This window comes from Desulfovibrio sp., from assembly GCF_035644575.1.
Classification (GTDB): Bacteria; Desulfobacterota; Desulfovibrionia; order Desulfovibrionales; family Desulfovibrionaceae; genus Desulfovibrio.
In genome coordinates this window covers 1-53,641 of the sequence record NZ_DASQOG010000172.1, presented here as the reverse complement: position 1 = coordinate 53,641, position 53,641 = coordinate 1, and the positions used below count along the sequence as shown (strand labels likewise).

Annotated in this window: 57 protein-coding genes, 1 tRNA gene and 1 pseudogene; 48 read left to right on the top strand and 11 right to left on the bottom strand. The window is 55.4% G+C overall.

The features are described from left to right. Positions 1 to 1,702 (bottom strand): MobA/MobL family protein (locus VEZ52_RS10140; protein WP_324836699.1); only part of this gene is annotated, 1,702 nt, incomplete at its 3' end. Positions 1,703 to 1,994: 292 nt separating this feature from the next. Continuing rightward, entirely contained in the window at positions 1,995 to 2,738 is a 744-nt protein-coding gene (locus VEZ52_RS10135) for a hypothetical protein (protein ID WP_324836698.1), read from the bottom strand. 386 nt (positions 2,739 to 3,124) lie between these two features. Here VEZ52_RS10135 and VEZ52_RS10130 point away from each other — a divergent pair, with 386 nt between their 5' ends. The 9 genes from VEZ52_RS10130 (at position 3,125) to VEZ52_RS10090 (ending at position 13,570) form a co-directional block, all read left to right on the top strand. Next, complete coding sequence (locus VEZ52_RS10130; protein WP_324836697.1) at positions 3,125 to 4,399, top strand: site-specific integrase; 1,275 nt, start codon at positions 3,125 to 3,127, stop codon at positions 4,397 to 4,399. 860 nt (positions 4,400 to 5,259) lie between these two features. Beyond that, positions 5,260 to 6,849: a phage/plasmid primase, P4 family gene (locus VEZ52_RS10125; protein ID WP_324836696.1), complete on the top strand. Its 1,590-nt coding sequence runs from the start codon at positions 5,260 to 5,262 to the stop codon at positions 6,847 to 6,849. A gap of 262 nt (positions 6,850 to 7,111) precedes the next feature. Beyond that, a complete protein-coding gene (locus VEZ52_RS10120) occupies positions 7,112 to 8,617 on the top strand; it encodes a primase-helicase zinc-binding domain-containing protein (RefSeq protein WP_324836695.1) in 1,506 nt (501 codons plus the stop codon). Continuing rightward, positions 8,614 to 9,156, top strand: a complete 543-nt coding sequence (locus VEZ52_RS10115; RefSeq protein ID WP_324836694.1) for a hypothetical protein — start codon at positions 8,614 to 8,616, stop codon at positions 9,154 to 9,156. Before VEZ52_RS10120 ends, VEZ52_RS10115 begins: the two co-directional genes overlap by 4 nt. Next, the gene (locus tag VEZ52_RS10110) at positions 9,156 to 11,126 is read left to right on the top strand and encodes a terminase gpA endonuclease subunit (protein WP_324836693.1); all 1,971 of its coding nucleotides are present in this window, start codon (positions 9,156 to 9,158) and stop codon (positions 11,124 to 11,126) included. The genes VEZ52_RS10115 and VEZ52_RS10110 overlap by 1 nt, the downstream gene beginning before the upstream one ends. A gap of 114 nt (positions 11,127 to 11,240) precedes the next feature. Then, positions 11,241 to 11,468: a helix-turn-helix domain-containing protein gene (locus tag VEZ52_RS10105; protein ID WP_215648560.1), complete on the top strand. Its 228-nt coding sequence runs from the start codon at positions 11,241 to 11,243 to the stop codon at positions 11,466 to 11,468. Between the two features lie 106 nt (positions 11,469 to 11,574). Beyond that, positions 11,575 to 12,105 carry an ATP-binding protein gene (locus VEZ52_RS10100; protein ID WP_324836692.1) on the top strand — a complete coding sequence of 177 codons (531 nt, stop codon included), beginning with the start codon at positions 11,575 to 11,577 and terminating at the stop codon, positions 12,103 to 12,105. Between the two features lie 12 nt (positions 12,106 to 12,117). Next, positions 12,118 to 13,191, top strand: a complete 1,074-nt coding sequence (locus VEZ52_RS10095; RefSeq protein ID WP_215648556.1) for a hypothetical protein — start codon at positions 12,118 to 12,120, stop codon at positions 13,189 to 13,191. Then, entirely contained in the window at positions 13,169 to 13,570 is a 402-nt protein-coding gene (locus VEZ52_RS10090; RefSeq protein ID WP_215648554.1) for an ASCH domain-containing protein, read from the top strand. Before VEZ52_RS10095 ends, VEZ52_RS10090 begins: the two co-directional genes overlap by 23 nt. Before the next feature lie 265 nt (positions 13,571 to 13,835). Here the strand turns inward: VEZ52_RS10090 and VEZ52_RS10085 are convergent, their stop codons facing one another. Together VEZ52_RS10085 and VEZ52_RS10080 are read right to left on the bottom strand one after the other, a co-directional pair. Next, positions 13,836 to 14,798 carry a hypothetical protein gene (locus tag VEZ52_RS10085; protein WP_324836691.1) on the bottom strand — a complete coding sequence of 321 codons (963 nt, stop codon included), beginning with the start codon at positions 14,796 to 14,798 and terminating at the stop codon, positions 13,836 to 13,838. Positions 14,799 to 14,833: 35 nt separating this feature from the next. After that, positions 14,834 to 15,487, bottom strand: a complete 654-nt coding sequence (locus tag VEZ52_RS10080) for an ELKS/Rab6-interacting/CAST family protein (RefSeq protein WP_215648165.1) — start codon at positions 15,485 to 15,487, stop codon at positions 14,834 to 14,836. Between the two features lie 110 nt (positions 15,488 to 15,597). On the opposite strand from VEZ52_RS10080, the gene VEZ52_RS10075 reads away from it, so the two are divergent. Further along, positions 15,598 to 15,741, top strand: coding sequence for a hypothetical protein (locus tag VEZ52_RS10075; protein ID WP_215648164.1), 144 nt, complete (start codon positions 15,598 to 15,600; stop codon positions 15,739 to 15,741). A gap of 67 nt (positions 15,742 to 15,808) precedes the next feature. On the opposite strand, the gene VEZ52_RS10070 is transcribed toward VEZ52_RS10075, so the two are convergent. After that, a complete protein-coding gene (locus VEZ52_RS10070; protein ID WP_215648163.1) occupies positions 15,809 to 16,807 on the bottom strand; it encodes a ParA family protein in 999 nt (332 codons plus the stop codon). A 440-nt stretch (positions 16,808 to 17,247) separates the two neighbouring features. Between VEZ52_RS10070 and VEZ52_RS10065 the strand changes: the two genes are divergently transcribed. From VEZ52_RS10065 to VEZ52_RS09980, 18 genes are all read left to right on the top strand, one after another. Continuing rightward, on the top strand, positions 17,248 to 17,541 hold the full coding sequence (locus VEZ52_RS10065; RefSeq protein WP_215648162.1) for a hypothetical protein: 294 nt from the start codon (positions 17,248 to 17,250) through the stop codon (positions 17,539 to 17,541). Between the two features lie 194 nt (positions 17,542 to 17,735). Continuing rightward, complete coding sequence (locus tag VEZ52_RS10060) at positions 17,736 to 18,527, top strand: BRO-N domain-containing protein (RefSeq protein ID WP_215648161.1); 792 nt, start codon at positions 17,736 to 17,738, stop codon at positions 18,525 to 18,527. A gap of 8 nt (positions 18,528 to 18,535) precedes the next feature. After that, complete coding sequence (locus tag VEZ52_RS10055) at positions 18,536 to 18,751, top strand: hypothetical protein (RefSeq protein ID WP_215648160.1); 216 nt, start codon at positions 18,536 to 18,538, stop codon at positions 18,749 to 18,751. A 260-nt stretch (positions 18,752 to 19,011) separates the two neighbouring features. Continuing rightward, on the top strand, positions 19,012 to 19,260 hold the full coding sequence (locus VEZ52_RS10050; protein WP_324836690.1) for a DUF6148 family protein: 249 nt from the start codon (positions 19,012 to 19,014) through the stop codon (positions 19,258 to 19,260). Next, entirely contained in the window at positions 19,260 to 20,912 is a 1,653-nt protein-coding gene (locus VEZ52_RS10045; protein ID WP_324836689.1) for a phage portal protein, read from the top strand. The genes VEZ52_RS10050 and VEZ52_RS10045 overlap by 1 nt, the downstream gene beginning before the upstream one ends. Next, positions 20,909 to 22,387 carry a signal peptide peptidase SppA gene (gene sppA / locus VEZ52_RS10040; protein WP_324836688.1) on the top strand — a complete coding sequence of 493 codons (1,479 nt, stop codon included), beginning with the start codon at positions 20,909 to 20,911 and terminating at the stop codon, positions 22,385 to 22,387. Before VEZ52_RS10045 ends, sppA begins: the two co-directional genes overlap by 4 nt. Before the next feature lie 2 nt (positions 22,388 to 22,389). Further along, positions 22,390 to 22,758 carry a capsid cement protein gene (locus VEZ52_RS10035; protein WP_324836687.1) on the top strand — a complete coding sequence of 123 codons (369 nt, stop codon included), beginning with the start codon at positions 22,390 to 22,392 and terminating at the stop codon, positions 22,756 to 22,758. A 10-nt stretch (positions 22,759 to 22,768) separates the two neighbouring features. Continuing rightward, complete coding sequence (locus VEZ52_RS10030) at positions 22,769 to 23,761, top strand: hypothetical protein (protein ID WP_324836686.1); 993 nt, start codon at positions 22,769 to 22,771, stop codon at positions 23,759 to 23,761. Positions 23,762 to 23,770: 9 nt separating this feature from the next. Then, complete coding sequence (locus tag VEZ52_RS10025) at positions 23,771 to 24,373, top strand: putative peptidoglycan-binding domain-containing protein (protein ID WP_324836685.1); 603 nt, start codon at positions 23,771 to 23,773, stop codon at positions 24,371 to 24,373. Positions 24,374 to 24,383: 10 nt separating this feature from the next. Next, positions 24,384 to 24,686, top strand: a complete 303-nt coding sequence (locus VEZ52_RS10020; RefSeq protein ID WP_324836684.1) for a hypothetical protein — start codon at positions 24,384 to 24,386, stop codon at positions 24,684 to 24,686. Between the two features lie 176 nt (positions 24,687 to 24,862). Continuing rightward, positions 24,863 to 24,994: a hypothetical protein gene (locus VEZ52_RS10015; RefSeq protein WP_276571489.1), complete on the top strand. Its 132-nt coding sequence runs from the start codon at positions 24,863 to 24,865 to the stop codon at positions 24,992 to 24,994. Continuing rightward, the gene (locus VEZ52_RS10010; protein WP_215648152.1) at positions 24,985 to 25,203 is read left to right on the top strand and encodes a hypothetical protein; all 219 of its coding nucleotides are present in this window, start codon (positions 24,985 to 24,987) and stop codon (positions 25,201 to 25,203) included. Before VEZ52_RS10015 ends, VEZ52_RS10010 begins: the two co-directional genes overlap by 10 nt. Continuing rightward, positions 25,203 to 25,556, top strand: a complete 354-nt coding sequence (locus tag VEZ52_RS10005; protein WP_324836683.1) for a hypothetical protein — start codon at positions 25,203 to 25,205, stop codon at positions 25,554 to 25,556. Before VEZ52_RS10010 ends, VEZ52_RS10005 begins: the two co-directional genes overlap by 1 nt. Further along, on the top strand, positions 25,553 to 26,149 hold the full coding sequence (locus tag VEZ52_RS10000) for a hypothetical protein (RefSeq protein ID WP_324836682.1): 597 nt from the start codon (positions 25,553 to 25,555) through the stop codon (positions 26,147 to 26,149). The genes VEZ52_RS10005 and VEZ52_RS10000 overlap by 4 nt, the downstream gene beginning before the upstream one ends. After that, entirely contained in the window at positions 26,146 to 26,628 is a 483-nt protein-coding gene (locus tag VEZ52_RS09995) for a hypothetical protein (RefSeq protein WP_324836681.1), read from the top strand. Before VEZ52_RS10000 ends, VEZ52_RS09995 begins: the two co-directional genes overlap by 4 nt. Before the next feature lie 8 nt (positions 26,629 to 26,636). Continuing rightward, entirely contained in the window at positions 26,637 to 27,905 is a 1,269-nt protein-coding gene (locus VEZ52_RS09990) for a phage tail sheath protein (RefSeq protein ID WP_324836680.1), read from the top strand. A 9-nt stretch (positions 27,906 to 27,914) separates the two neighbouring features. Continuing rightward, on the top strand, positions 27,915 to 28,454 hold the full coding sequence (locus VEZ52_RS09985; RefSeq protein WP_324836679.1) for a phage major tail tube protein: 540 nt from the start codon (positions 27,915 to 27,917) through the stop codon (positions 28,452 to 28,454). A 9-nt stretch (positions 28,455 to 28,463) separates the two neighbouring features. Continuing rightward, positions 28,464 to 28,745, top strand: coding sequence for a phage tail assembly protein (locus VEZ52_RS09980; protein WP_324836678.1), 282 nt, complete (start codon positions 28,464 to 28,466; stop codon positions 28,743 to 28,745). Positions 28,746 to 28,855: 110 nt separating this feature from the next. Here VEZ52_RS09980 and VEZ52_RS09975 read toward each other — a convergent pair whose 3' ends face one another. Beyond that, positions 28,856 to 29,005 carry a hypothetical protein gene (locus tag VEZ52_RS09975; protein ID WP_324836677.1) on the bottom strand — a complete coding sequence of 50 codons (150 nt, stop codon included), beginning with the start codon at positions 29,003 to 29,005 and terminating at the stop codon, positions 28,856 to 28,858. A gap of 23 nt (positions 29,006 to 29,028) precedes the next feature. Here VEZ52_RS09975 and VEZ52_RS09970 point away from each other — a divergent pair, with 23 nt between their 5' ends. From VEZ52_RS09970 to VEZ52_RS09910, 13 genes are read left to right on the top strand one after another with little or no spacing between them, the layout of a single operon-like run. After that, complete coding sequence (locus VEZ52_RS09970; protein ID WP_324836676.1) at positions 29,029 to 31,308, top strand: phage tail tape measure protein; 2,280 nt, start codon at positions 29,029 to 29,031, stop codon at positions 31,306 to 31,308. Continuing rightward, the gene (locus VEZ52_RS09965; protein ID WP_324836675.1) at positions 31,298 to 31,510 is read left to right on the top strand and encodes a tail protein X; all 213 of its coding nucleotides are present in this window, start codon (positions 31,298 to 31,300) and stop codon (positions 31,508 to 31,510) included. Before VEZ52_RS09970 ends, VEZ52_RS09965 begins: the two co-directional genes overlap by 11 nt. After that, complete coding sequence (locus VEZ52_RS09960) at positions 31,501 to 32,544, top strand: phage late control D family protein (protein ID WP_324836674.1); 1,044 nt, start codon at positions 31,501 to 31,503, stop codon at positions 32,542 to 32,544. The genes VEZ52_RS09965 and VEZ52_RS09960 overlap by 10 nt, the downstream gene beginning before the upstream one ends. Before the next feature lie 9 nt (positions 32,545 to 32,553). Continuing rightward, the gene (locus VEZ52_RS09955; protein ID WP_324836673.1) at positions 32,554 to 33,246 is read left to right on the top strand and encodes a phage baseplate assembly protein V; all 693 of its coding nucleotides are present in this window, start codon (positions 32,554 to 32,556) and stop codon (positions 33,244 to 33,246) included. Between the two features lie 2 nt (positions 33,247 to 33,248). Next, positions 33,249 to 33,638: a phage tail protein gene (locus VEZ52_RS09950; RefSeq protein WP_324836672.1), complete on the top strand. Its 390-nt coding sequence runs from the start codon at positions 33,249 to 33,251 to the stop codon at positions 33,636 to 33,638. After that, positions 33,638 to 33,970, top strand: coding sequence for a hypothetical protein (locus VEZ52_RS09945; protein ID WP_297893717.1), 333 nt, complete (start codon positions 33,638 to 33,640; stop codon positions 33,968 to 33,970). Before VEZ52_RS09950 ends, VEZ52_RS09945 begins: the two co-directional genes overlap by 1 nt. Continuing rightward, entirely contained in the window at positions 33,967 to 35,073 is a 1,107-nt protein-coding gene (locus VEZ52_RS09940; RefSeq protein ID WP_324836671.1) for a baseplate assembly protein, read from the top strand. Before VEZ52_RS09945 ends, VEZ52_RS09940 begins: the two co-directional genes overlap by 4 nt. Then, on the top strand, positions 35,063 to 36,403 hold the full coding sequence (locus VEZ52_RS09935; protein ID WP_324836670.1) for a phage tail protein: 1,341 nt from the start codon (positions 35,063 to 35,065) through the stop codon (positions 36,401 to 36,403). Before VEZ52_RS09940 ends, VEZ52_RS09935 begins: the two co-directional genes overlap by 11 nt. A 2-nt stretch (positions 36,404 to 36,405) precedes the next feature. Further along, the gene (locus tag VEZ52_RS09930) at positions 36,406 to 36,933 is read left to right on the top strand and encodes a hypothetical protein (protein ID WP_324836669.1); all 528 of its coding nucleotides are present in this window, start codon (positions 36,406 to 36,408) and stop codon (positions 36,931 to 36,933) included. A gap of 10 nt (positions 36,934 to 36,943) precedes the next feature. Then, positions 36,944 to 40,108, top strand: a complete 3,165-nt coding sequence (locus VEZ52_RS09925; RefSeq protein WP_324836668.1) for a DUF4815 domain-containing protein — start codon at positions 36,944 to 36,946, stop codon at positions 40,106 to 40,108. An 8-nt stretch (positions 40,109 to 40,116) separates the two neighbouring features. Then, on the top strand, positions 40,117 to 41,478 hold the full coding sequence (locus VEZ52_RS09920; protein WP_324836667.1) for a hypothetical protein: 1,362 nt from the start codon (positions 40,117 to 40,119) through the stop codon (positions 41,476 to 41,478). 9 nt (positions 41,479 to 41,487) lie between these two features. Then, on the top strand, positions 41,488 to 42,105 hold the full coding sequence (locus tag VEZ52_RS09915; protein ID WP_324836666.1) for a hypothetical protein: 618 nt from the start codon (positions 41,488 to 41,490) through the stop codon (positions 42,103 to 42,105). Next, positions 42,102 to 42,419 carry a pseudouridine synthase gene (locus tag VEZ52_RS09910; RefSeq protein WP_324836665.1) on the top strand — a complete coding sequence of 106 codons (318 nt, stop codon included), beginning with the start codon at positions 42,102 to 42,104 and terminating at the stop codon, positions 42,417 to 42,419. The genes VEZ52_RS09915 and VEZ52_RS09910 overlap by 4 nt, the downstream gene beginning before the upstream one ends. Here the strand turns inward: VEZ52_RS09910 and VEZ52_RS09905 are convergent. The 4 genes from VEZ52_RS09905 to VEZ52_RS09890 all read right to left on the bottom strand — a co-directional run bounded on the left by VEZ52_RS09905 (position 42,334) and on the right by VEZ52_RS09890 (position 47,465). Then, entirely contained in the window at positions 42,334 to 45,000 is a 2,667-nt protein-coding gene (locus VEZ52_RS09905) for a TPR end-of-group domain-containing protein (RefSeq protein WP_324836664.1), read from the bottom strand. The two genes, VEZ52_RS09910 and VEZ52_RS09905, sit on opposite strands and share 86 nt — an antisense overlap. A 160-nt stretch (positions 45,001 to 45,160) precedes the next feature. Further along, positions 45,161 to 46,342: a hypothetical protein gene (locus tag VEZ52_RS09900; RefSeq protein WP_324836663.1), complete on the bottom strand. Its 1,182-nt coding sequence runs from the start codon at positions 46,340 to 46,342 to the stop codon at positions 45,161 to 45,163. Positions 46,343 to 46,355: 13 nt separating this feature from the next. Beyond that, positions 46,356 to 47,009, bottom strand: a complete 654-nt coding sequence (locus VEZ52_RS09895) for a hypothetical protein (protein ID WP_324836662.1) — start codon at positions 47,007 to 47,009, stop codon at positions 46,356 to 46,358. 75 nt (positions 47,010 to 47,084) lie between these two features. Continuing rightward, positions 47,085 to 47,465, bottom strand: a complete 381-nt coding sequence (locus tag VEZ52_RS09890) for a hypothetical protein (protein ID WP_324836661.1) — start codon at positions 47,463 to 47,465, stop codon at positions 47,085 to 47,087. A 340-nt stretch (positions 47,466 to 47,805) separates the two neighbouring features. Between VEZ52_RS09890 and VEZ52_RS09885 the strand changes: the two genes are divergently transcribed. The 5 genes from VEZ52_RS09885 (at position 47,806) to VEZ52_RS09865 (ending at position 50,753) form a co-directional block, all read left to right on the top strand. After that, positions 47,806 to 48,060: a hypothetical protein gene (locus tag VEZ52_RS09885; RefSeq protein ID WP_324836660.1), complete on the top strand. Its 255-nt coding sequence runs from the start codon at positions 47,806 to 47,808 to the stop codon at positions 48,058 to 48,060. 65 nt (positions 48,061 to 48,125) lie between these two features. Further along, entirely contained in the window at positions 48,126 to 48,617 is a 492-nt protein-coding gene (locus VEZ52_RS09880; protein ID WP_324836659.1) for a phage regulatory CII family protein, read from the top strand. Positions 48,618 to 48,671: 54 nt separating this feature from the next. After that, a complete protein-coding gene (locus VEZ52_RS09875; RefSeq protein WP_240825610.1) occupies positions 48,672 to 48,866 on the top strand; it encodes a hypothetical protein in 195 nt (64 codons plus the stop codon). Next, positions 48,863 to 49,357 (top strand): translation initiation factor 2, encoded by a 495-nt coding sequence (locus VEZ52_RS09870; protein WP_324836658.1) that lies wholly within the window; start codon positions 48,863 to 48,865, stop codon positions 49,355 to 49,357. The genes VEZ52_RS09875 and VEZ52_RS09870 overlap by 4 nt, the downstream gene beginning before the upstream one ends. A gap of 253 nt (positions 49,358 to 49,610) precedes the next feature. Continuing rightward, positions 49,611 to 50,753 (top strand): site-specific integrase, encoded by a 1,143-nt coding sequence (locus VEZ52_RS09865; RefSeq protein ID WP_324836657.1) that lies wholly within the window; start codon positions 49,611 to 49,613, stop codon positions 50,751 to 50,753. 32 nt (positions 50,754 to 50,785) lie between these two features. Here VEZ52_RS09865 and VEZ52_RS09860 read toward each other — a convergent pair. Further along, positions 50,786 to 50,862, bottom strand: a tRNA-Glu gene (locus VEZ52_RS09860). Positions 50,863 to 51,257: 395 nt separating this feature from the next. Between VEZ52_RS09860 and VEZ52_RS09855 the strand changes: the two genes are divergently transcribed. Continuing rightward, positions 51,258 to 52,865: a sigma-54 interaction domain-containing protein gene (locus tag VEZ52_RS09855; protein WP_324836656.1), complete on the top strand. Its 1,608-nt coding sequence runs from the start codon at positions 51,258 to 51,260 to the stop codon at positions 52,863 to 52,865. 542 nt (positions 52,866 to 53,407) lie between these two features. After that, positions 53,408 to 53,641 (top strand): annotated as a pseudogene (locus tag VEZ52_RS09850) (ammonia channel protein); the annotation flags it as partial.

Sequence of the window (53,641 nt, the reverse complement as noted above, 5' to 3'; positions counted from 1 at the left end):
GCGCATCAAAATTTATCCGAATCACACCATTGTGCTCTGCCCGTTGGGGCGGTTCAGGATTCTCCAAGCTCATTCTATGTATGCCGGGGCTGTGTAAGGGCAGAATCCGGTGCGCACCTTGCTCATCCGTAGTTTTTGTTGTGCTGGGCCGGGCAAGCCATTGTTCCATGAACAGAGCATCCAGCCTGTCAGTAGCCTCAAAAATTTCACGGACCACGGAGCCGCATTCAACACATACGTTTAGACAGGACGCCTTGAGTTGTCTGAGGCGTGTTTTATTCAGGTAGTCCTGAATATACTGAACGTTACTGCGATCAACAGCCGCCAGAATTTCCTGTTGAATATTATGGCTGACCGAAATGATGCTCGCGGTTTTTTCAGCAAGGGCACTTAAGCGCGATGAAGGATGGGGTGTGGAGATCAAGTGCGCCTGATGGATTGCCTGCGCGTTGACCCTATCCACAGCATGAAGAATTTCCTTGATAACAGATCCGCATTCCACCAAGACTTCAGTGCTGCGCTTCTTAAGAAGTTGCACTTGGTGCTGGCGAATGCTGTGTTCAAGGCAGCGCAAGTTTGCTGCCTCAACCAGGGCATGAATATCCGCTTGAATTTTTCCGGAGGCCCTGACACAACTTTGTGTCAGGGCCTCCAGGGCCGCTAGCCGTTCTGTTTTGGTTGTAAGGGCTGCAGAAGCCGGACGTCTGTCTTCAACTGTGCATGGTCTTGCTCCAGTGCTTCCAGACGTGCCACCAGATTCTGCACCGAATGAGATGGCGGAATTGCTCCCTTGCCCATATTTTGTAGTTGAGCTTCTACCTCCAATAATTCCTTGTGAACCAAATCCACCACTGCCAAGGCCCGCCCCCAATCGTTGTTTGCTTCCTCCTTCACCAGTTTTTTCAAATAAGCTGCTATGCGGGGTTGCATATTCGTCAATTCTCGTTGAACGTTCTCTGCTACTTTCGCTTCCCAAATATCTGACATTTTCAATCTCCTCTTGTAGTTGTATGATGCTAGAATTATTGCCCTGAATAGCCCGGTTGAGTACGCCTCGCTCTGTTTTCAAACCACGTCGTGTCATTGTTGTTGCCGCAGACCCCACATGTATCTGCGGCAACAAATCAATTCCTTGGTCTTTGAAGGAGCGGTGATCGATTGTTTCTCCATAAAGTTGGAGATACTCGTTGCAGAAATCCGCCCATTTTTCACGAACGTGCAGAAGATGTGTCGTCCGCGTTTTCAGATCGTCGAGCTCTCGCGTTTTTGCGCCCAACGTCCCCTCCTGCGAATAGCGGCGAGTCGTGAACATGACGTGCAAGTGCGGATTTTCCTGCAGGTCATTTTTGTCCTTTCTGTGCATGCAGCAATCCACTGCCACCTGATATTCCTGAGCAAGCCAGCGGCAAAATTTGGCCGTAAGCTTGAACCGCTCCTCCTTGTTCAGCTCCACAGGAATGGCCATATCCATCTCTCGAGCCAGTGTGGAGTTCTTGCGTTTTTCAGTGTTCTCCGCCAACAGCCACAAGTCTTGTCTGCTTATGGGGGGACAACCTTCAGGCACAAAAACCTGTCGCGCCACCACCCCTTGCTTGCGCCGAAAATCGAACACACGGCCATCAGCAGCCGTCAGGCGAGACGCAGCCCTATAGGCAGCGGCGGCTATCGCGCTTCTGCCGTCTGCACGGCTGATGGTCTGCATGTGAAGATGATAAATCGCCACAGCCTACCCCTGGCAGCCCTTGTGCGTTTTGCATCGCGGGGTCGAGGGGCGCAGCCCCCGCGCACGCAAACCGCGAAGCGTGCCCTTGCGGGATTTTCATCAGTAAAGAAAATTTGTGGGTACAAAAAAACACTGCACGCCCTCCGTTTAGAAGAACGTACAGTCGCAGTTTTGCTAATGCACCTCTTTATGGCGTAAAGAGTAGTGCGCAAAAAAGATGAGGCCCACAGAAGCATGTATCTGCGGGCCTCACTTGAAAAATGTAGGTATGTTATATGAGCTTCAGGCGGAATGATTTTTCCGGGTCAAGAAGCTTTTTATGCGTCTGCTTGCGCTGTAAGCCCGCTGCCATGTGAAGAATGCTTTCGGCTTCATCAACGATGCCTTTCCATCCATCGCGGCCCACTACCTGTGTTTCATTTTTGATGGCTTTATCAATTCTCACAATGCCATCAAGTTCCTCGGGAAGTGTGAAGGATTGCATTGCCATCCATAAATGAGCCACGGGCTTGAAGGGTGCCCAATAGTTTTTGATCAGATTGTCAGCGGAAGGACAGGAAATATCTGCGCGCTCTTCAAGAGGCTTCATTAGAAGCGCTTGATTTAGGCTTGCCGCTACTGACTCAAGGGTTTTTTCTGTTGACAGGACGCCCTGCAGTATCTGCCCGGTTAGTATTCCCTGCCACGCACGTGACTGTAATGACCCATCACCCTTGCTGGGAAAAGATGCCTGCGTGAGTATATCGCAATAGGTGGAGTGAGTACCAAAAGTCTCTTTAATAACAACATGCATAATCTCTGGGTAATTTTTTGGATCCTGCTGTTCCAGTTCCTTGAGCGCCGTTTTTATGGCCAAAGCCTGATAGCGCAACCGGTGCCCATTCTCGTTCGCGCGCGGAAAAATCATATGGCTATAGATGAAAGAACCGCAGATAATGTCAATACCGCTCCCATAATCATTCTCGTAGAAGTATCTTGGAAATGACACCGTAAGATCTGGCGGTAGCTGTTCCATGCTTGGTCTCTCATAGAAGTTAGTGTGTTACGTGTCACGCAAATGCTTACTGCTATCTCCGGCCATTGGTGAGATCGAAGCCATTTCAGCCTCTCTTTAGGAGCATTTTGGAAACGACAAACAACGGGGGAGCTTGTCCATAAAAAACACCTCTGACCATCATTCAGAATTGTTTGTAACGTAAATATCAATACGGTGGAAATAAGGAACCACCATGCCTGAACATTTTCAAGTAAATACCATAGGTAAAGTGCTCACAGCAAGAGAAGTCGCTGTGATCTTCCGCCTTGATGTGCGAACGGTCAGGCGGTATTATACGGCATTCGGGGGTGTGCGGATTGGGCACGCTCTAAGGTTCCTTGAAAATCGCATATTGGAGATATTCAATGGCAACCTTCACGAGCAAGAAGAAGGGCTCCCCCAAGCGTTGGAAAGGACAGGTCTGGTTTCAGGGCAGAATGGCAGCGGTAAAATGGTTCGGCAGCAGCAAGGCCGACGAGAGGAATGCCATAGCGTGGGAAGTAACCACCAGAAAGCAACTGGAGGAAGAAGCCGCGACTGCGCCGGAAAAAGTGACCCCTTTGGTCTCCGAGCCCCAACGGGTGACGATTCTTGAGTGGGGAACGGCCTACCTTGAAGAATGCCAGCGGCGCAACACCCTGGCGACCTTTAAAGAAAAACGTGACGGCTTTCGGCGGTTCATCCGCTACCTTGAGCAAACCAAGGGACTGTCACCAGATGATACAGTTGAATCCTTCGACAGGAAAAAGGCCCGCAAGTATCTTGCCTGGCAGCATGACCAGCGCGGCCCCAACTGCTCCAACAAAGACCGTAAAATTCTGACTACCGCCTGGAAATGGGGCGCAGCGTACCTCGACCACTTTCCGCTGGATATGCCGGATTCGTTTCTGGCCTGCCAGCGGTATGCGGAAATACGGGTTCCTCGTTACATTCCACCGGAAGAGGATTTCTGGAAGGTCTACGAGGCGGCTCCAGAGCGTGAGAAGGCCATGCTGACCTGCTTTCTCAACCTCGCAGCGCGCAAGGGCGAGCTGCTTAAGTTGACCTGGCAGGATGTGGATTTTGAGCGCGGCACTGTTGTGCTAACAACGCGCAAAACCCGCACAGGCACGGCCAAACGTGACGAAATGCCCATGAATGAGGACGTGCGCACTACCATGCTCTGGCTGTGGCAATACCGCCAGGGCAAAGGGAACCATGTGTTCACCTGCCCGGTTGAGCCGCACGTTGGGCAACCCTATAAAACGGCAGCCCACGTGATGAAAAGGCTTTGTGCCAAGGCCAGGGTGAAACCATTTGGGTTTCATGCCATCAGGCATCTGGCTGCCACCATTCTGGCCCAGGAGGGCAAGAGCCTCTTCGCCATCCAGCACGCCCTACGACATGAAAAGCAGACAACCACGGACAGGTACCTGCACAGCCTTGGAGCTTTCGCGGAAGTTTCGGATGCCCCGAGCGCATTGGCAAGCCGTGGCCCTGCAAGTTGTCACCCCTTTCCTGCCCCTTCCGCGCTTTCGCGGAAAAAGGATTCTTTTACAAATGAAAAAGAAGAGAGGCAGGGGGGAGGGGCAAAGGCGGACGTGGTTCGCCTCAATCAGGGACTGATTTCCGGTAAACTCATCCCAACTGGCACGGAGTAGAGAACATGATTCAGGCTTTCTTATTTGGAAACGAAAAAAGGCTGCACTTAAGTGCAGCCTTTTTCAAAACTAACCCCCAGGGCTAACCCCCTGTGGGTATCTGGTGAGGTTTTGACTATAACCTCTTGGAATCAATTGGCGTCCCCAAGGGGATTTGAACCCCTGTCGACGGCGTGAAAGCCGTATAGAATGCGCTTGCCGCCATTGAATAGCAAAGTGTTAGCGTGCCCTTTGGGACACGATAATGCTCACGAATTCGCGATGCTTTGTAACCGTCAAATGTAACCGTACAACGGCCATTGGCGGTACGATCCAGCCCACTCGTGCCATAGCTATATCTCCCTTATCAGTTGCATTCAGACTGAGGCATCAGCCTGAATGTGTCTTATCACTGCCCTCCTCTATCTCCCCTTATGCCCTTTCCTCCCTGCCATGCACTCGGGCGGGAGCGCCCGCCTATATCTCATCTCAACGATTGGCCAGCGGCCTCCTCTCTCCCTCACATTCTAGCACCCAGACTGTGGGCCGTAGCTGGCCCTGTGACGGTCGCAACAGCCATATCCTAGGCGCAGTAGCGGGCGCATCCTTTATCGCCGGCGAAGCTGGCGCTCTGGGGGGCGCACCCGCGCCCTTCCCCGCTCCCCTTCTTCAAGAAAGACAGGGCAAAAGGTCATGGCCGACTGCCAGCCCACAATTGTTTCACGGGTCCTTCCATGCCCCCCGCTCGAGGGGCGGGTTACCGGCCCCGAAGTGTCGGGGATTTTTTGGGTTTTGTTCGGTGGGAATTTGGGAAGAAAACGGCGCCAGCAATAGTCTGAAAGTGTTCGTGGCCGCGCTCCCCCATGTGGTGGAGGTGCGTCATGACGGATGATAACAAGTCCGCCCTGGAGGCAATGGCGGCGGCGGTCAACGCCAAGGTCAAGGAAGAAGAGGCTACCGTCCAGGCAGACACCCCACCAGCTGAGGCAATCACGCCGGACTTTGTGGCCAAGTGCGCAGGCTTTGCGGAAAAGGGTGATGGCATACTGCACAGCGCCCTGTTTCGGGGAAAGCTTGTCTACGTTCCGGAAGTCAAAACCTGGTATCGCTGGACGGGCCAGCAGTGGGAGCCAACGCACATCCATCGTGTCGAGGCGTCTGTGGACGAAGTGGGCCTCAAGTACCGGGAGATCGCAGCTCACTACGACAAGCTTGCCCAAGATGCTGTGGACTCCGGCGATGAAGCCCTGGGAACAAAGTTTGCTGCAGCCGCCGAGCGTCTGCGCAAGCGGTCTGGCTACCTCAACTCAAGCAAGGGCGTTAACGCCTGCATCAAGTTCACGCTGGCCAATCAGGAGCCGCTGATCACCAAGCCCGATGTGTGGGACAAAGATCCGTGGCTCCTGGGTGTGACCAATGGCGTGGTGGATCTGCGCACGGGCGAACATCGCCCTGGTCGCCCATCCGACTACATGCGCCGTGCTTGCCCTGTGGAGTGGACAGGCCTGAATACTCCGGCCCCTGTTTGGGAGCAGAGCCTGTCCGAGATCCTCGGCGCTTATGACGGCGTCATCGACTACGTGCAAAAGGTGTTGGGCTACGCCATCACCGGCATGAGCACCGAACCGCTGTTCCTCATGCTTTATGGTGACCGGGGCCGTAACGGCAAAACGGTCATCATGGAAACTCTCAAAAAAGTGCTTGGGCCATACATGGGGCCAGTTCCGGCAGAAATGCTGCTGGATCGCAACGTGCCTAAAGACCCAGATTCTGCATCACCCACCATCATGAACCTGAACGGCCTGCGCGTGGTCTGGGCTTCGGAAACCAACGAAAACCGCCGCTTCAGCACCTCGCAGGTCAAGCTACTCTCCGGCTCGGACTCACTCACTGGCCGTTATCTCTGGGACAGGGAGAACACTGAATTCCGACCCACTCACACCCTGTTCCTGCTCACCAATTTCCTGCCGCGCGCGCCTGCCCACGACTCCGCTTTTTGGGAACGTCTGCGGATGATCAACTTCCCCTACCGCTTTGTGGATCAGCCAAAGGGCGAATACGACCGCCCGCGCAACCCCAAGCTGGAGGCGCTGCTGGAGGATGAGCTGCCGGGCATTCTCGCCTGGCTCGTCAACGGCTGCCTCAAGTTCCAGAAAGATGGCCTCATCCCTCCGGTGGCCATCACGCAGTGGACGGCAGACTACCGCGTCGATGAAGACACCATGCAGCTCTTCATCGACCAGTGCCTGGTACCGGCCGATAGCGAGTACAGGCTCAGCGCCACCGAGGTCTACGAACTCTACCAGGTCTGGCACAAGAAGTACGTTTCGGCCAAAACCGTGCCTTCAATGCACCTTTTTGGCCGTCAACTCTCGGCCAAAGTGGAGCGCCGTAAGGTCGGCGGGCACACCTACTACTTTGGCTACGACTTCTCTGACGATGGTGAACTCATGCGCCCTGCCTCCAAATAGGCATGCGGTCAGGAGCTTATGCTCTTGCCATGACATTTCAGAGGGCAAAGGGCCTGCGAAAATTCTTTTTTATATTAGTGGGATAGGTGCGCCATGACAAAAGGACAACTCCCTAGAGGGGCCAATGCGTTTAACACAATTGGGGTTTTGAACCCTATTCCGTGTTTTTGTCATATTGTCCTGTTCTTAAAAAAGTAAATAAAAATAGAAAGATAGAAGCAGGACTTTTTACAGGACATTAGGACTTTTTAGGAAAAACAGCATGCCAGCAGATATTGTTGACCTTTTTCGTGAGCTTGGGTTCAACCCGGCCAAAAAAACCGCCAAGGAATGGGCCTCGGCCTGCCCCTGCTGCGGTGGAAAAGACCGTTGCAGCATCTGGCCCGAGGAGCAGGAAGGGCGCGGCTACTACTGGTGCCGCCAGTGCGACGTCAAAGGCGATGGCATCCAGCTGCTGCGCGACTACGCCAGCATGAGCTACGGCGATGCCTGCAAGCGCGTTGGCGTGGCCCCGGTGGCCAATCTGAAGGCCCCGGCGATACCCAAGTCAAAAATTGTTGAACCTTTCCAGGCCGTGAGCGGTCAGCTTGGCCAGCTGGATGGTGTTGACCGCGGCAAGTGGCAGACCCACGCCGCCAAACTGGTGACCTGGGGCACAGAGTGCCTGCTGCGCGCGCCGGAGCATATGGCCTGGCTGGCGGCGCGCGGGCTGGATGCAGACGCAGTCCAGCGCTACCGCCTGGGTTTCAACCCGGGCGAACGCGGCAAGAATTGCATCATCCGGCCGCGTGAGAGCTGGGGCCTGCCCTCGGTGCTCAAGGACAACGGCAAACCCAAAAAGCTGTGGCTGCCGCGCGGCATCATAGTGCCGCAAATCATGCCTGGGCCGGACGGCGTTGACCTTATCGAGCGGGTACGCATCCGGCGTCTGGATGTCGACCGGCAAGAGTTCCGGCCGGATCACAAATACCACGTTGTCGAGGGCAGCAGCATGGATCTGCTGTGGCTGCCCTGCACGGCGCAGCACGATACGGGCGTGGTGGTGGTGCAGGAAACCGAGATGGATTCCTACATGCTCCACGCTGTTGCCGGTGACCTGACCAGCTGCCTGGCGTCCATGACCAGCAACATCCGGAATATGTCCACCGCCGTATACGAGCGGCTGAAGAATGCCAGCTGCATTCTGGTGGCGCTGGATTGCGACAAGGCCGGTGCCGAGGGCTGGCCCCGCTGGCGGGCCACATTCCCCCGTGCAAAGCGTTGGCCGGTGCCGATGGGCAAGGATGCGGGCGAAGCATTTGGCGCAGGCCTCGACCTGCGTCTGTGGGTACAGGCGGGCATTCCAGAGGGCCTCCTGCTTGCCATGCCTGCAGGACAAGCGCCTGACATGGCCTCGCAGGAAGGGGCGCGCGAAAATAGGGCGGAGTGGGTAGAGCCATGTGTGGAGCAGCCCGCGCCGCCGATCGAAGTGCCCGAATCGCAGCCAGTGGCCGCAGCCACGCCGCCTGCGCAAAAAAAGCGTAGGCCACCACGTCCGGCAGCGGGCATATCAACGTTGCTGACCACGGCAGCTGGCCCCCTGGATAGTCTGACCATACTGCGCCGCGTGGGCGTTGAGGCAGTGCCTGATGGCATTGATTTCACGCTCACAGGGCATGAGCGCTGGCCGCTGGATGACTACTGCGCGTTGTTCACCTGGCTGCGTCGCAACGGCCAGTGGGTAAAGATGGCGCTGGAAGGCGCAACGATTATGAAGGAACAGGCATGAAAATTCTCAAGACCCAGCTGGACGCCGTAAAGTTTTTGCAGGATCAGGGCTTCAAGCTTTCCAAAAGCAAGTTCGGGCGCGATGTCAACGACCGCAAGGTGGCTACAAATGCCGAGGGGCAGTTTGAAGACGGCGCGTTGTTGGCCTATGCGGCTGCGCACTTAACACCAGCTGCGCAGGCGGAAAACAGGGCACTGAGTGATGCCAACGTCAACCGCCTTGCCGCAGACGCCGACCTGAAGCGCATTACAGCAGAGCGCGCCCGCATGAAAATGGAAAAAGAGCAGGGCCTCTTGATGCCCCGCGCGCAGTACGAAGAGGATCTCGCAGCGCGGGCCATGTTCTTCAAGTCGGAGGTGGACAGCTTCGGCTTTCGTAAGGCTGGCGAAATCATCGCCCTGGTCAATGGGGATGAAAGCAAGCTGCCCGACCTCCTGAAATGGTGGGGTGCACAGACTGCGGATTGGATGGACGCCTGGGGGGCTGACCGTCAGTTTGTGGCCAACGAGGAAGAAACCGGGGATATTGGAGAAGACTGATGGCGCAGATCCGCTTTACAGATGGCGAGCGGCACGTCTTCCGTAAGCGTCCTTATGAACCGCTGTCGGAATGGGCTGCGGCCAATCTGCTCGTTAAGGATGGCCCGTATGCCGGTGGGCGCTATCGCAAGGACGTGAACCCCTACCTGGTGGAGATCATGGACACATGGTCGCACCCCGATGTGGAAGAGGTGGACGTGTGCGGCAGCGCGCAGACGGGCAAAACGCTGGTGATGCATGCGGCCCTGGCCTACAGCGTAGTCAAGCGCCCGGGGCCGCGCATGCTGGCCATGCAGGATGATGAAAGCCTGGGCAAGGTGGTTTCCAACAAGCTGCTGCCCATGTTTCGGGCCAGCCGCCCTGTGCGCGAGCTGCTGGCCAAGGAACGCTCTGGCCAGATCACGTTCAGGGATTCAACGGCCCTGTTTCTGGCCAGCGCCCAAAGCCCCAACGCCCGCGCGTCAATATCCATTCAGGATCTGATGCTGGACGAAGAAGCCCTGTACCGCCAGATCACCGGGCAGGGTGTTCCGGCGCTGGAATTTTTGGAACGTACCCGCAGCTACTCCAACACACGTAAGGTGCTGCGGGAATCAAAGCCCATTGGTGGTGAGGAGTGCAGCATCGTCCTTGCCCTGGAGGAGTGTGATGAGGTGCGCCACTACGAGGCCCGCTGCCCGGCCTGCATGCAATACAATGAGCTGGTGGAGGATAACCTGGCGGTGACGGAAAAAGGCGTTAGCCCGCAGGAAGTAGAGCGGCGCAAGCTGGGCCGTTACCGGTGCAAGTGCGGCTATCTGTGGACAGACCACATGCGTGACCGCGCCGTCAACATGGGGCGCTGGGTTGCCGCTGATCCGGTTCCCCATCCGCGCAAGGTGGGCTTTGTGCTCCCGGCGATCCTCTCCAAAAACGTCAGCCTGTCGGAGATCGTGGCTGCAAAAATGCGGGCCGAGGCCTCCGACTCTCCGGCGCTCAAGCAGCACTACATCAACGGCATGTGGGCCAAGCCCTACCGCGCCGTGGTGCAGGAAACCGAGGCCACCGCCATTTTGAAGCGGATCGACAAAAACCTGAAGGCGCGAACCGTGCCGGGCGATGTGGTGGCTCTCACGGCAGGCGTGGACAGTCAGGCGCGCGGCTTCTGGTACACGGTCTGGGGCTGGAAGCCCAACCTGGCCTCTGTGCTCGTTGATTACGGGCGGTTGCCGGATTGGGACGCCGTGCATGCCCTGCTGTTTGAAACGCGGTATGATTATGAGGAAGACGGCCCAATGTCCGGCCGCAACCTGGGCATATGGCGGGCAGGCATAGACTCTGGCGGCACCAGGTCAGACGACAAGGCCATCTCTCGTACCGAGGATGTCTACCGCTGGGTGCGCAAGTATGGTGGCAAGCGCATCTTTGCCTGCAAGGGCGCAAGCCATGAGAGCGTCACCCCCGTGCGGGCCGTGAATATCGACCGCTTCCCCAGCTCGCGCATACGCATCCAGGGAGGGCTGTGGCTCTATCTGCTGGACACGCATTATTTCAAGAGCCTGCTGTTTGCCCGTCTGGCAGAAGACGCACGGCAGCCCATCACCCTGCACAAGGATACCGACCAGATGTTTGCCGACCAGCTCTCTGCCGAGAGCCTGCAGCGTGATCGCAACGGCAAGCTGGTGTGGGTGGCCAAGCGCCGGGCCAACCACCTGCTTGACTGCTCCATGATGGCCCATGCCTGCGTGGATGGATCGTGGCTGCCCAGCCTGCACCAGCTGCTTGAGCGTGAGGCCGCGCAGAAGTCCAGGCCTGCACCAAAGCTGCACAGCAATTTGCCTGAACCGGAGTATGGTGCGGCTCCACAGCGTCATTTGCCACAGGTTGCGCCTGCCATGCGGGAGTTGCCTCAACGTGTCATGGCCGCGAGGGAGGCTCCCCAGCGCGCCGTAAACCGCCCGGGCTTCATGCGCCGGAGTTCAGATTTCTAACCGCATACCACCGGAGGCGCGCGGCCTGCCGCGCTTTTGAATGACGCCGCGCGGATGCGGTCGGGCTTGCCCCGCCGCATTGGTACCGCGCAAGGAATGGAGAAAGGAGCAACCATGGCCAGACAAAGAGTGAACTTGCCCTATGACCGCGCCGCTGACGGCGCGCGTGTGAATGTGATGCGGGCTGCGGAACTCTTGAGCTGCTCACGCTCGTGGGTTTACAAGCTGATAGAGGCCGGACACCTCAAGGCCTTCCGCATCGGTAGCCGCAAGGGCTTGCAGATTACCGTTCGGAGCCTTGAAGCGTATTTGGCGAAGCAGACGGTAAACGGCATCCAATGAACTTGTTAAGAACTTTGTACCTAAATGCTTTTCTATTTATTTAATTTGTTTTAAACAAAATAATCCGTCACTCATAGCTGACTTTACACGAAAGATGGAGGCCCTTATGGCTGTACTCTTCGTATGCGGCATTCACGGCGTCGGTAAAACCACATTCTGCCAAAAGCTATCAGAAGCTTTGGGCATACCTTCTTTTTCATCAAGTAGCCTGATTAAAGAATCCGCAAAAGATGCTATCCCTGCTCCCGGTCAAGGGAAGAGCGTCAAGGATGTGAGCGGCAATCAGCAAATACTTATCACCGCAGTTCAGAATAAACTTTCTGAACTGCCACAATTGATTTTAGACGGGCACACAACCATCATTGATTCCAATGGCGCGTGGCACCCCATCGGCACGGATGTATTTGCTGCGATTGGCACAACGGCATTGATTATGCTGGCGGCCCCCCCAGAAGTAATTCACGAGCGCATATTAAAACGCGATGGAAAAGCACCAACGCTAGATGTTATGGCGCGTCATCAAGAAGCGGAACAAGCCCAAGCACAGATCGTTGCCACGGAACTGGGTATCCGATTGTTCATTACGGGTGGGAAAGATGCTGGACTCTTGTCAGATATTCGGAGAATATTATTTTAATTGGGAGGAAATATGTCCGACGCCGCAATTATTGTAAAAAAATTTAGCGAAATTGATCTAACGGATACTTTTTTTGACAGCCTGAAGGCAGCATATAAAGAATTTTCTGACTGGTTTGCTCGAAAATCGAATGAAACCGCTTACGTATCCTATGATGATAAAGGGAAAATTCAGGCATTCCTCTATTTGAAGGTTGAAAACGGTCCGATTACCGACATCACACCACCACTAAACACAACTTGCCTCAAAGTTGGCACATTTAAGATTATTGCTCACGGGACAAAATTGGGTGAAAGATTTGTAAAAATTATTGTTGATGCAACTTTGAACCAAGGACTTAAAACAGCCTATGTAACGGTATTTTCAGAACATGAAGGTCTAATTAAAATTCTTGAGACATATGGTTTCAAAAAATATGGAACGAAAAAGACACCAAATGGTGAAGAAGATGTTTATGTAAAAGACATGAACTATTTTTCAGGTGACAAGAAGTTAGATTATCCCGTGGTGAATAGTATCAACCAACAAAAATGGCTGATGGCAATTCGTCCAGAATTTCATACGAGCTTGTTCCCAGATTCGAAATTAAAGACCGAACAGGCCTCGATTATTCAGGATGTTAGCCATACTAACAGCATACACAAAGTTTATGTAGGAAGATATAAAGATTTTAAACACTTCAAATCAGGTGATTGTATTATCATCTACCGTTGTCAAGCACCAGATTCTTTTGACTCAGCCTGGTTCAAATCGGTAGCAACGTCACTGTGCGTCGTTGATGAAGCCCGCGCTAAAAATAGTTTTAAAGATGCTGATGAGTTTGTTAAATATTGCAAAAAGTATAGCGTATTCAACGAGCAAAAGTTGCGTGGACTGTTCGCTCAAAACGGAGTATACGCCGTAAAACTTACGTATAATCTCGCTTTTCCCAAACGACCAATTTTGCGCGATTTGGTTGAAAATGAGGTTGTCCCATCACCTTCCGATGCTAGTCACCCATATTATGGATTGCTAAAACTGGAAGATGAGGCCTTTGAAAAGGCCTTGGAATTAGGAGGAATCAGTGAAGGCTTTGTTATCCATTAAGCCCGAATTCGCGGAAAAGATTTTTTCCGGTGAAAAGGGTTATGAATTCCGCAAGGCCGCGTTCTCGCAGGATGTGACGAGTGTTATCGTTTACGTCACTGCTCCAGTTGGGCGCATTGTTGGGGAGTTTGAAGTTGCCAACATATGGCAGGACACCCCCACTTCCCTTTGGCAAAAAACCAAAGAGAGTGCGGGAATTAGTGCTCAATTCTTTTTTGAGTATTTCAAAGGGCGCAACAAGGCTGTTGCCATTGAAATAGCCAAACCCAAGCGTTACAAAAAAGAAATTAACCCCTACAGTGGGGAGAAAAAGTTTACTCCGCCACAATCATTCTGCTATGTGACGGAGTGCCATCACTTACAGCTCGCCTTGTTTTAGTCGGTCAGACACATGACTACGAATAGAAGCGCGGCAGTAATTATACTGCCGCGCTTCTCTATTTACAGAGCTGCTCACGCTCATGGATATACAAGCTGATTGAAGCCGGCCACCTCAAGGCATTCCGCATCGGCAGTCGCAAGGGCTTGCAGATTACTGTGCGGAGCCTTGAGGGGTATTTGGCGGGGCAGATAGTGAATAGTAATTGAAAGAATAAAAGGTGTTTACATGCAACTAAACACTGCACCTAGCGTATGTATAATCATTACTCATACATTTGAAAAATACTCTGCTCAAATGCATAATCTTCGAATGGATCACGCCCATCTTTGCTAACATATCTAACACCATCAAAAAAATATGTTACTTCTTTAAAATTAGGACATCTCTTGTCTTTATCCTCTGTTGACACTTTGATTTCATAGTATGACAGTCCGTCTCGAACTATCTGTGCATTAGTTGTACAAGCATAAGATTTCCCATCAAATTTATTATAAATAAACGCATCAAAATTAACAAATATGTTTGTATACTTATCTTTAATCTTTGAAAGCAAACAAGTTGACACTTGTGTCACATTTCCAGGTGTCTCTTGAGATTTCACTCGCACTGCAAAAGCTCCATATCCAATACTTACTATATCTATCTTGCAATCTGCGATTCCAAATTCTCCGACCTCAAAAGCATTTATATCAGCACTCTTTATTTTCCATCGTGTACCTTCTTGAACATACTCAATAATAGAAAATTCAGGTCTACAACAATGACAATCAAAATTAACTAATTTAGTGAATCCAACACCAATAACCGAGACGGCACCATTCATTAAAACATGATAAAATCCTTGAACACCATGTGCATATCTACTACCTTTTTTACACTGATATAGTTGATCAAAATCACACTCACCATCTTCTTTTTTATATATAGGATTATTACGCGCGAAATCACTATCGGAAAAAGCAAAGGCATCATGCGATTCAGCAGCCCTTAATATCTCTAAAAATTGGGATGAGGCTTTTTTTTCATCCCATGGCCCCTCGAAAAAATGTTCTTTCGGCATGCTAGCAAGTCTCATTTCAATATAAAACGAATAGAGAAAATTTAAACCAGAAAAAATAAGTAATATAATAGTAATATAAGTACTTATAAAAGATAATTTTGAAACCTTACTCCATCGCAGATATTCTTCACGAGTGGGCCATAGTTTAAAATAATCACGTAACATAATATTCATCCGCTAATTAAAACAGCGTTAAAGCCCTACTTGCTTGCCGCTCTTGATTCGCACTGGGTAGAAAACTTCGCTTCAAAATAAGGATAACCCTCGAAGCTCGCTAAAATAGCAGTACAGTTAACAGCATCACCCTTATACTCAAGCTTCTTTCCAAGGACTATGTGCTGATTATCATGCTGTTCTGTTCCGCTTGTGTAATTTACAGTTACACCAGATTTGTCAATTTCAACCACTGAGATATAAAAATCTTGCATAATAAAACCAGTTTTATTTCTTTCAATAGTAAGTTTTTTTGTATCATCTAAAAACTTGGAAAGACTATTTTGCAGCCTTACAATTTCTTCAGATAATACATTTTTGTCTTTCGAAAGCTGATCAATTTTAAATTTAAGCTCTTTCAATTCCTCATCGCTAACCTTTGAAGAAATCAACCCTGTTATAGAATTAAGCTGGTCGGAAATTGCGGAAAGCTTGCTTACACTTTCGGGAAGATTGTGCTGCACCGCCTTTTCATAGCTTTCATTTTGTTTTTTGAGGGTTTGAATCTCATCGCTATAATTATTTCGACCCAGCACGTATGTACCGCCAGACACCGCTACTATAAATGCAATGACAGGACCAAAATCTTTGAAAAACCTTACGAGGCTTGGCAGGAACAAAGGCTTATCCGGAGAAGCCATGTGAAATCCTCACAATCAGTTCATGCTAATTTATTAGCAATAATTAGAAATTATTTTTTCCAACTCTTTGACATACAGGGATTCTTTTTGCAACGAGTTTATAAACATGTATGCGGTGTGACAAAATTGACGGCAACGGAGCCATCGGCGGTTTGGGAGCAACAGCAACAAGTCCCATCCAGCTCTCCGCCACCGCCCGCGAGTTTCCGGGGATAAAAATCAATGCGGCACTGACGCTGCTTGAAGCGGTGTAAGTGAGAATAGTGTGGCGCCGCAGAATCACATTGAGACTGCGGCGCACATAAGAAAAGCTAGCAAACCCTACACGGTTGCAACAATCTTTTTAGCTATAGATGAAAAAATTCGGCGAGAATTTTTAGCCCGTGTTATATGCGCACCAGTGAGTCCATCCTTATGGTTGCAATCAAAGATTGGTTTTCGCGCACGCTGTGAGTAAGGAATCAGGCTGTTGAGGTTTGGGATTTGACCCATCAGCCAATGATCATCCATATCGTCTTGTTGTTCAACAATACCTAACTTGTCAATAATATTATCTTTGATTGATTTTTGAATTATATCCCGAAATTGGCTCCATCCACGTGTCATACCTGTTGGAGAACGTTTTCGTAGATTGTATTGTTGTGTAATATATCCCATAAATTGAGGATGGGCCAAGGGAAGGTTAAGATCGATGTTTTCAGCACGTGTCCGCGCAAGATCCCAATCACTCGCCCATGTAACCAATTTTTTCCCAAGGTTTTCAGTACCCTTTATTGAAAAGAGGTCAGGTGCCATGGGCACAATAAAATAATCACTCGCGACTAGTGCACAACGATTTATTGAGCCAAGATTGGGGCCTAGATCGAGCATAACAATATCTGCTCCAATAGATTGTGCAGCTGATAAAATATACCTGTAAAATGCTGTTTGCGCACGTATTGACCTTTCATCACCACCAATTGCTCGTGTCCAGCTTTCGCCGAGCGCATCCTCAAAATCACTTAATAAAATATGCCCAGGCGTTATATATAAATTTTGATATCTTTGCGATGTGAGGCAAGGCCTAAGCGTGTCTCTAATATCACCAAGCCCCCTAAAAACAGGAGAAACAACATTCCATATGGAATTTCCATTTTCATTTTCCCAACAGTTCTTCAAGAATGTTTCCGACAGCGCATAAGATGATAAATTGCACTGGCTATCAAGATCAACCATTAGTACTTTTTTTCGAAAATCGGTCGCTAAAATATGTGCAACTTGATATAAACAAGTTGTTTTACCAACACCGCCTTTATTGTTGAAAATACTAATAATCTTCATCTGTTCTCCTTTTTCAGTAAAAGATTATTCCCAGCTAGCGAACAAGATAGCTATGCAATTCGCATGTATTTTTTATGATTAAATTCCATTAAAATATTCAAAATATTCTTTTGCAGTTATTTTTTAAAGTTGCAAGCTTTTTTAAATATCCTGATCAAAATTTTGTATCAACGTACAGTTGACACCCCTTCTTTCTTTTGGCAAGCAACACCTAGGTGCTAACAACGCCTAAAACGCCAGCGGTGGCCGCGTTCCGTCAACAACGTGGTTTTTTTGCGCCCGTGGTCTATCCACTGAGGGGCTTGATTCGGAGTTATCTCCGGGTGTGGACGATATACAATACCCGCAAGGGAAAGTAGTCCGCTGACTGGCGTCAGTTGTTAGCACCCGGAGTTTTTGCGTTTTGCGAACTCCAATAACAACCTACGCCAGAGGTTATCATGTCTACCCATTCCCTTGCTTCGGCCCCAGCGCCAGATGTTATCCAGCAGGAAATTCCCAATTTTTCTGAACGGCTCAACCCTCTGATCGGTCGTTTACGGCTTGTCAGCGAGTACATTGAGTACCCGGTTAACCACTTTGACGCAGCTGCAGACATTTGCGGCGAGTGCGCCGATGTGCTTGAGCAGGTGCTGCAAGAGATTGAATCCGCGCAGGAGGAGATACGCAGCCGCTACTGCGTGGGCGGTCGCGTGGTGGTGCGCTTCAGCGCCGGGGAGGTGGAAAATGCCTAGCCCTAGCGTTGTCCTCCCTGCTTTGTCGAAAGAGGCAGAAATTTTTTTTGGAAGCAAAGGTCCTGCTGTTTTCAGCAAGGATGTCGAGCTATTGATGCAAACAGGACCATTTAAAAAATTAACTTGCAAATTGTCCTGGTAGTTGACGCAATTGCAGCAATCCGACATACGCTGAAAGAAAAAGGAGACATGTTATGCCCGATAACAAGAACAGCAAGATCATTCCCTTTGCATTTGATGAAAACCTCATTCGCACTGTTACAGACGAATCCGGCAATATCTGGTTCGTGGCAAAGGATGTCTGCAAAATTTTGGAGATAATAAATCACCGAGACGCGACTTCCCAACTCGATGAAGACGAAAAAAATGGAGTCGGTATTACCGACGCCATGGGAAGAACCCAACAAGTCACCGTTATTTCCGAATCCGGTCTTTATGCACTGGTCTTCCGTAGCCGCAAGCAAGAAGCGCGGGCTTTTTCAAAATGGGTGCGGGCAGAGGTGTTACCCACGCTTCGCAAAACTGGCAGCTACAGCATGCCGGGAGCGGCGCAAGGTGTGGGGGCACCCACCAGCCATGCCATGCCCGATGTGCCGGAGATGTACCACCTGCGTCCCGGCCTGCGGCAAAGGCTGTGGCAAGATGCCCTGCAAACCGCGCGGCTGGATAACGCAGGGTCAGACGTTGCTGCGCAGTGGTTCGCAGGCTTGTGCCGCATGATGGTGGTGGGGCACGCCCCGCGTGGGGGTGTGGACGAAACCACGCGGCGCATCCTTCAATTTGCCGAAGAAAAATGCCGTTCAGCTGACCACGACACACGAGTCACCGCCAGCGCCTTGTACGAAGCCTTTACACTTTGGTGGTGCTCCCGCTATGGCGATCCTGTGCCAAGCCAACAGATGTTTGGCCGGGTCATGAGTGGCCGCTACATGCAGCGTAACAGAGGCGGCAAAAGTTATTACTGGGGGCTGCGGCTGGCTGCCTAGGGGGTGCGATGAAAAACGAGATCGCGCTCGATACCACCCTTGCCGCAGACCTTATCACCCCCCTGCTCGCCTATGCCGAATTGCTCAAACAGGGCGGGGCCTATGGGCAGAGCCGCCTACTGCTCACGCTGGTGGAAGACCTTGACCGCAAACTGGCAGGCGTATTTGAGCAAATTAACGCTCAGGCCCCCGCCGTGCGGGTCACCCTGCCCTCGTTGGGTTAACCCCCGCAGCCTCTAATCATCAGCCCGCAGCCTCCTGAGGTTGCGGGCCTTTTTTATGTGCTACTTTAAGTTTTTTTGCATCATACTAAAATAACAGAATAAATTTCTTAAAGTTCTGTCTCCATTTTCTTCATCCTCCCTACCCTGCACTGACTCTCCCCCACTCCGGGTTTACAGCCTCGCAAAAGTGACCTGCAAAATTGCGTCAGCCGTTGCCGCCTTCGCGGCCTGCCGATGCCAACAGCAGAAAGCGAGGATGTATGCCCATTTTTACACGCGCCCAAAAAGAGGAACAGAAAGCCGCATGGAACAAGGCTCTGCTCGCGTGCTCGGGTGGGCAGGAATACACCATCGGCTCGCGGCGGTTGCGGCGCGCCGACTTGCCTGAGATCCGCAAGACTCTTGAGTGGCTGGATAGCCAGCCCACGGTGGAGGATGTGCAGTCAGGCCGTGCCCAGCCGTGCTTCACCCAGCTTTTGCCGGGCCGTGGCGGCAAAGGGGGCTACTGATGGCCAAGCCGCCAGCGATCTTTGCGCCCACATGGCTTGACCGAGCCATCAGCTATGTAGCCCCAACGTGGGGCGCGCACCGCATGCAGTCGCGCATGGCCATCGCCGTTGCGCAGTCCGTAGCCTCCGGCATGGTTCCCGGTGTGCGGCGTTTGTCAGGGTCGCGCGAGGGTACGCTGGGCAACTGGTCGCCGCGCCGGGAAGAACATCTCTCCGAAGCCAGAGCCATAGATACCATTATGGCCCGGGCCGAGAGCCTTGCGGCCAATGACGGCAACGCCACCAGCGCCATTGATTCTCTGGCGCTCAACGTGGCTGGCCCCGGCTTGCGCCCGCAATCGTACCCTGACGCTTCAGCCCTGGGCATCTCAGAAGAGGAGGCGCAGATCTTCGCGGATTCGGCTGAAGCCGCCTGGGGCATCTGGAGCAAAGAGGCCCACGCTGGCGACATCATGGGCTTTGATGATCTCCAGTATCAGGCCGTGCGCAGCATGTTCATTACTGGCGAATTTCTGCATCTCCCGGTCTGGCCAGATGAACCAGGCCGCACCTTTGGGCTGGCGCTGCAGGATCTGCATCCCGCCCGTCTGCGCACACCTTCTGACCTGCAGGGCCGGGCCGAGGTGAGCAACGGCGTCCACCTGGGGCGATACAACCGCCCGATCGGCTACTTCATCGCCTGTCCGCCCGCTAACACGCCGTTAGCTGGGCTTTCTTCCGCAAATTTCATCTACGTTCCCCGCAAGATTGGGCACCGTTACGCTTGCCTGCATTGCTTTCATTCCGGCATGCCGGAGCAGACACGCGGCACCAGCATCCTCTCGCCAGCCATGAAAATGTTCCGCGACCTGTCCGACTACGTGGACTACGAGTTGGTGGGAGCGCTCATCGCTGCCAGCTTTACAGTTTTTCTGGAGGCGGCTCCGGAGGCCCTTGGGGGGGTTGGCGGCAACCTTGATGGCTCTGTATCCTCATCGGTTGCGCAGTATCTGTCGCAGATACAGCCGGGCACACTCATTACCGGCCAGCCCGGACACAAGCCGCACATCCTTTCTTCCAATCGGCCCGGCCCGCAGTTTGATCCATTTTATGAGCGGATATTGCGGGTTGCCGCTGCCAGCACTGGCCAGCCTTACGAGATGGTCGCCAAGGACTTTTCCAAAACCAACTATTCCAGCGCCCGCGCGGCCCTGCTGGAAGTGTGGAAAATGCACACCTTGTACCAGGAATGGTTTGTGCGCCGCTACCTCAACATCCTCTGGGCCATGGTGATTGAAGAGGCCTGGATACGCGGCCTGCTGGTGGTGCCCGAGGGCGCGCCCTCGCTCTACGAGTCGCCTCTGATCGCGCAGGCCTGGCTCTCCAACGTGTGGACGCGGCCCCCGCGCGGCCAGATCGACCCCACCAAGGAACGCGAAGCCGAACAGCTGGGTCTGGATGCCCTTACGGAGACCCGCACCAGCATTTGCCATGCGCGCGGTTTGGATTGGGAAACGGTAGCCAAAACCCGCGCTCGGGAGAATCACCTCATGGATAAGCTTGGCATCGCTCCTGCGCCAGCCAAGCCAAAGCCCAAGCAGGAGCCTGATCAGGAAGACAGCGGGCAAAATGAGGGTGGTTCGGAGAATGAAAACGGGGAGGATGAGGAATGAACCTGAGTACGTTGATGGCGCAGCTGGCCGGGCTGTGGGCGGTGACGCCGGAAGCCCTTACCTCATTTGTGGACAACCTGGCTTTAGCCGTTTCGACGAAGGAAGTTACGGATAAAGACAGCAACTTGTTACGCGGAACAAGTGCCGAAGAACCGCTGTCGCTATCCGTAAGCGGAGGAACCGCCAACGGCTACCGCCGCCAGATGTTTTCCGGATCTGCTCCGGAAGCCCGCATCGCGGCAAAAAGCAAATCTACCACGCCTGCCTACGAAATGGACGGCCCTGTGGCAATCATCCCCGTCAAGGGCACCCTGGCCAAGAATGGCCTGGAGTTTTTTGGTTTCCAGCTGCTCACCTCCATGCGTGATATCGGCGCGAGCCTGCGGCAAGCAGCAGCCGACCCCGCCGTGCGCGCCATCATGCTTGATGTGGAGTCACCCGGCGGCACCGTGGACGGCATCGAGGAGCTGGCCGCTTCCGTGGCTGCCGCCGGGCAGTCCAAGCCCCTGTATGCCTACGCCGATGGCTTGATGGCCTCGGCGGCGTACTGGGCCTCCTGCGGCGCTCGCAGCATTGGCGCTTCCTCAACTGCCCAGGTGGGCAGCATCGGCGTGGTGCTGATGCACCGGGAGGTTTCAAAGGCGCTGGATAACGCCGGTATCAAGGTCAACTTTTTGACCGCTGGCCGGTACAAGGCGGCGGGCAATCAGGCTGAGCCGCTGACGGACGAAATGCGCGCCTACATACAGTCCAACATTGACGATGTGTACGGCATGTTTTTGTCCGCTGTTGAGGCTGGCCGTGGTGTCAGCCGCGAAAAGGCCCTGAGCATGGCCGACGGCAAAATATTTCTCGCGGGGCAGGCCCAAACCCTGGGCCTTATCGACCGGGTGTGCTCCAGGTCGGATTTCATCAACCAAATAAAAGGAGATTGTGCAATGGATCTCACCGAACTGAAGGCGCAGCACCCCGAGGCCGTGCAGGCTCTGCGTGACGAATTGCGGGTGGCTGTATCCGCCGAGGTGGCGGGCGAACACGAGCAAGCCCTTGGGGCAGCCAGGGCAGAAGCCTCTGCCGCGCAGGCCAATGTGATTGCGCTTGCGAGCGCCATTTTTGGCAAGGCCGCTGGCGAGCAGCTGCAGGCCATTGCCGCCACTGGCGTGTCCGCAGAAATGCTGGGCACCCTGCAGGGCGTGCTGGGGCAGGCAAAGCCTGAAGGCAAAGTTGATGCACAGCAGCAGGCGCTTGATGCCCTCAAGGCCGCAGCCGCCAAAGTGCCTGCAAACGCGCTTGATGCGGTCGCGGGCACTTTGGCGCAGGGGCAGGAAGAACAGGATTTTGAGGCCCTGCTGCAGGCGCACATGGATAAGCATTCGTGCTCCAAGGGTGCCGCCATGGCAGCTGTGGCCAAGGCCAATCCCGAAGCCCACCAAAAATGGATCGCGGCCAGAAATGCCGCGCGTAAGGAGGGGTAACCGTGGCCGCTTTTGAAAATTCCCGCAGAACGTTTTCGGCTGTAGCTCTTATCGGGGCAGACAGTCTTGTCAAGTTGTCTGGCGATGGTGTCGCCCCCTGCGGCGCTGGAGAAATTCCCCTCGGCATCACTGAGATTGGTGCCCGCATGGCCGAACAGCCGGTGTCCGTGCGCATGCTCAACACCCCCGGCAGCGTGGAGGTTAATGCTTCGGCTGCGATCACCGTCGGGCAGATGCTTACAAGCGGTGCCGATGGCAGCGTTGTGCCGCACAGCGGCGCAAATCCTGTTGTGGGTATGGCGCTCACGGCGGCGGCTTCTGGCGGCGTTGTGGAAATGATGCCCGCGTTTGTTCCCCATATTTCGGCGTAAGGAGTAACCCATGCCCAGAACTTCAAGTGAAGCCCTGCTGCGTCCTGATCTCGGCTGCCTGGCTTTTGAGTACAGCATGAATGCTGCGAGCCAGGGCTTTATTGGCCGTCAGGTGCTGCCCATCTTCCCAACTGCTTTGCAGTCGGCTGTGTACCCGGTCATTGAGGCCGAAACTTTTCTGGAGTTGCCCGAAACCGCGCGCGCAGCCCGCACTGCGTATGCGCGCGGCGATTGGCAGTTTGGTGACGATCACTACTACTGCAAGGAAAACGGCTGGGAAGAACCTGTTGACGACAGCGAAGCCGCGCTGTTCCGCAATTATTTTGATGCGGAAGTTGTTGCAGTCAAGCGCGCCACGCTCATGGTGCTGCGCAGTCAGGAGCGCCGTGTTGCCCGCAAGGTCATGGATACCGAAAAGATCACCAACGCTCCGGTTACCAAGGCCTGGAATGATTACGCCAACGCCGATCCGCTGGCCGATGTGGTCAAGGCCAAAGAAGTTTTCCGTTTTTCGGTGGGCCTCAAACCCAACGCTCTTGTGCTGGATGAAGATGTGCTGCGGCACATCAGCATGTGCGAGGCTGTGCTGGATCGCGTCAAATACACCAGCCCCAATGCCATACGCGGCGAACTGACGCTTGAGCAGCTCAAGGCCTACTTTGGCGTGGATAACATCCTTGTGGCCGGTGCCGTCTACAACAACGCCCCCCGCAAGAAAGACAAGAAAATTGAAACGGTCTGGCCGCTCGACAAAGTGCTGCTGGCCTGCATCTCCAGCGGTGGGCAGGATCTTAAGGAACCGGCCTTGGGCCGCACGTTTGTGTGGGAAGAAGACGCCCCCGGCGAGCTGGTTACGGAGCAGTACCGCGAAGAACAGACTCGCGGCGATGTCTACCGGGTGCGCCAGAACACCGATGAATGCCTCCAGTTCCCCGGCGCGGGCTACATCCTCACGGGCGTGACCACCGGCCACTCGGCCAACGACGGCTTTGTTCTGCCGTAAGGGGGCACCATGGCAGAATTTGAGCAGGCATACGGCCCTTTGAAGGGATTTGAAGGTGATTGGTGCAACGTGCCCGGTGATCCCGGTGAAGAAACGTATGGCGGCATTGCCCGTGCGTATTTTTCGCAGTGGAAGGGCTGGACGATCATTGATGCAGCCAAGTCCCACTCCTCCTTCCGCCAGGGGCCAACGGCCTTTTCTCGCCATCTGGCGAGCATTCCCGGCCTCGCCGACCTGGTGACCGAATGGTACCGGGTCGAGTGGTGGAACCGCATGGGGCTGGCCCGCTTTCCGCAGTCTGTGGCCAACGAGATATTTGAGCAGAGCGTGAACCTTGGTCGCGGCGGCGCTGGCAAGTACCTGCAGCGGCTGTGCAACGCGCTCAACTACACCAAAGCCAAGGGCGAGCGCCTCTTCACCGACCTGGTGGAGGACGGGGCCGTTGGCAACAAAACTCTGGATGCCCTGTCCGCAATACTTGCCAGACGTTCTGGGGAGGCCGACGTGGTGCATGCCCTCAATTGTATGCAGGGCGCGCACTATGTCGGGCTTGCGGCAAATAACTTCCAGCGCCGCCAGTTCATGGATGGCTGGATGCAACGTACCTACTGAGGAGCTTGAGATGAAAACCCGTTTTCTGTTTCAGCTGGTGATGCTGGTTGCCCTGTCGGTTTTTGCTTTTGCCGTGCCCGCTCTGGCCGAGGATGCCGCCGCATCCGCCACGGGCATCATGTCCCTTTTGGAAGGGATGCTGCCCGAGAGCGCGCTTACCTGGGTGACCTTTGCCGTGACCATCTGCGCCGCTCTGGCCGTGGCCATGCCCGCGCCCAAGGACGGCGGCAACGCCATCTATAAGTGGATTTACACCGCAGTGCAGTGGATCGCGCTGAATGTGGGGCGGGCCAAGAACGCCTCCCGTGGCTAGGCTCTGCCTGCTGGCCGCACAGGTGCTGTATGCGATCGTTAACTGGTGGAAATCGCGAAACAACGCCGAGCGTACTGCTGCTGTGCGCGCTGCTCCTGGTTCTTCCTGGCTGTCAAAATTCGGGGGGGCTGACAAGCGCGAGCCTCAGCCCGGCCCCGACGACACCGGGGGCGCTGGTGACAAATAGCTGGGCATACGAGAGCGGCGGCAAGCTGGTGACGGTAGGTGGTGAGTGGGTGCATCTGCCTGCAGGTCAGGCCGGAGAACTGCTGTTGTGGGTGGAACACGCGGAGGCCACATGTCCGTAGAAAAAATGTTGAACTATGCCTTTACGGCAATCGGGACACTGCTGCTCATGCTTTTTGGCCTAGTGACCTACGAATTCCAATCTTTGAGCACGGATGTGAAGGGGCTGCAAACGGTCATAACCGATCGTTTGGAAAAACATGAGAGCAAGCTCAGTGACCACGATTCGCGCATCGTGCGGCTCGAAACGCGGATGGACGGGCGGAAATAATGGGCACTTTCCAAGACGACCTGGCGGCCGATGTCGCTCTCACCTTCCTGAACCCTTCTGAGTTCGGGCGGGAGATCGTCTTTAACGGGGTGGCTGTGACCGCAGTGGTGGAAGATGGCGGTCACAGTGCCCTGGATACCGGGGCCGCTGGCGGCTTTGAAAACGCCTCCGGCATCACGGTGCTGGAATCAGTGCGGACAGTGTACCTGGCAGCTGATGCCCTCCACGATCTGCCAGTACCGGAGCAGGAAGTGGATCTCGACGGCGAGGTCTGGGCCGTCTGCACAGACAGCAACAGCGTGCGCGTGGAAGACGGCATGCTGATCATTAAGCTCACAAGGAGCTATGCATGATAGATTTGCAGTTTGATACCAAGAAGTTGCAGCAGATTCTCGGCCCCCTGCATGGCTTCCCCAAGCAGGTGGATAAGGCCGCGCGCTCGGCGATCCGGCGCGCAGCTCCTGCCATGGCCAAGGAGGCCGGGGTGCAGATCAAGGGGCACAGTTTCCTTCAGGGCGGCGCGATCCGAGCCGCCATCACCAAGCCTCTGTACCGTGCAGAGGGCGCAGGATTAAGTGCCGAGGTTCGGGTGGCCAGCAAGCCGCTGGCCATGGACAGGTTCCGGCTTTTGCCCCGCAAGGTCACGGCCCGCAAGGGGGTGCGCAGCACCAACTGGCAGGTGCCCGGCTACCAGATCGGCCCCAACGAGCCTGTCCGTACCATTAAGGCGCACGGCGGCAAGTCAAAGGGCTTTGTTATCCGGCGCGGCGGCAAGCTGTACCTCATGCAACGTCGCGGCAAGCACCTTAACCGGGTGTTTGGTTATGCGGTGCAGTATTTTGCGGCTTTCGGCGTTACCCACCGGGCGGTGGAAGCCCGGGCGCGGGAGATCTTTGAAAAACGTCTTGAGCACGAAGTGCATTACCAGCTGGGGAAACTGGCATGAACCTGTACCTGCTGCAAACCGCCCTGCGGGCCATGCTTGAACCTTTGCTTGAAACTTTGCCTCTGCCCACCAGGCCGAGGCAAACCCGGCCCGAACCCGGGCAGGTACCAACGCGCCCGGCAAGGGTCTGCGTGGGGAGCCTGCCAGCGAAAAAGGAGGGCGGTGAATACGACGCCCCCTTGGTGCTGATCCAGATGATGTCAGGCCATGACGAAGACGGATGCAGCTGCGCGGTTGTCGCGCTGCGCCTTGTCGTCTGGAACGAGGATGGAGAGGCCGGGGAAAATGATTTGCTCAATTTGATGGGGTTGCTGCGCCGGGCTGTGATGGCCTGTCAGCAGACTCCGCTGGCAGATAAATATGTACTGGAGCCGGACGAACGTGGCCACTTGGCCCCGTGGGTGCGGCCGGATGAGCAGCCCCCGCATTTTCTGGAAGCCTATGTGCTCACCAACTGGAAAATGCAGGGTTTTGAGTAGGAGTTTGTATGGCTTATCAGCATGGCGTTTATATCCAGGAGCAGGCCACCAGCCTGGTCACTCCGGTGGAGGTGAATTCGGCCCTGCCCGTCATCGTGGGCGCGGGCCCGGTGCATAATCTTGGGGTTGGTGTAACCCGCCCGGTCAATGTGCCCAAGCTCATCTACAGTATGAGCGATTTTGTCACCGCTTTTGGCGCACCGGCGGACGGGGAGTCTGCCGCCGACTATCCCCTCTACGAAGCGGCCAATCTGTACCTTGCCCGGTACAAGGTTGCCCCCATTGTGGCCATCAATGTTTTTGACCCGGCTGTGCATGTTGCCGGGCCGGATGCCGCTGTGCCTGGCGCACCTGATGTCAGCAAGGTTACTGCTGCGGACATCATTGGCGGCGTTGACCCGGTGACTAAGGCCCGCGAAGGCCTGGCGCTGGTGGATGAAGTTTATCCGCGTTTCCGGCTTACCCCCGGGCAGATTCTTGCCCCGGGTTTTTCGGGTACTCCCTCGGTGGCGCTGGCCATTGGTGCCGCCAGCAGCAATATCTGCGGGCACTTCCGCGCCACGGGCATTATCGACGTGCCCGCCGAGGTCAAGCTGTACACCGAAGTGCCTGCCTGGCTTAACGACAACAACCTTACCGACATCAATCTGCTCTGCATGTTTGGCAGCCCGGTCTACGGCGGCGTGGCGGAGCGCGGCTCCAGCCACCTTGCCGGGGTGATTGGCCAGCGCGATGCGGAAAACGACGGCATCCCGTTTTGGTCGCCGTCCAACAAGCGCCTCCTGTGCGAGGGCATGGTACATGCCGGGCGCGAGCTGCACCTTACGGCCCCCGAGGGGGCTTACCTCAACGGCAACGGCATCGTGACCGGCCTCAACATGGTCGGCGGGCTTGTTGCCTGGGGCGATCAGACTGCCGGTTACCCCGGCATCACCGACGTCAAGGACACCAGCATCCCGATCCGCCGCATGTTCAACTGGGTGGGCAATACGCTCGTGCTTACCTGCTGGCAATATGTGAGCAATCCGCTGCGCCGCCGCATGATCGAAACCGTGCAGGATACCTTCAACGTGTGGCTCAACGGCCTTGTGGGTCGTGAGTATCTGCTGGGCGCTCGCGTGACTTTTGAACCCGTGGACAATCCCACCAGCGATCTCATGGGCGGCAAGGTACGCTGGCATGTGTACCTCACGCCTCCCCAGGCAGCGCGCGAGCTGACCTTCATTCTGGAATACGATCCCAAGTACCTTGAAACCCTTTACGGCCTGACGGCGTAAGGAGCCGATATGAGCCAGATACTCCCCTCCACCAACCTCATCCCTGCCGTTCTGACCAACGCCAAAGTCTACAAAGACGGCGTGGATCAGCTGGGCGTGGCCACGGTGGAAGCTCCGGATTTCGAATACCTCACCGAATCTCTCACCGGCCTGGGCATCGCTGGCGAAATGGATGTGCCTGTCGCTGGTCACTTCAAGGCTCAGACCCTCAAAATCAAGTGGAACACGGTCAACGACAAGGCCGTGGTGCTGATGCAGCCCATTGCCCATCACATAGAAGTGCGCGCCAACATCCAGCAGCTGGACACCGGCAGCGGCAAGTTTGTCAACAAGGCCGTGAAGATTGTGGCCAAGTCCATGCCCAAGAAAATCGGCATCGGCAAGTTTGAGCCTGGCAAGAAAATGGATTCTGAGACGGAGCTTGAAATTTACTACTACAAGCTCTGGATCGGCGGCAAGGAACTGGTGGAGCTGGATAAGCTCAACTTCATTTTTGTGCTCAACGGCGTGGATCAGCTCGCGGAAGTGCGAGCCAACCTCGGAATGTAGGAGTCAGTCATGGCAAAGGAAAAATGCGTTACCATTCCCCTGGATTTCCCCCTGGAGCTTGCCGACCGCAAGCTCGACGCGGTCACCATTCAGCGGCCCACCATGGGCGACCTTGAAGATTATCCCGTCAATGCCAGCACCGGGCTGAAAGAAGAAATGGCCTTGGTGGCGCACCTTTGTGGCCTGCATGCAGAAGATCTGCGGCAGATGGATGCGGAGGACTACGGCAAGCTGCAGACGCAGCTTCTCCAATTTCGGGGCATTACCCTCGACAAAGGAAATAAGGCGTAGCGCCTTATTGCTGCGGCGTTTCGGTGGCTTTCGGCAAAATGAAGTGATGCGGATGACTTGGGCCGAAGCGTGTGAGGAGCTTCAGGAAGCCCTGGAGCTGGAACGCGAACTTAACCGCGCTTCATGAGGCGGAAAAATCCGCCCAGGGCATTGAAAAGATCCATGAGTCCTTGGCTGGCAACGTAGAAGATGTTGGCCGTTATGGCCAATACAACGCTCGCGCAGAGGAAGAGACCGATTATGACAAGCATGGTTTCCATAAATAACCTTCTGGGGACGCGCCATGTCTAATACTTTCGGTATCGGTTTCACCATTGGCGCGGCGCTTTCGTCCACCTTTGGTTCTGCATTTAGCACAGTCGAGCAAAAAATCAAGCAGACATCCGGTCAGCTGGATGCCCTGAAACGCAAAGAAAAAGCTGCCGCCCATGCGGACTCCATGCAGAAGCGCACCATGGAGCTGCAAAAGCAGTATTCGGCAGGTGGCGGCAAGGACAAAATCCTTGCCGCCGAGCTGCAGCGCAGTATTGGTTTATACCGGGATGCTCAGACCGAAGCGGCCAAGTATGGTGTGAAGGTGGGGGAATACGCCACTGCACACGCCCGGGCTTCCAAGGAATTGGCCAAGGCCAACTCTGCCATGGAGCGGTATGCCCGGCAAAAAGCCGGGGCAGAAAAACGAACCGAGCTGCGCGGGCGTATGATGGACACCATCGGCCCCGTTCTTGCGGTGGGTGCGCCCGTCAAGTGGGCAGTGGACTTTGAATCTGCCATGGCTGATGCGGCCAAAACCATTGACGGTATGCGCGACAGCGCTGGCAAACTAACGCCGCAATATTACGCCATGGAGGCGGCCATCAAGCAGATGGGCCGCACCTTGCCCCTTACCCACACCGAGCTGGCGTCACTGTTTGCCGCCGGTGGGCAGCAGGGGCTGAGCACTTTGTCTGAGCTGCAGGAATTTACGGAGATGTCCGCGCATATGAGCGTGGCCTTTGGCATGAGCACCGAGGAGGCTGCTGACTCTATCGGCGGCTACCGTAGCGCCATGCATCTGACCATGGCCGAGGCCAGATCCATGCTGGATCTCATGAACCAGTTTGCGAACACAACCAGCGCATCGGAGAAAGGCATTGCCGACATCGTGCGGCGCATAGGCCCCTTGGGTGCCGTGGGTGGTATTGCGGCAAAGCCCATGACAGCCCTGGCCGCAACCCTCGACAGTATGAAGATTGCGCCGGAAGTAGCGGCCACAGGTATTAAAAACCTCATCCTGGCTTTGACCTCCGGATCTGCTGCCACAAAAGCCCAAAAAGAGGCATTTGCATCGTTGGGCATCAGCCCCGTGCAATTGGCAAAACAGATGCAAAAGGATGGCCCAGCCGCCATTATCAAGGTGCTTGAGCAGATACGCAAGCTGCCCAAAGACCAGCAGCTCTCCATCATGCAGGAAATATTCGGCAAGGAATCCTTGGGGGCGATCACGCCGCTGATGGACTCCCTGGACGAAGTCAAAAAGAACCTGATCATTGCTGCCGACGAAACAAAGTACGCCGGGGCCATGCAGCAGGAATTTTCCAACCGAAGCAAAACCACGGCCAACAATCTGATTCTCATGGGCAACAGGGTTAAAGAGGCCGGTATCAACATTGGCAGCGTTCTGCTGCCGCCAATTAACACCCTGTTGGGTCTGATTGGCCCGCTGGTTTCTGGTGTTGCCGATTTCGCCCAGCAGCATCAGGGCCTCACGACTGTGGTTGTTGGCGCTGCTGCGGGGCTGATCGGCTTCCGCCTTGCCGCCATAGGCGTCGCCTATGCTGGCTCTTTCATGGGCGGTGGCCTCCTCAATATTTCAAAAATACTTGGCATTTTTGTGCCCAGCCTGGCTTCAGCCACAACGGCCAGTCAGGTGCTTGCCATAGGTGTGCGTGGCATTGGCACAGCCCTGCGCTTTGCTTTCGGCCCGGTGGGGCTGTTGATCGGCGCGGCAGCGATTGGTTTCGGCTACCTCTGGGAAAAATGCGACTGGTTCCGCGAGGGCTTTTTGGCCATGTGGGAAAGTCTGAAAAGTGTGCCAGGTCAACTGGCTGAGGCCTTCTCTGGTGCGATGGGTGAGCTAGGCGAAAGCATCGGCCAGTTCTTTTCAAACATCCCCGGATTCAGCCAGGTTCGCGACTTTTTTAAAGATTCATTTAGCGGGTTGAAAAACTTCATAGGCCTAGGCGATGAAGAAAAAGCCAAGGTCGAGGCCAAGCCTGTGGTGAATCAGGCGGCCTCCTCTCAGGCCGCTGCATCATCCACATCCGCATCCACGCCTCCAGCTGCCAACGCTGGCGCACCTGGCGCAACCCCTGCTTCAGCCTCGGCATCAAGTGCGCCTGCGCTTCCTGCCCTGAGCGGTGGTGGAGGAACTGCCGTGAGCATGAGCTTTACGCTCAACGGCATGAGCGACTCCGGTTTTGCCAAGCGCGTTGTTGCGGCTCTTGAGAGCAACCGTGGCGCGTTTGAGCGCATGATATCCGACATCGTCCACGATCAGGAGCGTTTGGCCTATGGCAGGTAAATATCGAACCATCCAGGGCGATGCCTGGGACGCCATCGCCTATCGGCTGTGGGGCAAGGAGCACCTGATGCACTTCCTTTTGGCCGCAAATCCCGCGCACATGGACGTGCTGACCTTTCCGGCTGGGGTGGAGCTGACTGTTCCAGATCTGCCTGCCTCAGCATCCGCAACAGCAACCGCAGAGCTGCCGCCATGGATGTAACCACGGGTACCAAGGATGCGCGCCGCGTCACGCTTGCGGTCTTCATCGGCGGGCATGATGCGTCCAGCTATGTTGATCCGCATCTGCTGGATTTCAGCTTCAAGGACAATGCCGGCGGCAAGGCGGATGAGGTGCAGCTGACCCTGCATGACCGCGACGGAAAGTGGATCGGCCCCTGGCGTCCGAAAAAAGGCACAGCCATCACAGCCAGCATCACGGTGCACGATTGGGAGTATGAGGGCCACACCGTCACGCTCCCCTGCGGCACCTTCAAAGCGGACGAAATCGAATTTAGCGGCCCGCCTGACAAGGTTAAAATTAAGGCCGTGACCTCTGCCCTGACCACGGGCCTGCGCGATGAAGACAAAACGCGCGCCTGGGAGAACTTCTCTCTCAAAAATCTTGCGGGTCAGCTGGCAACGGAAAACGGGTTGGAGCTGATGTACGAGGGGCCGGAGCACGGTTTTGCCCGGCAGGATCAGCGGGAGGAAAGCGACCTGGGCTTCCTCCAGCGCCTGGCCAGTGAGCGGGGCATGGTCTGCAAGGTGCACGACGGCAAGCTCGTGGTTTACAGCGCCGTCGGTGCGGATGCTGGCAAGGCCGTAGTCACCATCCCCAAAAAGGGCGGCATGTATTCGCCGACCAACTACAGTTTTAAAGAGTCATCCTCGAAGACCGGCTACAAAAAGGCCAAGGTTGCCTACACCGACCCCACCACCGGCACCACGCACACTGCGGAGGTCGACGCCAAGGATGCCGATGAGGCGGACGAAAAAACGCTCCAGCTCAACAAGCGCGTTGAGTCTGCGGGCGAGGCCATGCGCCTTGGCGCATCGGAGCTGCGGGACAAAAACAAGGACAAGAACAAGGCCACGCTGGAATTCATGGGGAACCCGGCTGTGGTCGCTGGCGTGGTCATCGCCGTTACTGGTTTCGGCGGTTTCGACGGTAGCTGGTTTGTGGAGTCGTGCGAGCACAAGGTCGGCTCCGGCTATAAGACGTCTGTCGAGATCCGCAAAACGCTCAAGTATTGAGGAGGCGCCATGAAATTTGATTACGCAGCACTTGAGCGGCGCATCGCGGCGCTGGAGGCGAACCGGGGCGCAAGCCTGCGTTTCGGCAAGGTTGTTGGCGTTTCCGGTGGCGCTGCCCGGGTGCAGCTGGAGGATGGCCAGGGCATGGTCACCGCGCCCCTCCCTACGCTCCAGCGCCGGGTGCTCAAGGATCAGGAGATCAAGCTGCCCGATGATGGCGAGCCTGTGGCTTGCCTCTTTGCCGGGCAGGGCATGGAAGCCGGGGTGATGCTCGGGGCTGTGTACTCGCAGGCCACACCAGACCCGGAGCAGGAACGTCAGGTGGAGTTCAGCCGCTACAGCGATGGCACGGTCATTTTTTATGACCGTGAGGCCCACAAATTTTATGCCGACATCAAAGGCGATGTGGATCTGAAAACAACCGGCACGGCAACGGTCAAGGCAGAAAAGGAGATCCTCGCCGAAAGCCTGGTCAACATCACGCTGCGCGCGCCCACGATCACCCTGGCCGGGCTGCTGCGCTGCACAGACAAGGACGGCAAGCCCGGCAGCGGAACTCTCCTGGGCGACTACCGCATCGAGCAGGGCAGCCTGGAGGTGCCTGATGGTGATGTTATCGCGGGCCTCATTTCCTTGCTGCAGCATTTGCACAAAGGGGTGCAGCCCGGCAGCAGTACAACGCAAGAACCGGTCGGGGGTTAACCATGCGCATCGGCAGCCTTGGCGACATCATATTTGAGGTGAGCCCTTTCGGCGGGCGCACAGTCACGCCTGGCCAGATATCCCGCGAGCGCAAGGCCCGCTTTGAGGAGCACAAGGTTGTTGGCGCTCTGCCGTGTCTGGAGTTCCTTTCCCCCGAATTGGCCACAGTCGGCATGCCCATCAAGCTGCGCGCGGACATGGGCGTCAACCCCATCCGCGAGGCCGATCGGCTGAGTGCCTTGTGCAAAAACGGCAAAGTGTACCGGCTCATCATTGCCGGGTGGAATTGGGGCTACTACGCCGTTGAATCCGTGCAGCAGGAAATGCGCTACACGGTCGGCGACAAAATTTTTGCGGTCGACGTCAAGTTGGCCCTGCGGGAGTACCACTGATGCCCGTCCTTGAGCTTGCCGAAACATCCCTGCCCCTGACCATCGGGGCCACCGGCATTGCGGCGATCGAGCAAAATATCCGCATCATCGTCACCACGCTGGCCTATAGCGTGGCCATGGATCGCGGTTTCGCCCATGTGGGCGCGTTTATCGACGCCCCCACGCCCTACGAAGTTGCGCGCCGCATCGCCGACATTACCGAGGCCATTGAAGACAAAGAACCGCGCGTAGCGGTGGAGCGCATCTCCCTGAAGCCGTCTGCTGATGAGGCCATGCAGGGGCGCTTGTACCCGCGCATCGTCTGGCATCTGCGCGAGGGGGTATCGTTGTGAGCGACATTACCTTTGCGGATCTTGACCCTGCCAGCGTCGAGGCTTCCGTCATATCCGTCTACGAGGGGCTGACGAAAACAACGTTGTACGATGGAGATCCCGTGCGTCTGTTCCTCTGCGCCCTGGCATATGTGATCGCCACGCAGAATCAGGTCATCAATCTGGCTGGCCAGCAGATGCTGGTGCGCTATGCAACCGGGCAGCACCTGGATGAGCTTGGCAAGGGTGTGGGCACAACCAGGCTGGGAGTTGCCAAGTCCCAGGCTGCGCAGCAGTTTACGCTCGGGGGTGCTCAGGCTTTTGCGGTTATCATACCCGCTGGCACCCGCGTGACCACCGCCGACCGCAAGATGGTCTTTGCCCTGCAGGCCGACGTGGTGATCCCTGCTGGCAAACTGACAGGATCTGGCACAAGCGTGGCCGAGACTGCGGGCACGTCTTGCAACGGCCTGGTGCCCGGGCAGATTTGCCAGCTGGTTGACCCTCTGCCCTATGTCAAAAGCACTGCAAATACCACCACTAGCGCCATGGGTGCGGATGTTGAGCTGGACGATGCCTTCCGCGAGCGCATTCAGCTCGCGCCCGAGGCATTCAGCTGCGCTGGCCCGACAGGGGCCTATCGCTCCCTGGCCAGATCTGCGCACCAGGATATTGCAGACGTCGCTGTGTGGTCGCCGGAGCCAGGGACTGTAGACCTGCGGCCCGTGGCCGTGGGCGGGGAGCTGCCCAGCGATGAGGTGCTCGCGGCCGTGCGCGCCAAGATGTCCGCCGATGATGCTGTGCCCTTGACCGACACGGTAACGGTTGCCGCGCCGGAGCTGGTGCCTTTTGCCCTGGAGGTTTCGTGGTGGCTGTCGCGGTCGGCATCGGCCATGGCCAGCACGGTCAGCGCCGCAGTGGATGCCGCAGTGGAAAGCTACAGGATCTGGCAACGGACTGTGCCCGGTCGCGACATCAACCCCACGCGGCTGATCAGCCTCATGGAACAGGCCGGTGCGCGCCGGGTGGTTGTTAAGAGTCCTGTGTACACGCCGCTCGTATCCCGCCAGCTCGCCCGCGAAACCTCCGTTACGGTGACGTTTGCGGGGGTAGATGATGAATAGTTTAGGCAGCCTGAATTTTCTGGATCTGTTGCCGGGCAGCATCTCCACCGATCCCACCTTGCAGGCCGCAGCTGGGGCGCTCAACGGAGTGTTGCGCAGCACCAGCCGGAGCATACCCAACCTTCTGCTGCAGGCGCGCTTGTGGCAGCAGCCAGCGTCCACCATGCTGCCTCCCCTTGGCAACCTGACGGAAGCCCGGGGAGGGCTGAAGGATTTGTCGCTGGCCGAGCTGGAGCTGCTCGCCTGGCAGATGCATGTGGATTTTCGCGATGTGGCCACAACGCGGGAGCAGCTCGCGGAAATGGTGCGTCAGAGCATCCCCTGGCACCGCATCAAGGGCACTCCGGCCAGTGTGCGCAAGGCTCTGGCCCTCTTTGGCTACTCGGCAACCATCGAACCAAACGGCCCCGGCCGCTGGTGGGCTACCTACCAGCTGGGCCTGCCGGATCTGGTGAGTCTGGATGATGTGCGCCGCATCGTCTCCGTCTGCAAGGAGATGGCCCCGGCGCGCAGTCGCCTGTGGCGCGTCTACGCCGGATTTGACCGACGGCCCATCGTGCTGACCAGGGGGCCAGCGCTCAGCAACGGCTGGCTGACCTACTATTCTGGCACCCATGTGCCCATTGGCGATGATGACGTCATGGTGTCGTTTGGCAGCCGCCGTGGGCTGCAGGCCGAGCAGGCCTACCCGGGCGACCAGGCTGCGAGCATGCAGACCTCTCTGCATTTCGGCTCGCTGTGCCCCTATGTTGACCGCTTTATCCTTGGGCGCTCGCGCCTCACATCCGACCACTACCCCCGCAACCACAGCTTTGTGGTTGGGCAGTTGGTGAGCCTCATGTGGGCATCGCCGCAAACAACATCAAATGCATGGGGTGGCCCGTGGACATCGCAGCCCTGGCAAACAGCCTTTGGCTGGGATCGCCCATTGCCGACCTGGCGCATAGACCGCTTACGGCGTGTGGCCAGATCGCAGATTGTCCCGTCCAACCCGGCTGACGCCTCCGGCACAGGCACCTTGGGCGACAGCAACGCGCGGCTGGGCCGCACGTTTGCCACCACCTTTGACGGCTGGGGGCGGTTGTCGAGCATGCGCCTGTCGCAGTCTGTGCGGCGCAACGAGCAAGAGCTGACGCACATGACGTGCCAGCGTCATGCCTTTGCCTTGGCTCCGGTTGTGGAGGCCGACAGCCCGCGCCCCTGTGCGATGATTTATGGCCATACGGCGCTTGGCACCGACCCTCTGTACGACCAGCGCTGGCGCGGCCCCTGGATTTCGCGCCGATGGTGGCCCCACGCAATAACGAATGCAACCCCGATGGAGGATTAACCATGGCCCTTGCCACTCTTACCAAGACCGGCCGCGCCGCCATTGCGGCCGCCATCACCAACGAAAAACTGTACCTCGCCTGGGGCAGCGGCAACGAGGCCTGGGACGCTCCAGACGCGGTTTTGCCCTCGCTCATTGATGCAACGGGGCTGGTTGCCGAGGTTGGCCGACGTATCGTTTCCAGCGTTGGCTTTGTCACGCCGGATGATTCCGGCGGCATCGTGATCCCGGTCAGCCAGGGAGCCAACGGCGAGGTGCAGGAGGCGCGCTACAGCCCTTCCGCCACGCCAACGCCGTATCTGTATGTGCTGACCAACTTTGACTTTGCCGACGCCGCCAATGCAGTCATCCGCGAAATGGGCATTTTTATGGGTGGTTCTCCCGTTGAGGGCCTCCCCCCAGGGCAGCGGTATTTTCTGCCCGCCGAAATTGCCAATCCCGGTCTGCTGATGGCAGCCCAGATCATCCTGCCGTCCATCAACCGCTCTCCCAGCGTGCGGCAGAGCGTAGAATTTGTCCTGCCCATATAAGGAGCGCATCATGGCCAATGGTATCAAGGATTGTTACGACCAGTTTGACCCCAAGAAGCATTACACTCGGGTGCTGTACCGCGACGGCTACGCCCTTCAGGGGGCAGAGCTTAACGAGATGCAGAGCATCTCCGCCGCCCGGGACAGACGCCTGGCAGACGCCCTGTTTGCCGATGGCGATATCGTCAGCGATGCGGGTATCGTGGTGGATGCGGCAACCGGCGCGGTCACCTGCCTGGCCGGACGCATCTACATCAAGGGCGAGGTGCGGGATGTGGAGTCCGCGACATTTACCGTGCCCACCACCGGCACTGTAACCGTGGGTGTGCGCCTGGTGGAAACGGCCATCTCGGAACTGGACGATCCTGCGCTCTACAATCCTGCCTTGGGAAGCCGGGGCGAGGGCGAGGCCGGAGCCTGGCGGCTGAAGGTCACGGCCTCCTGGGGCCTTTCGACCGATGCTGGCGGGGAGTTTTATCCCGTCCACGCCATTGACGATGGCGTACCCCGGGCCAAGGAAACGCCGCCCAACCTTGACAGTTTCAACCAGGGGCTGGCCCGATATGACCGCGATTCGACTGGCGGCGGCACCTATGTCAGCTCCGGAATGCTGCTGCGCGCAGCGGACAGCGCAGGCGGCGCGCAGGTGTATACGGTCTCGGAGGGCCGTTGCCGCGTCAACGGTTACGGCGTGGAGCTGCCCACCTCGCGCCGGATCACCTATGCGGCCGTGCCGGATCTGCGCTTTGTGGATACCGAGGTTATTGAGGCCCTAGGCAGCGCCAGCCAGCGGGTAACGGTGGCCCATCCCCCCATTGCGGAAATCAAAGCGCTGCGCGTGACGCTGAAAAAAACAGTAGACCTTGTGCATGGTGCGTATGCTGGCGTGTCTGATGCCTTGCCCGACACCTCAGTCATGACGCTGGTGGAGGTCAAACAGGGGGATACTGTTTATGAGGCGGGCACAGACTACAAAAAAACCGGGGACAAGGTGGATTGGTCGCCCGGCGGCGCGGAGCCTGCCCCCGGCTCCACCTACAGCGTGACGTACACCTATCTGGACAAGAGCCTGACCCCTGAAAATGCGGATTATGACGGCTTCAGCGTCAGTGGCGCAGTGGCAGGCACGGGCATCATGGTGTCGTACAATCAGGCGCTGCCGCGTGTTGATCGCTTGTGCATCAGCGCGGACGGCGTCTTCAGCTGGGTGCGGGGCGTGGCATCGGAAAGTAATGCCCAGGCCCCAGCTGTGCCCGCCACCTTGCTTGCCTTGGCCAGCGTCAACCAGACCTGGCGCGGAACTCCCTCCGTCATCAATGACGGGGTGCATGTGGTGCCGTGGGACAAAATGGAAGGCCTGTTTCGTGGGTATGATTACCTGCTTCAGGAGATTGCCCGGCAGCGGCTGGAAGCCGATGTGGCCACGCGCGAAGCAGGCGCGCGCGTGGGTCTGTTTGTTGACCCGCTGCGTGACGACAGCATGCGCGATCAGGGCATTACCCAAAGCGCCGCTGTGGTGGACGGTGTGCTGACTCTGCCCATTGCCGCCAAGGTGTACAGTCTTTCGGCTGACATCGCCGCGCCCCGCGCCCGCAGCTTCAGCCCGCGAGTGTTGCTTGCCCAGCCGTACAAAACGGGCAGCATGCTTGTTAATCCCTATCAGTCATTTGACCCGCTTCCTGGCGTTATGACCCTTGACCCTGCTCTGGATCACTGGACTGATATTGCCACTGATTGGACTAGTGGTATCACCCAGGCGTTTAACCAGGATGCCCATAGGTGGGGTGGTACTGGCAACGGGCAGTTGTCTGGAGTGAGCACAAGTACATCGGTTGAAAATCTCAGATCTACGACAGTTGCATTAGAATATCTGCGGCAAATTGAGGTGGCATTCACTATCAACGGATTCGGCCCGGGTGAAAAATTGGGCCGTCTGACATTCGATGGTATTGACGTGACACCTGCAACCACACTGACGGCCGATAGCGCTGGCGTTCTGGCAGGCACGTTTACGATCCCCGCGAACGTGCCCTCCGGCGCAAAGACCGTGACGGCTACGGGGCAGGGCGGCAGCACGGCAACTGCCACATTTGTCGGGCAGGGAGCGCTTACAACCCAGACACTGCGAAAGGTGTCTACAGTCATTTATACCTACGTTGATCCATTGGCGCAGACGTTCATTTTGGATGCAGACACGCAGCTGGCTGGCGTGGATCTGTGGTTTTTGGCCAAAGGGGCCAACGGAGTGCGTGTCCAGATCCGTGAGGTAAGCGGTGGATACCCGACTCGCACAACGCTGGCCGAGGCTATTGTGCCAGCGGCGCAAATTGTTGTTTCCGGCGGCGGGCACACGCGAGTGCTGTTTGATGCTCCGGTGCCGTTGGCTGCCTCCACTGATTACGCCGTGGTGGTTCTCTGCAATGACGCCACCACGGCCCTGGCTATCGCCGAGCTGGGTCAGTTTGATGAAGCCCAGCAGCAATGGGTGAGCGTCCAGCCCTACAGCGTAGGCGTGTTGCTTTCTTCCAGCAACGCCATCACCTGGACGGCGCACCAGACCCGCGACCTGACCTTCCGGCTGCTGGAGGCCGTGTACGCGGATGGCGTGGCCAGCGTTGACCTGGGCGACGCCTCCGTCTCCACCGCCGCCACGGATCTGGTGCTGCTGGCGCTGGCGGAAACGCCGACCTCCAAGACCCGCGTGGAGTACGCCCTGGAGCTGCCAAGCGGCACTTCCCTCACCGTTGCCGAGGGGCAGCCGGTGCGCCTTGCCGAGCCAGTAACCGGCGCGGTGCAGGTTTCCGCCAAGCTGGTGGGCGATGCCAAGGGGTCGCCCGTGCTCTGGCCCGGTTCGCAACTGCTCGCTGGCACGGTGCAGGAATCGGCAGACTATTACAGCCGCAGCATCCCCGCCACAGGGGCCGCCCGGGCCGTGCTGATCTACAACGCAGTTATCCCTTCCGGAGCGACCGTAACGCCGGAGATCCAGATCGACAGCGGCGCGTGGGAAGCAATGACGGCAGGCGCGACCGTTAACCAGGGCGATGGTCTGGTCGAGTTCCGCTTTACCCATGCCCTTGCTGGCGCGCAGCTCATCAAGGTGAGGCTCACCCTCACCGGCACAATATCGGCCCGGCCGCAGGTGCAGGACGTGCGGCTCATGGCAGTCGCTTAGGAGGCAACATGGTAGACAACAAGACAGCCCATCTGGCCCTGCCGTTGCCTGATCTGAGCAATATGCAGGATGAGGACGTGCCCCGCATTGGAGGGGCGCTGAGCATGCTGGATGCACACGCGCAGCAGGTGGACAGCGCCTTGCGTGGGGTGGACGCGGCCCTGGAATCGCAAGGTCGAGAGGTGGAGGGACTCAAGACAGGAAGCAAGACGCAGGCCGGGAGCCTTGATGCATTGTCCCGCGCGCTGGAAACGGAAAAAGCTGAACGCTCTGATGCTGATGAGGCAGCAGCGGCCAAGCTGCAAGAGCTTACGACCGGGCAGGATGACCTTGGCGAGCGCGTGGACACTCTGGGCGAAACGTCCGCCGATCATGCCGCGCGGCTGGAGGCTGCGGAGCAAGGCATCACCGCCATCAGCACAACCCTGATCGGCGGCATTATGAGTATCACGGCGGCAGAGGGCTACGTGCCAAATGGTACTGTACCGGCTGACGCTGCGGAGTACACGCGTGAGCAGTTCAGGGAGTTTTACGACACGTATCTTGTGGGCGGCAAACTGATCACCTGCACCTATGCCGCCTTTGCCGCCCAAGTGGCTTTGACAGGCAACTGCACCAAGTTCGCATTGGATAAAGACGCCCAAAAGTTCAAGGTGCCGCTGTACAAAGACGGCGATTCCATCACGCAGGCCTTAAGCGCCTCTGAGATTGGCAAGAGCGTCAAAGCCGGGTTGCCGAACTTCGCAGGCTGGACGGGTGTTGTTTCTGCCGATGGCACTCTTACAGGCCCGTTTTACAAGAGTTCCGCAGTTTGGGGTGTTCGAGGAGGGGATTACTTCACAGCGCCCGGAATATACTTCGATCCCAGCCGTGTAAACGGCATTTTCGGCAACTCCGCTACAGTCACCGATGAGCAGGTACGGCTGCGGCATTTTGTGATTCTGGCATCCGCGCAGAACAGCGCCAGCGTATTCGACTGGTCGAACTACATGGCAGGCCTTGCGGGCAAGGCCAATACGGATTTTAGCAACCTTGCTCCTGCAGCTGTACAGGTCATAAAAAATAGCAATACGGCTTCAGCACTCTCGACGTGCACAACCTCCGGCGACTGGACAATCACGGGATGCAAAATAGGCGTTGCGATGGATATTATTTGCGATGTCCTTTCTGTGGACGGCAACGGTGATAACCGGGTGAACATGTACACAAAATCCGGCGCAATCGGGGGTACGGGTGGAGCTGCGGTCTTCGGCCTTGTTCGGGCTAACGGATGGTATTCCACCAACGTATTTAGGTGCTACCCCACAAGTGCGTCTGTTGTTATTGGTGTGGAGAGGTGCAACGGCGTCAGACTGACAGCCATGCAATAAGGAGCCTTTATGTATGGAATATTTATAAACAATGACAATGATGTTTTGCGGGCAACGAGCGCCAGTGACAGGGATATATTTGTGGGCCGAGGCTGGCGCGAGCTGACACCCGGAGAAATAACCGCAGCGGGTATGGTGGGGTATGAACAGTACGTCAGCCCCCTAACCGCGATGGTCAGTCCAGATGGCAATGTCAAATTTACACCGCCAGATGCGGCTGAGGTGTCCGCCCAGCGATTGATGTCTCTGCTCGCCGCCATCGATGCGGACACATCGGCGGCCATAACTGCCGGGTTTGAGTATACCGTGGATGGCGTGATCTACCATTTCAGCTATGACGCCTTTGACCAGCAGAATTTTGCCGACACAGCCAACGTGGCCCTGCTCGCCCAGATGGGCGGCAAGGGCCTGCCGGAATCAGTGGCCTGGAACGCCTATAAAAACTGGAAGGACGGCCAGGGCGATCTGGTGCGCCTGACGTTTACTGCGGAATCCTTCCTTGCCCTGTACACGGGGGGCGCTGTGGCCCACAAGGCGGCGCGCATGGCAGAGGGTGGCGCGCGCAAGGCGGCGCTGGCCGAGGCTGTGGCCCGTGGTGCAACCGCCGAGGAACTGGAGGCCATATGACCGTTTCACGCAAGGCAGAGCTTGCGCACAACACCAAGCAGTTGCTGATCGCGCTGGATCAGGCTGCCAATGCCGCTATGGGCTTTGTGGCGGCATTGGTGGCCCTGTGGCCACGCTGCCGACAGGCTGGCCTCTGGTGGGCGGATGAAACCATCAGCGCCCACTGCTGGCGCTGGCACATTCACGGAGTGCGCAGCTGGCCCCGCCGCCTGGTGGATGGCGTAGCGCTCATCTTGGGCGATGAGAACCACTGCCTGGAAAGCTACAAGAGCGAGGTTGAGGGGCGGCAGTTGCCGCCCGAGATGCGGGAGTAACTTCAGGCTTATCTTTATTATGCTCCACTAGTTTTGCAAGAAACGCCTTAAACTCAGGAGCGTCGCGCAACATAGAAAGGTCTTTATCTTGTTCTAGCTCAGAGACTGGTGGAAGCTCTCCCTCCTTTTCACATTCCCAAAGAATTCGTAAACATTCTTCTATATTATGGCGGTGTGCAGCACAACATGCAAGATTATATCTAGAGCCATAGTCTCCAAGAATAGCATCACAGGCTCTACGGCATATTTCTTCTGCTTTTTCCAAAAATTTTTCTTTATCAGCATCTTTAGCAGAAGCCCTAATACGTGATAACAGCATATACTCCCAACTATTCCAAAGAGTCACATCAGTATTATGATGAATTACCGCTTGAGAAAAATGTTTGTCGGCTAAATCCCAATAATTATTTTTGTCAACGACTTCAGGAAAGGCGTCAACCAGTTCTAACAGTATAATTCCGCGTAGTTGCCAAATATTAACATTAGATGGATCACACGCTATTACGCGCTCCAATTTCTCTTCTGCCTGTTTTAGCAAGGAAATTTTTTCATGCTGATCAACTACAGCTTCTGCTCTATTGCTAAGTAATAAACTTAATTTTATTAGTGAAATAATATTATCCTGATCATACTGAAGAGCTTCTGAATACTTGTCACCGGCATTTTCTAAATATTCTAATTTTTTATCATTATCATTCTCATTTTCTGCCTTCATTTCATATAGTCTAGCCCAATTGTATAAAATCTTTATGGGATTTTTCTCGTATTCGCATGCAATTTGATATTTTTCTTCAGCCAAATCCCAAAAAAAATTTTTGTCTACGGGGTTGCTTGCCTTTTGCGCTTGTTTGCACAACAAAAACCCCCAGTTATTCCACGTAGCTGAATTTTCTGGATTGCATTCTGTAGCACGCCTGTATTTTTCCGTTGCTAATTCCCAAAATTTCTTTTTGTTGATATTATCGTCTTCACTGTCGCCACGCTTTGAAAGCATAAGACCCCAGTTTGTCCAAGCTCTTGAGTTAGAAGGGTTGCGCGCCACGGCAATGAGAAATTTATCATTTGCAGCTTCCCAGAATTCATTTCTTTTATCTATTTCAGTACAGTCCTCTGCTCGCTGGGAAAGAAGAGTACCCCAGCTGTTCCATGCCCCAGATTTCATAGAGTCAAGGTTAGCTGCATACTGAAATTTTTCTTCAGCCAAGTCCCAGAATCTATTTCTTTCGTCCGGTTCTGTTGCTGCGCTAGCCCTATCCTTTAATAAATTACCCCAACTATCAAATATTGATACGTTATTTTTATTATGCTTCGCAGCTTGGGAAAATTTTTCGTCTGCTAGATTCCAAAATTTGCTTTTTTCTTCGTTCACAACGACACTGGCTGCCCGCCTCGAAAGCAAGAGTCCCCAGTTATACCATGCCGAACTTCCTGACATATCAAGTTTTGTTGCAGCCTGAAATTTTTCTTCAGCGCTATCCCAGCACCTGCATCTTTCATCAGGGTTTGGAACGATTTCAGCTCGTTCCGCAAGGGAAAGCCCCCAATTATACCATGGCGTTGCATCAGAATTTGAGCATTTCGTCGCGTTGCAATATTTTTCTTCAGAAAGATCGTAATAAGAATTTTTTTCAACGATATTTGATGCTAATTTCGCCTTTAGTTGAAGCGTATTTCCCCAGTTTACCCATGCTGTTGCATCATTAGAATTTTTGTTTAAAGCGGATTTAAACTTTTCTTCAGCTAAATTGATAAGTTTGTTCTTTTCAGAAACATCTGACACACACGTTACCATATTTGCTAATAGAAGTCCCCAGTTGTTTAATACAGCAGAATTCCATTGTTTTTCAGGAATATTTGATAAATGTTCTATGCCTTCTTTAAGCAAAGAAATATTATTTACTTTAGATCCTTGTTTAATATACAATTGTGCGCAAGAAAGTGCTGCGCCAAAAAGAGCAACAACATTGCTGGGTTCGTTTTCAAGAATCGAAGTCCAGAAAGTGTAGGCCTTTTCCCATTTTTCTTGCTCTTGAGCTAGAATTGCCTCACCCCATAGGACTTCTAAGCCAGAACCTGTTTGAATTTTATTCTTTGCTTCCGCTATAACATCTTTTGCAAATGTTTCTGTTGCACCGTGCTGGCTTACCATGTCGCTGAGGGTCTGGTAGTGCTCCTTTCCCTTGGCGAGTAAGCCTTTAAGTTCCTTTTCGTATTTTTCAAAAGACATTTTTTTTTCTTTAATCTCAGCTCGGTATGTTTTGGACGTAAACCAGCTGATGCCAAAAGCGGAGAGTGCAAGAATGGCGGTAAAAAGGCCCAATCCAGTAAGGCCATTGCTGATTATAGCCGTGTTCAGTGCGGCGTAATCTTTAGTATCCTGTTTGATCTGACTCAAATAGACATCAAGTGGCACGGTTGCTTGCGGGGAAGGAGTGTTGCCTGTATCCGGCATAAGTTGAGGCAAATCAACATTCTGTGGCACAGATTCCTGCGGGATTTCGGGAGTGGCAGCCCCCGTGGCAAAGGGCGCGGCAGCCGTTGAGATGAGGACAACAAGTAAGGCTGACAGAAAAATTCGCATAGATACGGCCTTCAATAATATATTTCCAAATCCCTACAGTACGCTCATCGTCTCAAACCCACACGCGCACAAAACAACTTGCAAGGGTTCCCCCTTGAAGTATTCTGCCCTTGGGGAACCGCATCTCCGCCGGCTCGCTCCATACCCGCAGAGCATGGGCCTAACGTGGTGGCAGCATCTTTTTCAGTGAATAAGCCTGCTTCATCCTTATTCGCTTCAGGTTCCTTATTGATACCCAGGCTATTTCAATAATTTCGCCGTTGTCATCAACATCTATGCCCACGGCCTTCATTTCTTTCGTGCCTTCCTTGGCCAAGGTAATTAGTGTCCCCACGGGAAGGCGACGAATAATTGCGGAGTTTGGGTTGCCTGTCTTACGCACAGGCACATCTTTTCCATCGGAGGCAACGACTTTGGCCAGTGGCGGCGGGCCGGAACCGCATTGCCAATATTGAAGAGTAATGGAAGCTTGCACGCCTGCTAATATGGGACAGATGATGCCAACAAAATTCCACCATAATTTAGCGGCAAAAGTTTGCGCATCAGATGCCATGGTCATTCCGCCTGCGCCAGCGGCTAGTAAAGCAAGAAAAAAAGCAGCCCAAATAAACCGAATAATCTGCCCGCGATTTTGCTCTGGCGCTTCAAGCACATCAGCGACTGTGGCCAGATCTTGCGCAGAACCATCAGTATGGGATTCACGGGCGGCTTCTTCCCACTCGGCTTCCGTCAGGGGATTAGCTCGCAAATAATCTGCAACAGTTCTGGGGAACAGCCCGGCAGTCAATGACGTAATGTCATTAACCTTAAAACTGGAAGCTAAATCTCTTATTTGTGTCAGTTGAGCTGCGTGGCTTTCGGCATAGCCAGCTACAGTATGCATGGCAACATGCGCTTTCAAGATGGATTCCGGTATACCCAAAAAGCCCGTCATTTCGGCTGACTTAAAACTTTCTAGCCACTGTCGGGAATAATTAGAATATGCATCCTGCATCATGCGATTCGTCATCATGCGATTCGCTTCAGCAAACGAGTCTAGTGGTTGCTTCCACCCTTCCAACATTGAATGAATTTTTGTATTCAAATCAGAGTGATATGCTTTAGCCTGCGAATATATATCCTCTAAAAAGTGGGAATAGCCAAGCATTTGGGGGGGGCACGCTGCTGCCAAGTAGTCCGCACGAAGAGCGCGCATATCCGCTTCAAGTGATGCAAGAGAGCTAGAAATGGTAGGATTGATAACAGGCGACATTTGCTGATTAAGCTTGTCTAGCATAGACATGGTGGAGCCAGTTGTGACCGCGCTCATCAGTTTTGCCGCTTTTCCAGCTCTGTCAGCCATGTTGGTTCCTTGCTTATTTCAGAGGTGCGCTGCCTTCAACCACATCCGCCAGCTCTGCCGGGGCTTTTTCAAGCGACAGATAGATAGTGCCCGGCTTTTCCGCCTTCAGCTCGGCATCGCTAGGACCAGACGCGGCTGCTGAGAACATATTCCAGCGCCAGTTATCCTTGCCGGAAACACCTTTGCCGTCCGGCGCATAATCCACAATGGCCAGCCTGGCCGCGCCGTGGTTGGAAAAATATTGCGTTTGCAGGGCCACGCCAACCATCTGTGCGCTGGTGGCCTGCGCGTGGTACTTGGCAGCGGCAACCACGGTGGCGGCAAGTTGTTCCTTGGTGAGTTTATCCTGATTATACATGGGCAGCAGCTTACCATCCTTGCCCTTAACCACTGGCACAATGCGCAGCAAAAGTTTGGTGCGACCAGTGGTGGCACGGTGATCCTTCTGCGCCTGCACCACGGCATAGGGCACTGGCTTGGCCTTGGTCATATCCCAAGGCGCAGCGGCTTGCTCTTTTGGAGCTTCTGGCGTGTTTTTTTCGGAGGGATCAAGAGCCATTGCGGCTCCAGCCGCCGCTATGCGCTCTTCCATGGTGGCAGCAGTCGCGGCGGTTTGGAGTGTGAACAGTGTGCAGAGTATCCAGATAATGCAGTGGAGTCCTTTCACAACATTCCCCTTTCAGCAGTTCTTGACCGTCAAATCTGTAAAGGCTCGCCTAATCCCCCGGTCAGTTCCTTGATGCTACGAGTGGGCAGCAGTATGGCCAGTGTGGGCAGCGCGCCCTACAGACTCCTCAGCCGAGGATTTCTCTGCCCTCTTCTCCCGCTCAGCCTTCTCTGCCTTGTGTACGTTCAAAAGCTCATCCTGAAGCTCAACCGTTCTGGTGAGCAGCATTTCCGTTTTCTTTTGCAGGCGGGCAATCTCTGCTTTGGCTTCAGCAAGCTCTTTGCTCACTTCGGGTGAAGCACTTTGCTGTTCCAGTTCTTCGCGCGCACCATCTACGATCATGCGCAGCACCTGACCCCACGAACCGTGGCAGTCCGCCGCAATGCCTTCTGCCGTTCGCATAAGTTCTTGCAAGGGAACAGGCTGATCGAGGGGCACACCCTGCCCTATCAGCATTGGCCCCTCTCCAAAATATAGCCAGTGGCGGGAAAGGCGAGGAAAAGCCTCAAGAATCTGAGGCAACAGGGGCCAGAGGTTATGCTGGCGCTGTTCGTTCAGGTAGCCTGAAAATGTGCTTTGCTTCATCCCGATGGCAGAAGCAATCGCAGAATCTGATGTGGCAACAACCTTGCCGACCTTTTTAATGCGCTCAAATAATTCCATAAGCTGAGCTATCTCATTTTTTAACGAGATTCATGTTGACAGTTAACTAGATTCTCGTTAGTTTTGCTAAAAATTAGGAAGCCGTTAAGTGGGAATTAAAAACTCGAAAAAAATTTATCAGGGAGGCAGAAGCATGGCAACAGAGCGATATCATCGGCTTTTGGACTGGATGGGTGAGCACAACATCACCTTTGCCGCACTTGGACAGCAGCTTGGCAAAGGCCCGGCCTCTGCCCGCTATGCTGTTTTTAACGACACCGTATCCCCTGAAATTCACGAAACCCTACTGAAGCTGGGCTTTCCTGAAGATCTCTTGCCTCTGCCCAGCAGGAAGCGCCGAGGCCCTGCCCCAAGGCAGCCCCATTTCCCCGGTCTTGCCCAAGCCTAAATTCGCGTTTTCAATTCAGCCCATTTTCTCGTTTATGACCACGCAATAGTCGGAGGCGCAATCGCATGGCCGGAAATATCGTCCTCAAACCCTACCCTTCTCTGGTTGCCGTGGCGCACCAGATGGTCAAAACCGCGCCATCTGGCCTTACACCGCGCAGCATTGCCGAATTTTCTGGCTACACCAATTACAACACCATGATGTCTGAACTGTCGCGCCAGCCCGGCCACAAGCTTGGGGCCGACATGCTGCTGCCGCTTATGGATGTGTGCAACTCTGACGCCCCGGTCGCCTTTATGGCCCGCGAGCGCGAGGGCATCTTTTTAAAGCTGCAACAGCCCGCAGAGAGCGGTGGCGAGCTTGTGCAAAGCCTGGCGAATACCGTGAAAAATTTTGGCGAGTATGTGGCGGCTGCGGCAGAGCGCATTGCCGATGGCGATGTGGACCCGGAAGAAATGGTCCGAATCAATGGAGAGACCAATGACGTGGTCGAGGCCATTTTGAGCTTTCGCAAGCTGGCGCAAGCCACCCACGATGCAAAATACGGCCGCAAATAAAAACGCCCCGACGTGCTGGAACCACGGCGGGGCAAAACTCCATAGGAGCTACTGATGAAGAGAATTTATTTCGACAGAGGGCGATCTGTCAAGCCTGATGCCACCAAACAGGCACCTGTTGCAAGCACCTACCACATCACCCTGGGCGGACAGCGCCTTTCTGTGCGCGCCACGCATCACGATCTGCTCGATATGCTGCCCGGCATCATGAGCGAAGGCGGACGCGTTGAGCCGGAGTTACGCTCATGATCGACGCAGATGCCTTCAAGGTCTACACGGTTGCCTCATACCGCCATCTGCATGCCGTGCGGCTTATTCAGACCCGCATGCGGCGGCTTCAGGGCCTTGCAGTGCTGGACTGGACGCGCGAGGCCCCATCTCTGAGTGCTCCCCTGGCCGAACGCCGCCGCTTGCTGCGCGTGGGGCGCAACTGCGTAAGCGCCGAACAGCGCGAGGCTGCCTGCGCGGCCGCAGACCTCATGCTCTACCTGGGCGATTCCGGCAAGGATTGCGCCGTGCAGGTCGGCATGGCCAAGGCCATCGGCACGCCCGTAATGGGCATAGCCGGGCCGCTGGAAGAAACCGGCCTCATGCTGCACAACGCCGTGGCCTTGTGGGTGCCTGGGCCGTTTGAGGCCATTTCGCGCATCAGGCGCATGCTCCGCTGCCGTAATCAGGCAGAAATTGAGCATGACTGCCGCAAATGCCCTGCCGAGCGCGTTTGCACTCTGGCGCAGTAGATTTTCTACACCCTCCAACGGGGGCCGCGCATCCGTTAACCACACGCGGAAGGTTTGCAAGCAATGCACGCCCCGGATTCCATCTTGACGCTGGCAGAAGTTGCCCAGGCTCTGCGCCTTGACCCTCGCACCGTTAAACGCGTAGCAGGGGAACTTGGCGGCAAGCGCATAGGTAACCGCTGGCGTTTTCAGTGGGGGCGCGTTTTGGAGTATTTCCATGCCGACACTGAGAAAAGATCGAGGAAACATGTGGATGGCGCGGATCGTTGTGAACGGGAAGCAGATTGCCTCCCGGATGTTCCCGCCTGGCAAGAAAGGTGGCCCGGAATGGAGGGCCGCGAAAGAATGGGAGGAAGACGAAACCCTGCGAGCCAGGGAGCAGCAGGATCGCCAGACCCTTACGGGCTGCGAGCTGCTTTTGGAGTGGGGCGAGCAGTATCTGGCGCATGTGGAGCGCAGCATGAGTAAGCAGACGCTTGTTGAGAAAAAATCCGTCATGCGGACCTTTTTTGAGTTTTGCGCCAGCAATGGCGTGAACAAGCTGACTCTGCTCTCGGCTGCCAAAGCATATGCCCTGCTTGCCCAGGTGGCAGACGAACGCGGCCCGCTGCGGGCCAATGTCTACCGCAAAAACCTGCTGGCCGCCTGGAACTGGGGCAAGGTCTATATTGAGGGCTTTCCCCAGAGCGTTTCACCGTTTGAGATTGTGCAGCCGTTTCAGGCTACGCATTCGGAACGCTATGTTCCGCCGGAAGAAGACGTGGTCAAGGTGCTCGAATCTGCCAGCGGACAGGATATGGTCATGCTGCTCACGTTCTTTTTCACGGGAGCGCGCCGGGGCGAGGTGTTCCGGCTCTCGTGGAGCAGGGATGTGAATCTGGAAGAGGGGCGCATCAGGCTCACCGACCACAAGGGCAAGAATGGCCAGGAGCGGGTGCGCTGGTGCGACATCCATCCGGAGCTGCGCAAGGCTCTTGAGTGGTGGCGTGAGGCGCGGCCCTGCAAGGTGGATAACGTCTTCATGCAGATACACTGCGACGGCATGCTGGGCGAGCCCTTTCAGCAGCGCAGCAAGCTTATGGGCACGCTCTGCAAACGGGCTGGAGTGAAGCCATTCGGCTTTCATGCCATCAGGCATTGCTCGGCGGCGGTGACATTCAAGGCTATGGGCCTCAACGGCGCACAGATATTCCTTGGGCACAGCCGGGCAACCACCACCGACCGCTATGTGCGGTCTGCGGGCCTGTATGGAAGTCAGGATGGAATCTTGGCGGCATTGGGCCAGAGCCTGATCGGCTATGCGGCAGAGAACCTGCTGGAAAAAGTAATGCCCCACGAGGGTCAAGCTCGTGAGGCATTTTGTAACCAAGGCATTGTAACCAATGCCATACAGTAATAGGGCAACTACGTTAACCCTTTGAATTCAATTGGCGTCCCCAAGGGGATTTGAACCCCTGTCGACGGCGTGAAAGGCCGTTGTCCTGGGCCGGCTAGACGATGGGGACGCGCTGTGAAGGGTGTATCTACGGCAATAGGGGGAAAGTGTCAAGCGACTTTTTAAAATTGGCATAAAATTCAGCGGTCAGGGGCTTCCCAGTGGTCATATTAAAGAACGGGGAGTTCCGTAATCCTGTCACGCCTCTTAATCAATATCAATTGGCTGCTATCCCGCGCACCAGGGCCTTTATTGGTATCGTAGCCTGTTGCGTCGGCAGATCAGTTAGGCCGCTATCGGGTCAGCTCTCCTTCCTCCACAAAATCCGTCCTCCCACTCCCCCACTATCTTCAACCCTGGCCCCAGCTCGCCCGCTCAAGTACCATCACCCCGACAGTCCTTTCTTGCGGCCCGTAACCCGCTGACGGATTGCATGTTTGCCCCGGCCTGGGGTATAAGCACGGCATGCAAAAATCCAGCAATACATCTCCCCGTCCCGGCACCGTGTCGCGCTCTCCCGCCAACGCAGACAGTCACCGCGAAGAGCAGCTGCGCCTTTTGTTGGATCTTTCCAATGTGGTCAACTCCGCCACAGATGTGGGGGTTGCCCTGAACAAGGCGCTCCAGCTCATGGCAGAGCATCTGCACATGATGCGCGGCGCGATCACGCTTATTTCGCCCAACAGCGGCGAAATCCGCATTGAGGCTGCCTACGGCCTCAAACCTGCCGAGGCCCGCCGGGGCCGTTACGTGCGCGGCGAGGGCATCACCGGGCGCGTGATCGAAACCGGGCGCTCCATGTACATATCTAATGTATCTGAAGAGCCCCTGTTTCTGAACCGCACTCGCTCGCGCGATCTGGGCAAGGAGGGCATTTCCTTCATCTGCGTGCCTATCTGCCTTAACGACCAGGTTGTGGGCGCGCTGTCGGTTGACCATCTGCTGGTGGACGATGCCACGCTTGAAGACGAAATGCGCCTGCTCACCATTATATCAACCCTGCTTGGGCATGCGGCCCTTGAATCGCAGGGCCGCATGGATGAAGAAGCTTCCTCGCCCCTGAGGCCACGCGGCTTTGTGGGCAACTCTGAAGTGATGCAAAAGGTCTACGCGCAGATTGCGCAGGTTGCCCCGTCCGGCACCACAGTTTTTCTACAGGGCGAATCCGGCACGGGCAAAGAACTTGCCGCGCGCTCCATCCATTCGGGCAGCACACGCGCCAACAAGCCCTTTATTTCGCTCAACTGCGCCGCATTGCCAGAAAACCTCATTGAAAGCGAACTTTTCGGCCATGAGCGCGGGGCTTTTACCGGCGCAAACGCAACTCGCAAAGGGCGCTTTGAGCTTGCCAACGGCGGCACGCTGTTTTTGGACGAAGTAGGCGAGCTTTCGCTCATGACCCAGGCAAAATTGCTGCGCGTCTTACAGGAAAGAGCCTTTGAGCGCCTTGGCGGCATGGAGACGCATTATGTTGATGTGCGTTTTATCACCGCCACCAACCGCGATCTGGAAAAAATGGTAGAAGAAGAAACCTTCCGACGTGATCTGTTCTACCGCCTCAATGTCTTCCCCATTTTCCTGCCGCCCCTGAGTTTCCGGCCAGAGGACATTCTGCCGCTGGCAAACCACTTTATCAAAAAATACGCGCTGGCCAACGGGCGTAATAATGTGCGCCTCTCCCTTTCTGTCATGGATATGCTGCAACGATATACCTGGCCGGGCAACATCCGCGAACTCGAAAACGTCATGGAACGCGCAGTGTTGCTGCTGGGGCGCGAGGGCCTTGTGTTGCCCCAGCACTTGCCCCCTGCCCTGCACGGCAGCCGCGTTGCTGCCAGTTCCGGCCTCACGCCCGGGCTGATCCGCCAGGGGCTTTCCGGCAGCTTGCAGGAGCAACTGGACGAGCTGGAACGCGCATCCATCACCGAAGCGCTTGAGTTCAGCCAGGGCCAGATGGGCAAAGCCGCCGCAAGCCTTGGATTGACGGAAAGAATCATGGCCCTGCGCATGAAAAAGTACGGCATAACCTACAAGGCTTTTCGCCCCGTGTACCGTAAGGATGAAACCGAGTAGATATGCAGTTTCTACAAAATGGTATTTTGAAAAAAGGCCGGAATTTGCTCAAAAAATGAATTTTTTATTATAAATTTTAGCATGTTATTTAATAATCCCGCGCTCATTACAAAGATGTACCAATAATTTCTACATTTTTGCAATTTTTTGATTTTTTCACATAACACACTAAAATAGCACATCTATTAAAGAGGCTCCCCAGGCGCTACGAAACGGCGCACCGGGGGGCTTCTTTTTTTCTACAACAACGTAGAAATATTCTATAGACGCCAACCCCCTGCAATTCTTCCTGTCTGCCTTCAAAAATAAAAATATTTATAAAATCATATTGTTACAGAATTAAACCCCACAACGAAACACATTTGGCACACTTCATGCCTAAGCAGGGTATTGCTGCGGCATTGTGCCGCAGTGTGGGCATGGCGCCAGCCCACGAGGATGAGGTTCTATTAAACGCGGAACGGAACGACGGAAACCAGCCTGCCGCACTGTGCGGCACCCTGCCTCCCTCGCCGGTCCGAACTACGCTGAAGGATGTCCGTATGAACGCCTCGGATACTGCATTTATTTTGATCTGCGCCTCCATGGTCATGCTGATGACCCCGGCGCTGGCCCTCTTCTACGGTGGCCTGGTCCGCTCCCGCAATATCCTGTCCACCCACATGCACAGCTACGGCGCGCTGGCTCTCATCTCTGTATTATGGGCCGTTGTGGGTTACACACTGGCCTTTGGCGAAGATGTGGGCGGCATAATCGGCGATCTTTCTTACCTCTTC

Excerpts from the sequence above, each read along its gene's own strand:
- VEZ52_RS10135 (WP_324836698.1), bottom strand. The coding sequence starts at position 2,738 with ATGGAACAGCTACCGCCAGATCTTACGGTGTCATTTCCAAGATACTTC.
- VEZ52_RS10130 (WP_324836697.1), top strand. The coding sequence starts at position 3,125 with ATGGCAACCTTCACGAGCAAGAAGAAGGGCTCCCCCAAGCGTTGGAAA.
- VEZ52_RS10125 (WP_324836696.1), top strand. The coding sequence starts at position 5,260 with ATGACGGATGATAACAAGTCCGCCCTGGAGGCAATGGCGGCGGCGGTC.
- VEZ52_RS10120 (WP_324836695.1), top strand. The coding sequence starts at position 7,112 with ATGCCAGCAGATATTGTTGACCTTTTTCGTGAGCTTGGGTTCAACCCG.
- VEZ52_RS10115 (WP_324836694.1), top strand. The coding sequence starts at position 8,614 with ATGAAAATTCTCAAGACCCAGCTGGACGCCGTAAAGTTTTTGCAGGAT.
- VEZ52_RS10110 (WP_324836693.1), top strand. The coding sequence starts at position 9,156 with ATGGCGCAGATCCGCTTTACAGATGGCGAGCGGCACGTCTTCCGTAAG.
- VEZ52_RS10105 (WP_215648560.1), top strand. The coding sequence starts at position 11,241 with ATGGCCAGACAAAGAGTGAACTTGCCCTATGACCGCGCCGCTGACGGC.
- VEZ52_RS10100 (WP_324836692.1), top strand. The coding sequence starts at position 11,575 with ATGGCTGTACTCTTCGTATGCGGCATTCACGGCGTCGGTAAAACCACA.
- VEZ52_RS10095 (WP_215648556.1), top strand. The coding sequence starts at position 12,118 with ATGTCCGACGCCGCAATTATTGTAAAAAAATTTAGCGAAATTGATCTA.
- VEZ52_RS10085 (WP_324836691.1), bottom strand. The coding sequence starts at position 14,798 with ATGTTACGTGATTATTTTAAACTATGGCCCACTCGTGAAGAATATCTG.
- VEZ52_RS10080 (WP_215648165.1), bottom strand. The coding sequence starts at position 15,487 with ATGGCTTCTCCGGATAAGCCTTTGTTCCTGCCAAGCCTCGTAAGGTTT.
- VEZ52_RS10075 (WP_215648164.1), top strand. The coding sequence starts at position 15,598 with ATGCGGTGTGACAAAATTGACGGCAACGGAGCCATCGGCGGTTTGGGA.
- VEZ52_RS10070 (WP_215648163.1), bottom strand. The coding sequence starts at position 16,807 with ATGAAGATTATTAGTATTTTCAACAATAAAGGCGGTGTTGGTAAAACA.
- VEZ52_RS10065 (WP_215648162.1), top strand. The coding sequence starts at position 17,248 with ATGTCTACCCATTCCCTTGCTTCGGCCCCAGCGCCAGATGTTATCCAG.
- VEZ52_RS10060 (WP_215648161.1), top strand. The coding sequence starts at position 17,736 with ATGCCCGATAACAAGAACAGCAAGATCATTCCCTTTGCATTTGATGAA.
- VEZ52_RS10055 (WP_215648160.1), top strand. The coding sequence starts at position 18,536 with ATGAAAAACGAGATCGCGCTCGATACCACCCTTGCCGCAGACCTTATC.
- VEZ52_RS10050 (WP_324836690.1), top strand. The coding sequence starts at position 19,012 with ATGCCCATTTTTACACGCGCCCAAAAAGAGGAACAGAAAGCCGCATGG.
- VEZ52_RS10045 (WP_324836689.1), top strand. The coding sequence starts at position 19,260 with ATGGCCAAGCCGCCAGCGATCTTTGCGCCCACATGGCTTGACCGAGCC.
- sppA (WP_324836688.1), top strand. The coding sequence starts at position 20,909 with ATGAACCTGAGTACGTTGATGGCGCAGCTGGCCGGGCTGTGGGCGGTG.
- VEZ52_RS10030 (WP_324836686.1), top strand. The coding sequence starts at position 22,769 with ATGCCCAGAACTTCAAGTGAAGCCCTGCTGCGTCCTGATCTCGGCTGC.
- VEZ52_RS10025 (WP_324836685.1), top strand. The coding sequence starts at position 23,771 with ATGGCAGAATTTGAGCAGGCATACGGCCCTTTGAAGGGATTTGAAGGT.
- VEZ52_RS10020 (WP_324836684.1), top strand. The coding sequence starts at position 24,384 with ATGAAAACCCGTTTTCTGTTTCAGCTGGTGATGCTGGTTGCCCTGTCG.
- VEZ52_RS10010 (WP_215648152.1), top strand. The coding sequence starts at position 24,985 with ATGTCCGTAGAAAAAATGTTGAACTATGCCTTTACGGCAATCGGGACA.
- VEZ52_RS10005 (WP_324836683.1), top strand. The coding sequence starts at position 25,203 with ATGGGCACTTTCCAAGACGACCTGGCGGCCGATGTCGCTCTCACCTTC.
- VEZ52_RS10000 (WP_324836682.1), top strand. The coding sequence starts at position 25,553 with ATGATAGATTTGCAGTTTGATACCAAGAAGTTGCAGCAGATTCTCGGC.
- VEZ52_RS09995 (WP_324836681.1), top strand. The coding sequence starts at position 26,146 with ATGAACCTGTACCTGCTGCAAACCGCCCTGCGGGCCATGCTTGAACCT.
- VEZ52_RS09990 (WP_324836680.1), top strand. The coding sequence starts at position 26,637 with ATGGCTTATCAGCATGGCGTTTATATCCAGGAGCAGGCCACCAGCCTG.
- VEZ52_RS09985 (WP_324836679.1), top strand. The coding sequence starts at position 27,915 with ATGAGCCAGATACTCCCCTCCACCAACCTCATCCCTGCCGTTCTGACC.
- VEZ52_RS09980 (WP_324836678.1), top strand. The coding sequence starts at position 28,464 with ATGGCAAAGGAAAAATGCGTTACCATTCCCCTGGATTTCCCCCTGGAG.
- VEZ52_RS09975 (WP_324836677.1), bottom strand. The coding sequence starts at position 29,005 with ATGGAAACCATGCTTGTCATAATCGGTCTCTTCCTCTGCGCGAGCGTT.
- VEZ52_RS09970 (WP_324836676.1), top strand. The coding sequence starts at position 29,029 with ATGTCTAATACTTTCGGTATCGGTTTCACCATTGGCGCGGCGCTTTCG.
- VEZ52_RS09965 (WP_324836675.1), top strand. The coding sequence starts at position 31,298 with ATGGCAGGTAAATATCGAACCATCCAGGGCGATGCCTGGGACGCCATC.
- VEZ52_RS09960 (WP_324836674.1), top strand. The coding sequence starts at position 31,501 with ATGGATGTAACCACGGGTACCAAGGATGCGCGCCGCGTCACGCTTGCG.
- VEZ52_RS09955 (WP_324836673.1), top strand. The coding sequence starts at position 32,554 with ATGAAATTTGATTACGCAGCACTTGAGCGGCGCATCGCGGCGCTGGAG.
- VEZ52_RS09950 (WP_324836672.1), top strand. The coding sequence starts at position 33,249 with ATGCGCATCGGCAGCCTTGGCGACATCATATTTGAGGTGAGCCCTTTC.
- VEZ52_RS09945 (WP_297893717.1), top strand. The coding sequence starts at position 33,638 with ATGCCCGTCCTTGAGCTTGCCGAAACATCCCTGCCCCTGACCATCGGG.
- VEZ52_RS09935 (WP_324836670.1), top strand. The coding sequence starts at position 35,063 with ATGATGAATAGTTTAGGCAGCCTGAATTTTCTGGATCTGTTGCCGGGC.
- VEZ52_RS09930 (WP_324836669.1), top strand. The coding sequence starts at position 36,406 with ATGGCCCTTGCCACTCTTACCAAGACCGGCCGCGCCGCCATTGCGGCC.
- VEZ52_RS09925 (WP_324836668.1), top strand. The coding sequence starts at position 36,944 with ATGGCCAATGGTATCAAGGATTGTTACGACCAGTTTGACCCCAAGAAG.
- VEZ52_RS09920 (WP_324836667.1), top strand. The coding sequence starts at position 40,117 with ATGGTAGACAACAAGACAGCCCATCTGGCCCTGCCGTTGCCTGATCTG.
- VEZ52_RS09915 (WP_324836666.1), top strand. The coding sequence starts at position 41,488 with ATGTATGGAATATTTATAAACAATGACAATGATGTTTTGCGGGCAACG.
- VEZ52_RS09910 (WP_324836665.1), top strand. The coding sequence starts at position 42,102 with ATGACCGTTTCACGCAAGGCAGAGCTTGCGCACAACACCAAGCAGTTG.
- VEZ52_RS09905 (WP_324836664.1), bottom strand. The coding sequence starts at position 45,000 with ATGCGAATTTTTCTGTCAGCCTTACTTGTTGTCCTCATCTCAACGGCT.
- VEZ52_RS09900 (WP_324836663.1), bottom strand. The coding sequence starts at position 46,342 with ATGGCTGACAGAGCTGGAAAAGCGGCAAAACTGATGAGCGCGGTCACA.
- VEZ52_RS09890 (WP_324836661.1), bottom strand. The coding sequence starts at position 47,465 with ATGCTGATAGGGCAGGGTGTGCCCCTCGATCAGCCTGTTCCCTTGCAA.
- VEZ52_RS09885 (WP_324836660.1), top strand. The coding sequence starts at position 47,806 with ATGGCAACAGAGCGATATCATCGGCTTTTGGACTGGATGGGTGAGCAC.
- VEZ52_RS09880 (WP_324836659.1), top strand. The coding sequence starts at position 48,126 with ATGGCCGGAAATATCGTCCTCAAACCCTACCCTTCTCTGGTTGCCGTG.
- VEZ52_RS09875 (WP_240825610.1), top strand. The coding sequence starts at position 48,672 with ATGAAGAGAATTTATTTCGACAGAGGGCGATCTGTCAAGCCTGATGCC.
- VEZ52_RS09870 (WP_324836658.1), top strand. The coding sequence starts at position 48,863 with ATGATCGACGCAGATGCCTTCAAGGTCTACACGGTTGCCTCATACCGC.
- VEZ52_RS09865 (WP_324836657.1), top strand. The coding sequence starts at position 49,611 with ATGGCGCGGATCGTTGTGAACGGGAAGCAGATTGCCTCCCGGATGTTC.
- VEZ52_RS09855 (WP_324836656.1), top strand. The coding sequence starts at position 51,258 with ATGCAAAAATCCAGCAATACATCTCCCCGTCCCGGCACCGTGTCGCGC.